53 protein-coding genes (2 of these 53 cut by a window edge) are annotated in these 55972 nt (G+C 73.6%); 22 read left to right on the top strand and 31 right to left on the bottom strand.

Translation table 11 applies throughout. The annotated features are described in order from the left end of the window. Positions 1–3419, bottom strand: partial view of a methionine synthase gene (gene metH, locus BMW85_RS28925; protein WP_091087565.1) — the 5' portion only. 46 nt of this gene lie to the left of the window's left edge; 3419 of the gene's 3465 nt are visible here — the first part of the coding sequence; its start codon is at positions 3417–3419; its stop codon lies beyond the left edge, outside the window. A gap of 139 nt (positions 3420–3558) precedes the next feature. On the opposite strand from metH, the gene BMW85_RS28920 reads away from it, so the two are divergent. The 3 genes from BMW85_RS28920 to BMW85_RS48680 all read left to right on the top strand — a co-directional run bounded on the left by BMW85_RS28920 (position 3559) and on the right by BMW85_RS48680 (position 6118). Continuing rightward, positions 3559–4017 carry a universal stress protein gene (locus BMW85_RS28920; protein ID WP_091087562.1) on the top strand — a complete coding sequence of 153 codons (459 nt, stop codon included), beginning with the start codon at positions 3559–3561 and terminating at the stop codon, positions 4015–4017. A gap of 214 nt (positions 4018–4231) precedes the next feature. Continuing rightward, the gene (locus BMW85_RS28915) at positions 4232–5086 is read left to right on the top strand and encodes a PAC2 family protein (RefSeq protein ID WP_091087559.1); all 855 of its coding nucleotides are present in this window, start codon (positions 4232–4234) and stop codon (positions 5084–5086) included. A 723-nt stretch (positions 5087–5809) separates the two neighbouring features. Then, complete coding sequence (locus tag BMW85_RS48680; RefSeq protein WP_143082428.1) at positions 5810–6118, top strand: TetR/AcrR family transcriptional regulator C-terminal domain-containing protein; 309 nt, start codon at positions 5810–5812, stop codon at positions 6116–6118. Here the strand turns inward: BMW85_RS48680 and BMW85_RS28910 are convergent. Both BMW85_RS28910 and BMW85_RS28905 read right to left on the bottom strand, forming a co-directional pair. After that, positions 6004–6837, bottom strand: a complete 834-nt coding sequence (locus BMW85_RS28910) for a sirohydrochlorin chelatase (RefSeq protein WP_091087557.1) — start codon at positions 6835–6837, stop codon at positions 6004–6006. The two genes, BMW85_RS48680 and BMW85_RS28910, sit on opposite strands and share 115 nt — an antisense overlap. Beyond that, entirely contained in the window at positions 6834–8000 is a 1167-nt protein-coding gene (locus BMW85_RS28905) for a uroporphyrinogen-III synthase (protein WP_091087554.1), read from the bottom strand. The genes BMW85_RS28910 and BMW85_RS28905 overlap by 4 nt, the downstream gene beginning before the upstream one ends. Positions 8001–8229: 229 nt before the next feature. Between BMW85_RS28905 and def the strand changes: the two genes are divergently transcribed. Continuing rightward, on the top strand, positions 8230–8715 hold the full coding sequence (gene def / locus BMW85_RS28900; RefSeq protein ID WP_091087552.1) for a peptide deformylase: 486 nt from the start codon (positions 8230–8232) through the stop codon (positions 8713–8715). Here def and BMW85_RS28895 read toward each other — a convergent pair. The 3 genes from BMW85_RS28895 to BMW85_RS28885 are packed head-to-tail and all read right to left on the bottom strand — an operon-like array spanning position 8651 to position 10473. After that, on the bottom strand, positions 8651–8929 hold the full coding sequence (locus BMW85_RS28895; protein WP_371247568.1) for a WhiB family transcriptional regulator: 279 nt from the start codon (positions 8927–8929) through the stop codon (positions 8651–8653). The genes def and BMW85_RS28895 overlap by 65 nt on opposite strands. Before the next feature lie 36 nt (positions 8930–8965). After that, positions 8966–9886, bottom strand: coding sequence for a glycosyltransferase (locus BMW85_RS28890; protein WP_091087779.1), 921 nt, complete (start codon positions 9884–9886; stop codon positions 8966–8968). Then, a complete protein-coding gene (locus tag BMW85_RS28885; RefSeq protein WP_342743447.1) occupies positions 9883–10473 on the bottom strand; it encodes a D-glycero-alpha-D-manno-heptose-1,7-bisphosphate 7-phosphatase in 591 nt (196 codons plus the stop codon). The genes BMW85_RS28890 and BMW85_RS28885 overlap by 4 nt, the downstream gene beginning before the upstream one ends. Positions 10474–10668: 195 nt before the next feature. Here BMW85_RS28885 and BMW85_RS28880 point away from each other — a divergent pair, with 195 nt between their 5' ends. From BMW85_RS28880 to BMW85_RS28840, 9 genes are read left to right on the top strand one after another with little or no spacing between them, the layout of a single operon-like run. Next, positions 10669–12300: a carbamoyltransferase family protein gene (locus BMW85_RS28880; protein WP_091087547.1), complete on the top strand. Its 1632-nt coding sequence runs from the start codon at positions 10669–10671 to the stop codon at positions 12298–12300. Beyond that, entirely contained in the window at positions 12297–13334 is a 1038-nt protein-coding gene (locus BMW85_RS28875; protein ID WP_091087545.1) for a glycosyltransferase family 2 protein, read from the top strand. Before BMW85_RS28880 ends, BMW85_RS28875 begins: the two co-directional genes overlap by 4 nt. Then, a complete protein-coding gene (locus BMW85_RS28870; RefSeq protein WP_091087543.1) occupies positions 13331–14401 on the top strand; it encodes a glycosyltransferase family 9 protein in 1071 nt (356 codons plus the stop codon). Before BMW85_RS28875 ends, BMW85_RS28870 begins: the two co-directional genes overlap by 4 nt. Beyond that, entirely contained in the window at positions 14398–15585 is a 1188-nt protein-coding gene (locus tag BMW85_RS28865; protein WP_091087541.1) for a glycosyltransferase, read from the top strand. The genes BMW85_RS28870 and BMW85_RS28865 overlap by 4 nt, the downstream gene beginning before the upstream one ends. Positions 15586–15588: 3 nt before the next feature. After that, positions 15589–16137 (top strand): D-sedoheptulose-7-phosphate isomerase, encoded by a 549-nt coding sequence (locus BMW85_RS28860; RefSeq protein ID WP_091087538.1) that lies wholly within the window; start codon positions 15589–15591, stop codon positions 16135–16137. Continuing rightward, positions 16138–17469: a PfkB family carbohydrate kinase gene (locus BMW85_RS28855; RefSeq protein ID WP_091087535.1), complete on the top strand. Its 1332-nt coding sequence runs from the start codon at positions 16138–16140 to the stop codon at positions 17467–17469. Next, a complete protein-coding gene (locus tag BMW85_RS28850) occupies positions 17466–18140 on the top strand; it encodes an SDR family oxidoreductase (protein WP_091087532.1) in 675 nt (224 codons plus the stop codon). Before BMW85_RS28855 ends, BMW85_RS28850 begins: the two co-directional genes overlap by 4 nt. After that, a complete protein-coding gene (locus tag BMW85_RS28845) occupies positions 18131–19018 on the top strand; it encodes a glycosyltransferase family 9 protein (protein ID WP_091087529.1) in 888 nt (295 codons plus the stop codon). Before BMW85_RS28850 ends, BMW85_RS28845 begins: the two co-directional genes overlap by 10 nt. Continuing rightward, on the top strand, positions 19015–19974 hold the full coding sequence (locus BMW85_RS28840) for a UDP-glucuronic acid decarboxylase family protein (protein WP_091087527.1): 960 nt from the start codon (positions 19015–19017) through the stop codon (positions 19972–19974). The genes BMW85_RS28845 and BMW85_RS28840 overlap by 4 nt, the downstream gene beginning before the upstream one ends. Positions 19975–20021: 47 nt before the next feature. On the opposite strand, the gene mshC is transcribed toward BMW85_RS28840, so the two are convergent. Genes mshC through BMW85_RS28815 form a run of 5 tightly spaced genes read right to left on the bottom strand, consistent with a single transcriptional unit; the run spans position 20022 to position 23955 of the window. Further along, entirely contained in the window at positions 20022–21257 is a 1236-nt protein-coding gene (gene mshC / locus BMW85_RS28835) for a cysteine--1-D-myo-inosityl 2-amino-2-deoxy-alpha-D-glucopyranoside ligase (RefSeq protein ID WP_091087524.1), read from the bottom strand. A 10-nt stretch (positions 21258–21267) separates the two neighbouring features. Then, positions 21268–21918 (bottom strand): NRDE family protein, encoded by a 651-nt coding sequence (locus BMW85_RS28830; RefSeq protein WP_091087522.1) that lies wholly within the window; start codon positions 21916–21918, stop codon positions 21268–21270. Positions 21919–21949: 31 nt separating this feature from the next. Then, positions 21950–22714 carry an SCO1664 family protein gene (locus BMW85_RS28825; RefSeq protein WP_091087519.1) on the bottom strand — a complete coding sequence of 255 codons (765 nt, stop codon included), beginning with the start codon at positions 22712–22714 and terminating at the stop codon, positions 21950–21952. Then, a complete protein-coding gene (locus BMW85_RS28820; RefSeq protein WP_091087517.1) occupies positions 22711–23259 on the bottom strand; it encodes a DUF3090 domain-containing protein in 549 nt (182 codons plus the stop codon). The genes BMW85_RS28825 and BMW85_RS28820 overlap by 4 nt, the downstream gene beginning before the upstream one ends. Before the next feature lie 9 nt (positions 23260–23268). Then, positions 23269–23955 carry a histidine phosphatase family protein gene (locus tag BMW85_RS28815; RefSeq protein WP_091087514.1) on the bottom strand — a complete coding sequence of 229 codons (687 nt, stop codon included), beginning with the start codon at positions 23953–23955 and terminating at the stop codon, positions 23269–23271. 145 nt (positions 23956–24100) lie between these two features. On the opposite strand from BMW85_RS28815, the gene BMW85_RS28810 reads away from it, so the two are divergent. Both BMW85_RS28810 and BMW85_RS28805 read left to right on the top strand, forming a co-directional pair. Then, on the top strand, positions 24101–25048 hold the full coding sequence (locus BMW85_RS28810; protein ID WP_091087512.1) for an aldo/keto reductase: 948 nt from the start codon (positions 24101–24103) through the stop codon (positions 25046–25048). Positions 25049–25173: 125 nt separating this feature from the next. Beyond that, positions 25174–26040 carry a hypothetical protein gene (locus BMW85_RS28805; RefSeq protein WP_091087510.1) on the top strand — a complete coding sequence of 289 codons (867 nt, stop codon included), beginning with the start codon at positions 25174–25176 and terminating at the stop codon, positions 26038–26040. A 188-nt stretch (positions 26041–26228) separates the two neighbouring features. On the opposite strand, the gene fabI is transcribed toward BMW85_RS28805, so the two are convergent. Both fabI and BMW85_RS28795 read right to left on the bottom strand, forming a co-directional pair. Beyond that, the gene (gene fabI, locus BMW85_RS28800) at positions 26229–26993 is read right to left on the bottom strand and encodes an enoyl-ACP reductase FabI (protein WP_091087507.1); all 765 of its coding nucleotides are present in this window, start codon (positions 26991–26993) and stop codon (positions 26229–26231) included. Position 26994: 1 nt separating this feature from the next. After that, positions 26995–27690 carry a beta-ketoacyl-ACP reductase gene (locus BMW85_RS28795; protein WP_091087505.1) on the bottom strand — a complete coding sequence of 232 codons (696 nt, stop codon included), beginning with the start codon at positions 27688–27690 and terminating at the stop codon, positions 26995–26997. A 77-nt stretch (positions 27691–27767) separates the two neighbouring features. On the opposite strand from BMW85_RS28795, the gene BMW85_RS28790 reads away from it, so the two are divergent. Continuing rightward, positions 27768–29261 carry a TldD/PmbA family protein gene (locus tag BMW85_RS28790; RefSeq protein WP_091087502.1) on the top strand — a complete coding sequence of 498 codons (1494 nt, stop codon included), beginning with the start codon at positions 27768–27770 and terminating at the stop codon, positions 29259–29261. Continuing rightward, a complete protein-coding gene (locus BMW85_RS28785) occupies positions 29258–30640 on the top strand; it encodes a metallopeptidase TldD-related protein (RefSeq protein WP_091087500.1) in 1383 nt (460 codons plus the stop codon). The genes BMW85_RS28790 and BMW85_RS28785 overlap by 4 nt, the downstream gene beginning before the upstream one ends. A 259-nt stretch (positions 30641–30899) precedes the next feature. On the opposite strand, the gene BMW85_RS28780 is transcribed toward BMW85_RS28785, so the two are convergent. Further along, positions 30900–31112, bottom strand: a complete 213-nt coding sequence (locus BMW85_RS28780; protein WP_020547544.1) for a dodecin — start codon at positions 31110–31112, stop codon at positions 30900–30902. Positions 31113–31211: 99 nt separating this feature from the next. Here BMW85_RS28780 and BMW85_RS28775 point away from each other — a divergent pair, with 99 nt between their 5' ends. Further along, on the top strand, positions 31212–31526 hold the full coding sequence (locus tag BMW85_RS28775; RefSeq protein WP_091087497.1) for a DUF3099 domain-containing protein: 315 nt from the start codon (positions 31212–31214) through the stop codon (positions 31524–31526). A 316-nt stretch (positions 31527–31842) separates the two neighbouring features. Here the strand turns inward: BMW85_RS28775 and BMW85_RS52365 are convergent, their stop codons facing one another. The 5 genes from BMW85_RS52365 to BMW85_RS28750 form a co-directional block, all read right to left on the bottom strand. Next, the gene (locus BMW85_RS52365) at positions 31843–32718 is read right to left on the bottom strand and encodes an NTP transferase domain-containing protein (protein WP_342743446.1); all 876 of its coding nucleotides are present in this window, start codon (positions 32716–32718) and stop codon (positions 31843–31845) included. Positions 32719–32723: 5 nt separating this feature from the next. Continuing rightward, the gene (moaA, locus tag BMW85_RS28765; RefSeq protein ID WP_091087494.1) at positions 32724–33713 is read right to left on the bottom strand and encodes a GTP 3',8-cyclase MoaA; all 990 of its coding nucleotides are present in this window, start codon (positions 33711–33713) and stop codon (positions 32724–32726) included. Between the two features lie 150 nt (positions 33714–33863). Then, complete coding sequence (locus BMW85_RS28760) at positions 33864–34352, bottom strand: hypothetical protein (protein WP_143082427.1); 489 nt, start codon at positions 34350–34352, stop codon at positions 33864–33866. A 114-nt stretch (positions 34353–34466) separates the two neighbouring features. Beyond that, positions 34467–36035 (bottom strand): hypothetical protein, encoded by a 1569-nt coding sequence (locus tag BMW85_RS28755; RefSeq protein WP_143082426.1) that lies wholly within the window; start codon positions 36033–36035, stop codon positions 34467–34469. Positions 36036–36115: 80 nt separating this feature from the next. After that, positions 36116–37966 (bottom strand): AMP-dependent synthetase/ligase, encoded by a 1851-nt coding sequence (locus BMW85_RS28750; RefSeq protein ID WP_091087489.1) that lies wholly within the window; start codon positions 37964–37966, stop codon positions 36116–36118. Between the two features lie 147 nt (positions 37967–38113). Here BMW85_RS28750 and BMW85_RS28745 point away from each other — a divergent pair, with 147 nt between their 5' ends. Together BMW85_RS28745 and BMW85_RS28740 are read left to right on the top strand one after the other, a co-directional pair. Beyond that, complete coding sequence (locus tag BMW85_RS28745; protein WP_091087486.1) at positions 38114–39607, top strand: peptide MFS transporter; 1494 nt, start codon at positions 38114–38116, stop codon at positions 39605–39607. A 9-nt stretch (positions 39608–39616) separates the two neighbouring features. Beyond that, positions 39617–40225, top strand: coding sequence for a trimeric intracellular cation channel family protein (locus BMW85_RS28740; RefSeq protein ID WP_091087484.1), 609 nt, complete (start codon positions 39617–39619; stop codon positions 40223–40225). Between the two features lie 9 nt (positions 40226–40234). Here BMW85_RS28740 and yczR read toward each other — a convergent pair whose 3' ends face one another. After that, entirely contained in the window at positions 40235–41665 is a 1431-nt protein-coding gene (gene yczR, locus BMW85_RS28735; protein WP_091087482.1) for a MocR-like transcription factor YczR, read from the bottom strand. A 62-nt stretch (positions 41666–41727) separates the two neighbouring features. On the opposite strand from yczR, the gene yczE reads away from it, so the two are divergent. Then, positions 41728–42333, top strand: coding sequence for a membrane protein YczE (gene yczE / locus BMW85_RS28730; RefSeq protein ID WP_091087479.1), 606 nt, complete (start codon positions 41728–41730; stop codon positions 42331–42333). 36 nt (positions 42334–42369) lie between these two features. Beyond that, positions 42370–44160, top strand: a complete 1791-nt coding sequence (locus BMW85_RS28725) for a glycoside hydrolase family 15 protein (protein WP_091087477.1) — start codon at positions 42370–42372, stop codon at positions 44158–44160. Positions 44161–44166: 6 nt separating this feature from the next. Here the strand turns inward: BMW85_RS28725 and BMW85_RS28720 are convergent, their stop codons facing one another. From BMW85_RS28720 to BMW85_RS28670, 11 genes are all read right to left on the bottom strand, one after another. Further along, the gene (locus tag BMW85_RS28720) at positions 44167–45210 is read right to left on the bottom strand and encodes a lytic transglycosylase domain-containing protein (protein ID WP_091087474.1); all 1044 of its coding nucleotides are present in this window, start codon (positions 45208–45210) and stop codon (positions 44167–44169) included. A 34-nt stretch (positions 45211–45244) separates the two neighbouring features. Further along, positions 45245–45616 carry an STAS domain-containing protein gene (locus BMW85_RS28715; RefSeq protein WP_091087473.1) on the bottom strand — a complete coding sequence of 124 codons (372 nt, stop codon included), beginning with the start codon at positions 45614–45616 and terminating at the stop codon, positions 45245–45247. After that, the gene (locus tag BMW85_RS28710; RefSeq protein WP_091087471.1) at positions 45613–46716 is read right to left on the bottom strand and encodes a cobalamin B12-binding domain-containing protein; all 1104 of its coding nucleotides are present in this window, start codon (positions 46714–46716) and stop codon (positions 45613–45615) included. Before BMW85_RS28710 ends, BMW85_RS28715 begins: the two co-directional genes overlap by 4 nt. After that, a complete protein-coding gene (locus BMW85_RS28705; RefSeq protein WP_091087468.1) occupies positions 46713–48347 on the bottom strand; it encodes a PP2C family protein-serine/threonine phosphatase in 1635 nt (544 codons plus the stop codon). The genes BMW85_RS28710 and BMW85_RS28705 overlap by 4 nt, the downstream gene beginning before the upstream one ends. A gap of 126 nt (positions 48348–48473) precedes the next feature. Then, complete coding sequence (locus BMW85_RS28700; protein ID WP_091087465.1) at positions 48474–49874, bottom strand: condensation domain-containing protein; 1401 nt, start codon at positions 49872–49874, stop codon at positions 48474–48476. Further along, entirely contained in the window at positions 49871–51049 is a 1179-nt protein-coding gene (locus BMW85_RS28695) for a 2-oxo acid dehydrogenase subunit E2 (protein WP_091087463.1), read from the bottom strand. Before BMW85_RS28695 ends, BMW85_RS28700 begins: the two co-directional genes overlap by 4 nt. Then, a complete protein-coding gene (locus tag BMW85_RS28690; protein ID WP_091087460.1) occupies positions 51046–52050 on the bottom strand; it encodes an alpha-ketoacid dehydrogenase subunit beta in 1005 nt (334 codons plus the stop codon). The genes BMW85_RS28695 and BMW85_RS28690 overlap by 4 nt, the downstream gene beginning before the upstream one ends. Further along, complete coding sequence (locus BMW85_RS28685) at positions 52047–52982, bottom strand: thiamine pyrophosphate-dependent dehydrogenase E1 component subunit alpha (RefSeq protein WP_091087457.1); 936 nt, start codon at positions 52980–52982, stop codon at positions 52047–52049. The genes BMW85_RS28690 and BMW85_RS28685 overlap by 4 nt, the downstream gene beginning before the upstream one ends. Beyond that, positions 52979–54283, bottom strand: a complete 1305-nt coding sequence (locus tag BMW85_RS28680; protein WP_091087455.1) for a glycosyltransferase family 4 protein — start codon at positions 54281–54283, stop codon at positions 52979–52981. The genes BMW85_RS28685 and BMW85_RS28680 overlap by 4 nt, the downstream gene beginning before the upstream one ends. Further along, a complete protein-coding gene (locus tag BMW85_RS28675; protein WP_091087453.1) occupies positions 54280–55698 on the bottom strand; it encodes a glycosyltransferase in 1419 nt (472 codons plus the stop codon). Before BMW85_RS28675 ends, BMW85_RS28680 begins: the two co-directional genes overlap by 4 nt. Continuing rightward, positions 55695–55972: the 3' portion of a phosphopantetheine-binding protein gene (locus tag BMW85_RS28670; RefSeq protein ID WP_177240931.1), read on the bottom strand. The gene runs 43 nt beyond the window's last position; only the last 278 of its 321 coding nucleotides appear in the window; the start codon falls outside the window, past its right edge; its stop codon occupies positions 55695–55697. The genes BMW85_RS28675 and BMW85_RS28670 overlap by 4 nt, the downstream gene beginning before the upstream one ends.

Raw genomic sequence — 55972 nt, 5'->3', positions numbered from 1 at the left:
GACGTCGCCTGCTCGGGGTGGAGCTGGAACTCCTCCGACAGGGTCACGCCGATGCGCTCGGGCTGGAGGAGCTGGAAGAGCTGGACCTGGTCCTCCAGGTTGGGGCACGCGGGGTAGCCGAAGGAGTAGCGGCAGCCCTGGATGTTGACCTTGAGCATGTCGTCGAGCGACTCGTCGCCGCCGACGCCCCACTCGGCGCGCACCCGGGCGTGCCAGTATTCGGCCAGCGCCTCGGTGAGCTGCACCGACAGGCCGTGCAGTTCGAGGTAGTCGCGGTAGGCGTCCTTCGCGAACAGCTCGGCCGTGGCCTCCGCGATCTTCGCGCCCATGGTGACGACCTGGAAGCCGACCACGTCGACCTCGCCGGAGTCCTTCGGCCGGAAGAAGTCGGACAGGCACAGGTGACGGTCGCGGCGCTGGCGCGGGAAGGTGAAGCGGGTGCGCTCGCCGCCCGCGTCGTCGAGGATGACGAGCGAGTCGCCGTCGCTGACGCACGGGAAGTGCCCGTAGACGACGGCCGCCTCCAGCAGGCCCTCGGTCTGGATGCGGTCGAGCCACATGCGCAGGCGAGGCCGACCCTCGGTCTCGACCAGCTCCTCGTAGCCGGGGCCTTCGCCGCCCCTGGTGGGCTTGAGCCCCCACTGGCCGAGGAACAGCGCGCGCTCGTCGAGGAAGGCCGCGTAGTCGGCCAGCGAGACGCCCTTGACGACCCGGTCGCCGTGGAACGGGGCCGCGGGGATCGGGTTGTCGGCGGCGACGTCGGAGCGGGCGGGCAGCTCCTCGACCGGGGTGCGCTGGAGCACCGCGCCGGTCTTGACCCGCCGCTCGCGCAGCGGCGGCAGCGTCGCGCCCTTCTCGCCGCGCTTGACGGCCATGAACGCGTCCATGAGCCGCAGCCCCTCGAACGCGTCGCGGGCGTAACGCACCTCGCCCTCGAACAGCTCCGCGAGGTCCTGCTCGACGTAGGCGCGGGTGAGCGCGGCGCCGCCGAGCAGCACCGGGTAGCGGTCGGACAGGCCCCTGGAGTTCATCTCCTCCAGGTTCTCCTTCATCACCACCGTCGACTTGACCAGCAGCCCGGACATGCCGATGACGTCGGCCTTCTGCTCGTCGGCGGCCTCCAGGATGGCCGAGACCGGCTGCTTGATGCCGAGGTTGACGACCTGGTAGCCGTTGTTGGACAGGATGATGTCGACGAGGTTCTTGCCGATGTCGTGGACGTCGCCCTTGACGGTGGCCAGCACGATGCGGCCCTTGGTCTCGCCCTCCAGGCGCTCCATGTGGGGCTCCAGGTAGGCGACCGCGGCCTTCATGACCTCGGCCGACTGCAGCACGAACGGCAGCTGCATCTGCCCGGAGCCGAACAGCACGCCGACGGTCTTCATGCCGTCGAGCAGCACCTCGTTGATGATCTCCAGGGCGGGGCGCTGCTCCAGCGCGGTGTCGAGGTCGGCCTCCAGGCCCTTGCGCTCACCGTCGATGACGCGCCGCTTGAGCCGCTCCCACAGCGGCAGCGAGGCCAGCTCCTCGGCCTTGCCCGCGCGGAGGGCGGCGGCGTCGACGCCCTCGAACAGGTCCATGAAGCGCTGCAGCGGGTCGTAGCCCTCGCGGCGGCGGTCGTAGACCATGTCGAGGGCGATCTGGCGCTGCTCGTCGGGGATGCGCGCCATCGGCAGGATCTTCGAGGCGTGCACGATGGCGGAGTCGAGGCCCGCGTTGACGCACTCGTTGAGGAAGACCGAGTTGAGCACCATGCGGGCGGCCGGGTTGAGGCCGAAGCTGATGTTGGAGACGCCGAGCGTGGTCTGCACGTCCGGGTAGCGGCGCTTGAGCTCGCGGATGGCCTCGATGGTCTCCAGGCCGTCGCGGCGGGTCTCCTCCTGGCCCGTGGCGATGGGGAAGGTGAGGGTGTCGACGATGATGTCCTCGACCCGCATGCCCCAGTTGGTGGTCAGGTCCTCGATCAGGCGGCTGGCGACGCGCACCTTCCAGTCGGCGGTGCGGGCCTGGCCCTCCTCGTCGATGGTGAGGGCGACCACGGCGGCGCCGTGCTCGCGAACCAGGCGCATGATCTTCTGGAAGCGGGAGTCGGGGCCGGCGCCGTCCTCGTAGTTGACGGAGTTGACCGCCGCCCGGCCGCCCAGCATCTCCAGGCCCGCGCGCAGCACCTCGGCCTCGGTGGAGTCGAGCATGATCGGCAGGGTGGAGGCGGTGGCGAAGCGGAAGGCCAGCTCCTTCATGTCGGCCACGCCGTCGCGGCCGACGTAGTCGACGCAGAGGTCGAGCATGTGGGCGCCGCCGCGGGCCTGCTCGCGGGCCATCTCGACGCAGTCGTCCCAGCGCCCGCCCAGCATCGCCTCGCGGAATGCCTTGGAGCCGTTGGTGTTGCAGCGCTCGCCGATGGCCAGGAAGGAGGTGTCCTGGCGGAACGGGACGGTCTGGTAGAGCGAGGAGACGCCCGGCTCGGGGCGGGGGCGGCGGGCGGCGGGCTGCTCGCCGCGCACCCGCTCGACGACCTGGCGCAGGTGCTCGGGGGTGGTGCCGCAGCAGCCGCCGACCAGGGACAGCCCGTAGTCGCGGGTGAAGGCCTCGTGGGCGTCGGCCAGCTCGCCGGGGCTGAGCGGGTAGTAGGCGCCGTCGGAGGTGAGCACCGGCAGGCCCGCGTTGGGCATGCAGCTCAGCCGGAGCCGGGAGTGGCGGGCGAGGTGGCGCAGGTGCTCGCTCATCTCGGCGGGGCCGGTGGCGCAGTTGAGCCCGATGACGTCGACGCCGAGCGGCTCGATGGCGGTCAGCGCCGCGCCGATCTCGCTGCCCAGCAGCATTGCGCCGTTGGTCTCGATGGTGACCTGGGCGATGATCGGGATGTCGCGGCCGGAGTCCTCGACGGCCCGCTTGGCGCCGATGACGGCGGCCTTGACCTGCAGGAGGTCCTGGCAGGTCTCGATGATGAGCGCGTCGGCGCCGCCCGCGACGAGGCCGGCGGCGTTGTCGCGATAGGCGTCGCGCAGGCTCGCGTAGGGCAGGTGGCCGAGCGTGGGCAGCTTGGTGCCGGGGCCCATGGAGCCGAGGACGAAGCGCGGCTGCTCGGGCGTGGACCAGTGGTCGGCCGCCTCGCGGGCGATGCGGGCGCCCGCCTCGGAGTATTCGAAGACGCGGTCGCCGAGGTCGTATTCGCCGAGCGCGGCGAGGTTGGCGCCGAAGGTGTTGGTCTCGACGCAGTCGACGCCGACGGCGAAGTAGGCGTCGTGCACGCCGCGCACGATGTCGGGGCGCGAGACGTTGAGCACCTCGTTGCAGCCCTCGTGGCCATGGAAATCGTCGAGCGTCGGGTCCTGGGCCTGGAGCATCGTGCCCATGGCGCCGTCGGCGACGATGACGCGCTGGTCCAGCACTTCGCGGAAGGACGGGGAGATGCTCATGGGTAGAGCTTATCGGGTGCGTTCCGGCCGCTGGTCGGAGCGGGGGCAGAAGATCGTTCTGGGGGTTTCGCGATGGTCCGGGCGGCCGGGCGCTAGTCTGCCGGTTGTCAATTGAACTTCGCGTCCAATTGGGGCTCTCATGGCCTACCGCACCGTGCTCGTCGGCACCGACGGCTCCCCCTCCTCCTTCCGCGCCGTGACCGCGGCGGCGTCCCTGGCCGCGGCGTCCGGCGCGACCCTCGTCCTGGCCTGCGCGTACCTGCCGATGCGGGAGAGCGAGCGGGCGTCCGCCGCCGACCGGCTGGGCGAGCTGGCTTACAAGGTGAGCGGCTCCACCCCCGCGGACGACGCGCTGCGCGCGGCGCGCGAGCACGCGGTGGCGGCCGGGGCCGCCGACGTGGTGCTGGCCGCCGAGGAGGGCGACGCCGTGGACGTGCTCATCGCCCTGGCCGCGCGGCACCGCGCCGACCTCGTGGTGGTGGGCAACCGCGGGCTCAACAGCCTCGCCGGGCGGCTGCTCGGCTCCGTGCCCTCGGGGGTGCTGCACCGGGCGGCGTGCGACGTGTTGATCGCGCGTACGACGGACGGCGGGCGCTGACCGCGCGCCCCTCCCCGGTCACGCTCTCTGGGTTGTGCGCTTAGCGAACACCTGTGCGGTCCGGGCAGGGAGACGGCCCTGGACCGGCCGTGGGTTCCGTACCGGTGGGAGTGACGGGAGGCCGTGCGGGGCAAGGGGTTCGCGAGGAGACCAGTGACGCCGGAGCCTCCTCAGCGCATAGGCTAAGCGGGACAATGGAGAGAGGAGGCGACCCGTGATAGAGCTCGAAGGGCTCCCCGAGCTCGTCGACCCGGTGCTCATTGCCGCGTTCGAGGGGTGGAACGACGCGGGTGAGGCCTCCAGCGGCGTCATCGCGCACCTCGAGTCGGCATGGAAGGCCGAGCCGCTCATCGCCCTCGACCCCGACGACTACTACGACTTCCAGGTGACGCGGCCGGTGGTCGAGATGAGCGAAGGGCTCACCCAGTCCATCGTCTGGCCGACCACGCGGCTGCTGCGCGCCCGCCCTCCGGGCGTCGAGCGCGACGTGGTGCTGCTGCGCGGCATCGAGCCCAACATGCGGTGGCGCTCGTTCTGCGCCGACATCATCGAGGTCTGCCGCGAGCTCGGCGTGGAGCTGGCCGTCATGCTGGGCGCGCTGCTCAACGACTCCCCCCACACCCGGCCGGTCCCCATCCTGGGCGGCGCGACCGACGAAGGGCTGGCCCGCTCCACCAACCTGGAGCTGAGCCGCTACGAAGGGCCGACGGGCATCGTCGGGGTCCTGCAGCACGCCTTCGGCCAGGCCGGGCTCGACGCCATCTCGCTGTGGGCGTCGGTCCCCCACTACGTCGCCCAGCCGCCCAACCCCAAGGCGACGCTGGCACTGCTGCGCCGGCTGGAGGACGTCCTGGAGATCCCCATGCCGCTCGGCGACCTCGACGAGGAGGCGCGGGCCTGGGAGCGCGGGGTCGACGAGCTGGCCTCGCAGGACTCCGAGGTGGCCGACTACGTCAAGGAGCTCGAGGAGCGCAAGGACGCCGCCGAGCTGCCGGAGGCCAGCGGCGACGCCATCGCCGCCGAGTTCGAGCGCTACCTGCGCCGCCGCGACCGCGACACCGACACCTGAGCCACCAGAACCACCAGATCCACCACGACATCCGACCCGCCGCGGCGCCTGAGCCGCCGCGAGGTCCGGCCCGCTGCGGCATCTGAGCCGGCGCGGCATCTCAGCCGGCGTGCGCCCTAGCCGCCGCGCCTGGACGGGGGCGCCCGCGGGCGGGCTGCTCACGGGTCGCGGCGTCCCGCAGTCCGCTGAACCCGGTCGGGACAGTGGCTGTTGGGTTCCTGGGGTTGTCAGGGGCGCTGGTGTCCGGCATGGACACGTGGGCTGTCCTGGGAGGACACTGACAGCTAACCCTCAGGGCTTAAATCCAACACTTTTTCGAGGTTTCAGGTAATAATCGGGGATCTGTAGAAGTTTGCACTAAGTTGGGATCCGAGCCACCCATCCCACGCATACCAACAAATCGCGTTCGACCGGCTTCGTGCCGCGATGCCTACTCCTCTGACCGCGCACGTTAGGCACGCCATGGCAACATCCCATGTAGACCCTTACCAGCGGAGCCAGGACGCCAGGCGGCGCGTCCTGGAGATGGCCGTCTCGCTCCGGGAGGACCGCGGCGGCGGCTCCGTGGACCATTTCCTCGCCCTGCTCCAGGACCGGCTGCCGTCCTGGCTGAGCATGCTCCACGATCTCTCGCATCGGATCGGAAAAGGGAGCGTAGCCGACAATCTTCACCCAATAGCACGAGCAGGCATTCAATATTACATAGATGTACAAAGCGCGGCATTGCCCGCGTTCACCTCGCCGAACGTCACCGTGCGCTTCCGGCAGGCCGTCCGCGACACGGGCCTCGGTCCGTGGACCGAGACCGCGCCGCTGGCCGCCTACCTGGCGGCCGAGCAGCGCATCGGCAGGGTGCGGGCCGACGCCGATCCGGAGGCCACCGCCCGCCTGCTGATCGCGGGCTGCTTCCACCGGGCCTACGTCGAGATGTTCGTCGGCGCGGACACCTGCCCGTCGCGCGAGGCCAGCGCCCGTGAGGTGGTGCGCGAGCTGCGGCTGGAGCCGGCGCCCTCCGCGCCGGCCGCCGTCTGAGCGGCTCGCGCGGCCTGATCTCCCCGCACGGCCTCGTCGTAGCGGTGCCAGACGAGCGCCGCCACGTCCGGGTCGGCCCCCAGCGGGTCGCTCACCGGGCCGGCGGCGGCCGTCACCAGCCGGTCGTGGAAGAAGCCGGGAGCCAGCACGTACGAGGCGACCGCCACGCGCGCGGCCGGCGTCGCGGCGAGCCGTTCCATGGCCTCCTCCAGGGACGGCGAGCCCGCCGAGGCGAAGGCCGCGGTGACCGGCCTGGCCAGCCGCACGGCGAGCATGCGGGCGGCGGCCCGCACGTCGGCCAGCCCGGCGGGGTCGGAGGAGCCGGCCGCGCCGAGCACGACCGCGTCCGTGGCGCGCAGCCCCGCCCGGCCGAGCCGCCGGGCGAGCACGCCGGTCAGCAGCCGGTGCGGCCCGAGCCGGTCGGCCACCACCGCGTCGGGCCGGTGCGCGGCGATGATCTCCGGCAGGTCGATGTGGACGTGGTAGCCGCCGGCCAGCAGCAGCGGGACCACCACCACCGGCCCGCGCACGGCCGGGAGCACGTCGGCCAGCAGGGGCGAGCTGATCTCCAGATAGGTCAGCTCGACCCGCCGCCCGGGACGCGCCCTCCTGACCGTCTCCGCCAGGAGGGCCAGGGTCGCCTCCCCCGCGGCGCTGCGCGTGCCGTGCGCCGCCAGGACGAGTGCAGGAGCCGCGCCCCCCGTCGCGTGTCCCGTCACATCCCCGCCTCGTACGGGCAGGCCAGCCGGTAGCCGCGCTTGACCACGGTCTCGACGATGCCGCCCGGCCCGAGCGCCCGGCGCAGCCGGGTGACGGCCATCTCGACGGCGTGCTCGGCGGAGTCGCGGGCGAGGCTGCCGGGCAGCACGGTACGCAGGTCGGCCCGGGACACGACGTGTCCCGGCTTGTCGGCCAGGCGCTTCAGCACCGCCATCGGGGCGGGCGGCAGCGGGCGCAGCTCGCCGTCCACGACGACGGCGTGGCCGCGGATCTCGAGCTGGTGCCCTCCGGCGGCGAGCCGGGTGACGCCGTGCTCGGGCAGGTGGCGGGCGAGGGCGCGGGCCAGCGCGCCGAGCCGCGAGCGGTCCGGCTGCAGGGTGGCCACGCCGCGCGAGGTGAGCGGGTCGGCGGTGACGGGGCCGACGCAGGCGGCCACGACCGGCCCGCCGAAGGCGGCGAGCAGCGCGTCCTCCAGGCCCTCTGCGCGGGCGGTGTTCAGCATGGCGTGGACGGCGGGGGCGCTGGTGAAGGCGACGGCGTCCACCGCCCCGGAGACGGTCTGGGTGATGAGGCGGCGCAGCGGCGAGATGTCCCGGTACGGCAGCCACCGGTAGACCGGGATCTCGATCACCTCGGCGCCGGCGGCGCGCAGCTCGGCCACGAACTCGCTGAGCGGCTCGCCGTGCTGCTGGACGGCGATGCGCCGGCCGCGCAGGTCCTGGGCGAGGAGGTGCTCCTTGACCTCCTGGCAGGACTCGGTGGCGGGCGTCCAGTGGTCGTTGAGCCCGGCGGCGCGCACCGCTCCCCTGGCCTTGGGGCCGCGGGTGAGCAGGCGGGACCGGGTGAGGTGCGCGCCGAGGTCGGCCGACAGGCCCCAGCCCTCGGCGGCGGCCATCCAGCCGCGAAAGCCCACGCCGGTGGTGACGACGACGTCGTCGAGCGGCGCTTCGAGTGCCTGCCGGGTGGCGGCGAGCAGGTCGGCGTCCTCGGCCAGCGGCACCAGCCGGATGGCGGGGGCGCTGACCACGCGCGCGCCGCGGCGCTCCAGCAGCGCGCCGAACTCCTCGCGCCGCCGGGTCGCGGTCACGCCGACGGTGAATCCGGCCAGGGCGTCCGGCGCCGTCTCCGGTGAAGCGCCGTCGCCGACGGGGAGTGCGGTCATGCCGTCACCTCCAGGTACTCGTGGATGCCTGGCCGGGCCCCGAGCGCCCGGCCAGGCATCACAGGCGCGAGTGACGCAAGTGAGATCACCCTTCGATACTGCTTTCAGGGGGTTTCGCCGCGGGGTCTCTTCTGTTACCGCTGTGCTACAAGGCGGAACCCGCGCGATTGGCACCTGACGATCATGGGAAGCTCTCAGCGTGACAACGCCGCCTATCGGGGAGCCACGGGTGACGGTCCTGCCCATTCGCACGTTCGACGACCCGGCGCTGCGCGAGCCGGCCGAGCCGGTGCGCGACTTCGACCGCGAGCTGCGCCGGCTGGTTAAGGCGATGACCGCGACGATGCGGGCCGGCGCGGGCCGCGCGGGACTGGCCGCCCCGCAGGTCGGCGAGCCGCTACGGGTGCTGGTCTACGACTACGACGGCCGCGCGGGCCATCTGGTCAACCCGCGGCTGGAGCTGTCAGAGCGGCGGGTGGTCGCCGACGAGGCGTGCCTGTCGGCGCCCGGAGTGTGGTGGCCACTGGAACGTTCCTACATGGTCACCGCGCGTGGCCGGGACATGTTCGGCAAGCCGGTGACCCTTCGGGCGCTCGGCGTGCTGGCCAGGGTGCTGCAGCACGAGGCCGACCATCTCGACGGCGTGCTGTTCAGCGATCACCTCGAAGCGGCTGAGCGGGAACGGTTTCTGGCCGCCGCGCTGCCGTCGGGCTGAGCTCCCGGCGCTGTTCCGGGTCGGTCCCGCCCCACACGCCGTACGCCTGGCGGGTGCTGAGCGCGTACGCGAGGCACGGCTCACGCACCGGGCAGCCACGGCAGACGGCCTTCGCCTCCTCGACCTGTGACTGGCTCGGCCCTTCCATGGAGATCGGGAAGAACAATTCCGGGTCCTGGTCGAGGCAGGCGGCCCTGCGTGTCCAGTCGAGCATCATCATGCTCATGGCGCCTACCCGGACCGAAGGCGGTCATACCTCGCTGAGCAGCCGATCCCAGTCGGCGAGGAAGCGGTCGAGCCCGTAGCGCGCCAGAGCGGCGGCGCGGGCGGCCTTTCCGGCCTGGGCGGCGCTCTCCGGATCCCGCGCGAAGGCGTGCAGGGCGTCGGCGAGCACGTCCACCCTGGTGGAGAGCACCCCGGCCTCCGGCGGCACGGCCTCGATCGCCTCGGTGGCGGCCAGCGCCACGATCGGCATGCCGAGGTGCATGGCCTCGATGAGGGCCAGGCCGAGCGAGGTCCACCGGTACGGGTGCAGGTAGACCCGGCGCCGGGCGAGCTCGGCGTGCATGACGTGCCGCGGCAGGTCCTCGTAGGTGCCGTACGGCAGCCCCTCGACCTTCATCCCGAACACGTCCAGCGGGACGCGCTCGTGGAAGCGCGGCAGCAGGTCGGTGCCGGCGACGCGGGTGCGCCGTACCGGCTCGTTGACCACGACTCCGGCCCTCGGCAGCTCGCCGGTGCAGAGGGGGCCGGGGTCGGGGACGCCGTGCTCGATGACGCGGGTGGGCGCGCGGCCGTTGTCCCAGTAGAGCTCGTTGAAGTGGGTGACGTGGACGAGTGTGACGGCGTCCTGACCGGCCAGCGGATGCCGGGTGCGGGGCACGTCGCCGGCCGGGGTGTTGTGCTCGACGTACACGGTGGGCACGTCGCGGCCGAGCCACTCCCTGGCCAGGGCGGGCTCGTGCGGGCGCTGGCAGACGACGACGTCCACGCGCTCGTCGCGCAGCCGGTCCCAGGGGACCTCGCGGGCGGCGGCAGGCCAGTCGTAGGTGTCGGCCCGCCCCCGTCCGTCGGGTCCCCGGCCGGGGACGAGCGGCAGCAGGTAGTCGTGCGCGCCGCGGACGAAGGCGTCGGTCCAGGATCCGTGCACGTGCCAGAGCAGGATCCTCACCAGCGGCTCCAGCCCATGGCGCGGGCCCACGGCGCGGAGACGGCCGGCACGGGCCCCTCGGCGTCGCTGAGCACGCGGTCCACCACGTCGGCCAGGTCGCCGGCGACCTCGGGCGCCTGGTCGATCTCCTCGGGCAGGGTGACGGCGGTGGGCACGAGGATGCCGCGGGCGCCGGCGGCGCGCGCCGCCTCCATGTCCCGTCCGATGTCGCCCACGACCACGCACTCGCGCGGGCTGACGTCGAGCACGGCGGCCGCCCTGATCACGAGGCCGGGCGCGGGTTTGCGGCAGGTGCAGCCGTCGCCGTCGTCGTGGACGCAGATGGCCCACGCGTCGAACGGCCCGAGCAGCTCCTCCACCCTCGCGTTCACCTGGTCCATCTCGTCGGGTGTGAGCAGGCCCTTGGCCACGCCGGACTGGTTGGTGACCACGGCCACCGGCACGTCGGCGCGGCGCAGGCGGCAGAGCGCCTCGACGGCTCCCGGCATGGGCTCGACCCTGCGCGGGTCGCCGTTGTAGGGCACGTCCCTGATCAAGGTCCCGTCCCGGTCGAAGAGCACGGCGCCGGGACGTCGTCGTTCGAACACCTCTCACCCACCTCTCGCCTCCGTGGCGTGCCGCCCAGCTACCCGGGGACCATCCCGGCAAACAACCACGGAGCGTGACCATCGCCAGGCTGGGGCGGGCGTTTCGTGGGCATTTCTGCAGTTCGGACGGTTGCGCGAGGTTTGACAACCGCTTCTCTCGGTAGCGGTTCTCGACATCCCATCGGGGGAGGCACGATGAGGTTTCTCGGCATCAACGCGATCTTCCATGACCCGGCGGCGGCGCTCGTCGCCGACGGGCGGATCGTCGCCGCGGCGGAGGAGGAACGCTTCAGCCGCCGCAAGCACGGCAAGCGGCCGCTGGCGTTCTCCGCCTGGGAGCTCCCCGAGCAGGCCGCCGCGTGGTGCCTGCGCGAGGCGGGCCTCGCCCCCGAGGACGTCGACGCGGTCGCCTACTCCTACGACCCGTCGCTCGTGGTGCGGCGGCCGGAGGGCGACTGGGAGGACCTGCGCACGAGGTACGCGGTGCGCGCCCCGCTGTTCCTCGCCACGGCGCTGCCGGGGCTGGACCCGGCGCAGGTGACGTACGTGCCGCACCACGTGGCGCACGCCGCTTCGGCGGGCCTCGCCTCGCCCTGGCGCGACTGCGCGGTGCTGGTGTGCGACGGCCGCGGCGAGAACGTCTCCCACCTGGCGGGCCGCTACCGGGACGGCGAGCTGGAGGTGCTGGCCGCGCAGGAGCTGCCGCACTCGCTCGGCCTCATGTACGAGGACGTCACCGAGCACCTGGGTTTCCTGCGCTCCAGCGACGAGTACAAGGTCATGGCGATGGCCTCCTACGGCCGCCCCCGCCACCTGGAGGCGCTGCGCGAGGTGATCCGGCCGACCGGCGACGGCGGGTTCCGCGTCGAGCCGGTCGACTGGAACGTCTACGCCAAGGCGCTGCCCAAGGGCGCCCCGTGGACCTCCGACCACGCCGACCTGGCCGCCAGCGTGCAGGCGCGGCTGGAGGAGGTGCTCTTGGAGCTGGCGCGCTGGCTCCACGAGCGCACCGGCGAGCGCCGCCTCGCCCTGGCCGGGGGCGTCGCGCTCAACTGCGTGGCCAACACGCGGCTGCTGGAGGAGACGCCGTTCACGGAGGTGTGGGTGCAGCCCGCGGCCGGGGACTCCGGCACCGCGCTCGGCGGCGCGCTGCACCTCGCGCAGGCGTACGGCGAGCCGGCCGCGCCCATGGGCACCGCGGCGCTGGGGCGCGACTTCACCGACGACGAACTCGGCGCCTGGCTGGACGTGGCGCGGGTGCCGTACACGCGGCCCGCCGACCTCGCCGCCGAGATCGCGGCCGAGCTGGCCGCGAACCGCATCGTGGCCTGGTTCCAGGGCCGGTCGGAGTACGGCCCGCGGGCGCTCGGCCACCGGTCGCTGCTGGCGCACCCGGGGCACGCGGCCAACACCGAGCGGCTCAACGACGTCAAGGGACGCGAGCAGTTCAGGCCGGTGGCGCCGATGGTGCTGGAGTCGCGGGCCCGTGACGTCTTCGGGCGGGGGCCGGTGCCGTCGCCGTACATGCTGTTCGTGCACGACGTGCGCCCGGAGTGGGCGGCCCGCGTCCCCGCGGTCGTGCACGTGGACGGCACCGCCCGCGTCCAGACGGTCTCGCCGGACGGCGAGCCGCTGGTGGCGCGGCTGCTCACCGAGTTCGAGCGGCGCACCGGGCTGCCGGTGCTGGTCAACACCAGCCTGAACACCGCCGGCCGGCCCATGGTGGACGACCCGCGCGACGCCCTGGAGTGCTTCGGGTCCGCGCCGGTGGAGGTGCTGGTCCTCGGCCCGTACGTGGTACGCCGGCGGGAGGTGTTCGGCTCGTGATCACCGTCGTGATCCCCACCGTCGGGCGGCCGACGCTGAGCGAGACGATCGCCGCGATCGGCTCCGGCGTGCCCGTCGTCGTGGTGGACGACCGTCCCGCTACTACTCAACGCGTCGCGTCATGTACAGTCGGTGATGGCGGTGGCAGCCACTCAAGGGAGTTCGGCATGCCCACCGTTCTGAAACATCCGCCTGCCCACGTGCGCCTCGTGCGCAGTGGCGGAAGAGGCCCCGCGGCCGCCCGCAACGCCGGATGGCGTGCGGCGGACACCCCCTGGATCGTCTTCCTCGACGACGACGTGATCCCCGAGCCGGGCTGGGCGGAAGCGCTCCGCGCGGACCTGGCCGGCCTGCCCCGCGACGTCGCGGGCAGCCAGGGCCGGATCGTCGTCCCGCTGCCGCGGCACCGGCCGCCCACCGACGGCGAACGGCACACCGCCGGGCTCACCGACGCGTCGTGGGTGACCGCCGACATGGCCTACCGGCGCGCCGCGCTGGAGGAGGCCGGCGGCTTCGACGAACGTTTCCCCCGCGCCTACCGCGAGGACGCCGACCTGGCGCTGCGCGTGACGCGGGCCGGGCACCGGCTGGTGCGCGGCGCGCGCGTCACCCGGCACCCGGTCCGCCAGGACGGCTTCTGGGCGAGTGTGCGCTTCCAGCGCGGCAACGCCGATGACGCGCTCATGCGGCGCCTGCACGGGCCCGGCTGGCGCGACCTGATCGGCGGCGGGCGCGGCCGGCTGCGGGCACACGCGGCGACCAGCGTGGCCGGGCTGTCCGCGCTGGCGCTGGGCGCGCTGGCCACGCGGGTCCGGGGGCCGCTCGTCCCCGGCACCCCGGCGCGGCTGGTCCCGGCCCTGGCCGTGGCGGCAGGGGCCGCCTGGGCGGCGCTGACCGCCGAGTTCGCCTGGCGCAGGATCGCGCCCGGTCCCCGTACACCCGATGAGCTGTGGCGGATGGCCGTCACCAGCGTGGTGATCCCGCCGGTCGCGTGCCTGCACCGGATGCGGGGGGAATGGAAGGTGCGCCGATGAGCGACAGGACGCTGCGAGCCGCCGGCGGGCCCGGCGGCAGGGGGCGCGTGCTCGTCGCCCGGCTGGACGACGCCGGTGACGTGCTGCTGGCCGGTCCGGCCGTGCGGGCCGTGGCCGCGCACGCCGCCGAGGTGGTCTTCCTCGCCGGCCCCAACGGCCGGGCCGCCGCCGAGCTGCTGCCCGGCGTGGACCGCGTGCTCACGTGGCGGGCTCCGTGGATCGACCACACTCCCCCGCCGGTCGGCCGCGAGCAGGTGGACGACCTGGTAGCCCGCCTGCGCGGCATCGACGAGGCGGTGATCCTCACCTCCTTCCACCAGTCGGCGCTGCCGCTCGCGCTGCTGCTGCGGCTGGCCGGGGTGGGGCGGATCGCCGCGATCAGCAACGACTACCCGGGCTCGCTGCTCGACGTCCGCCACCGGTGGGACGAGAGCGTGGACGTGCCCGAGGCCGAGCGCATGCTGGCCGTGGCCCGGGCGGCGGGGTTCCCGCCGTCACCGGGCGACGACGGCAAACTCGCTGTTCAACACCCCCTGCCGGATATCGCCTCGATTACCGGGCACTTCTTCGGTGTCGGCGCCGAGGCCGACAAAGGCGCTTATGTCGTGGTGCATCCAGGGACTTCGGCGCCCGCGCGCAACTGGCCTGCGGAACGGCACCGGCAGACCGTGCGGGAGCTGACGGAGGACGGGCACCGGGTCGCGGTGACCGGCACGGAACGAGACCTCACCGCCTACGTCGCCGGCGACGCCGCCGCCGACCTCGGCGGCGCGACCACTCTGGCCCAGCTGGCCGCCGTGATCGAGCGGGCGAGCGTGCTCGTGGCCGGAAACACCGGCCCCGCGCATCTCGCGGCGGCGGTCGGCACGCCGGTCGTGAGCCTGTTCGCCCCCGTCGTCCCGGCCGCCCGGTGGGCCCCGTACGGGGTCCCGACCGTGCTGCTCGGCGACCAGCAGGCGCCCTGCAGGGACAGCAGGGCGCGCACCTGCCCGGTCCCCGGACACCCATGCCTGTCCCAGGTCACGAGTGAGCAGGTGGTCAAGGCAGTGAGGGAGCTGACGCAGTGAAGGTCGATCTCATCTCCGAGCACGCGGACCCGCTGGCCGCCGTCGGCGGCGTGGACTCGGGCGGCCAGAACGTGTACGTGGCCGCCCTCGCCCTCGCGCTGGCCGGGCGCGGCCACCAGGTCGTCGTCCACACGCGGCGCTCGTCGCGGTCCCAGCCCCGCTCGGTACGCCTGGCGCCCGGCGTCGTCGTCGAGTACGTCCCCGCCGGGCCGGCGGCGCACGTGCCGAAGGACGAGCTGCCGCCGTACATGCCCGAGTTCACCGACTTCCTCGCCGACCGCTGGGCGATCGACCCGCCCGACGTCGCGCACGCGCACTTCTGGATGAGCGGACAGGCCGCGCTCCAGGCCGCCGACGGCTTCCCCGTGGTGCAGACGTTCCACGCCCTCGGCACGGTCAAGCGGCGCTGGCAGGGCGAGGCCGACACCAGCCCGGCGCACCGGATCGACACCGAGCGGGAGATCGGCAAGCGCGCCGACGCCGTCCTCGCCACCTGCGGCGACGAGGTGGGCGAGCTGTGCGCGATGGGCGTCCCCGAGCAGCGCATCACGGTGGTGCCCTGCGGCGTGGACCTGGAGCACTTCCGCCCCGACGGGCCGAAGGCGCCGCGCACCGCCGGCAGGATGATCCTCAGCATCGGCCGGATGGTGCCGCGCAAGGGCGTGGACACCGTCATCGCGGCGCTGCGCCAGGTGCCCGGGGCCGAGCTGGTGATCGCCGGCGGCGGCCCCGACGACGAGGAGGCCGTCCGGCTGCGCGCGCTGGCCGCCGCCTACGGCCTGGCGGAGCGCGTGCACGTGATCGGCAGCGTGCCGCGCGCCCACGTCCCGGCGCTGATGCGCGCGGCCGACGTGCTGGTCACCGTCCCCTGGTACGAGCCGTTCGGCATGGTCACGGTCGAGGCCATGGCCTGCGGCGTCCCCGTCGTGGCCTCGGCCGTCGGCGGGCACCTCGACACCGTGGCGGGCTGCGGCGTGCTGGTGCCGCCGCGCCGGCCGCGCGCGCTGGCCAGAGCCCTGCTGGACCTGCTCGGCGACGAGCACGAACGGGCCCGCGTCGGCGCCGCGGGGGCCAGGCGCGCCCGCGAGCGCTACGGCTGGCCGCGGGTCGCCGAACGCACCGAGACCGTCTACGCGCAGGTCATCGGCGGCAGGCCGTGCGGCCTAGAGGCGATGGGGGGTTAGCGGATGGACGTCCATCTCAAAAAGCTCTGGGACACGCTGGAGAAGGTCGACGAGCAGGCCGCCGTCGTACGCGCCTGGGGGGCGTGGCTGGCCGGCGCGCTCGGCTGCGGCGGGCGGCTGCTGGTGTGCGGCAACGGCGGCTCGGCCGCCGAGGCGCAGCACCTGTCGGCGGAGCTGGTCGGCCGCTTCCGCGACGACCGGCAGCCGTACGCGGCGATCGCGCTGCACGCCGACACCTCGTCGATGACGGCGATCGCCAACGACTTCGGGGCCGAGGAGGTCTACGCCCGCCAGGTGCGCGCGCACGGCCGTCCCGGCGACGTGCTCCTTTGCCTGTCCACCAGCGGCTCCAGCCCCAACGTGCTGGCCGCCGCGCGCGCCGCCCGCGAGGGCGAGGTGCTGGCCTGGGCCATGACCGGCCCCGGCCCCAATCCGCTGACCGAGCTGTGCGACGGCGCGGTGGTCGTTCCCTCCGAGGAGACCGCCACCGTGCAGGAGGTGCACCTGGCGATGATCCACCTGCTGTGCGAGGCGCTAGAGGAGGCACTTTAGATGGGGCCGCTCGTGGTGATCGGCGACACGCTGCTGGACGTCGACGTGGAGGGTGACTCCGGCCGGCTCTGCCCGGACGCGCCGGTTCCCGTGGTGGACGTCGCCGCGGAGCTGGCGCGGCCGGGCGGGGCCGGGCTGGCCGCGCTGCTGGCCGCCCGTGACGGGGCCGAGGTCGTGCTGGTTACGGCCATCGGCGAGGACCCCGACGGGCACCGCCTGTGCGGGCTGCTGTCGGAGGAGCTGGACCTGCTCCGGCTGCCGCTGAGCGGCGGCACGGTGCGCAAGACCAGGGTCCGCTCGCGCGGGCAGACCCTGGTCAGGCTGGACAGCGGCGACGGCCTGGCCCGCTACGCGCCGACCGACGCGGCGATGGAGGCCGTACGGCGGGCCGGCGCGGTGCTCGTGTCCGACTACGGCAGGGGCGTGGCCAGGATGGCGCGCGAGCTGCTGCACGGCACGGACGTGCCGGTGGTCTGGGACCCGCATCCCCGGGGCGAGCAGCCGATGCCCGGCTGCGCGCTGCTGACGCCGAGCGAGGCGGAGGCGCGGGCGCTGTGCCCGACCGGGTGGGCGGGGCCCGAGCAGGCGGCCCGGCAGCTCGTACGCAAGCTGCGGGCGCGGGCCGTGGCCGTGACGACGGGCGCGCACGGGGCCGCGCTCGCCGTGGAGGGCGGCCCGTTCGCGCACGTGCCGCCGCCGGTGCAGGCCGGCGGCAGGGACGCGTGCGGCGCGGGCGACCGCTTCGCCGGCGCCGCGGCGCTGGCGCTGCGCGACGGCCTCGACGTCAGGGACGCGGTGACCATCGGCGTCGGCGAGGCCTCGCGCTTCGTCGAGCGCGGCGGCGCCGCCAACGTCAAGGTCGCCGAGCAGCAGCTCGGCGACCGGCCGCGCACGGCGCTGGAGGTGGCCGAGTTCACCCGAGCCAACGGGGGCCGGCTCATCGCCACCGGCGGCTGCTTCGACCTGCTGCACGCGGGCCACGTGAGCCTGCTGCGGCGGGCCAGGGCGCTCGGCGACGCGCTCGTCGTCTGCGTCAACTCCGACGACTCGGTACGCCGCCTGAAGGGCCCGCAGCGGCCCGTCGTGGACGTGCGCGACCGGGTCGAGGTGCTGAGGGCGCTGAGCTGCGTGGACGCGGTGCTGGTGTTCGAGGAGAACACCCCGGACCGCGCCATCGCGCTGCTGCGCCCCGACGTGTGGGTCAAGGGCGGGGACTACGAGGGGGAGTTCCTGCCCGAGTCCGAGGTCCTCGGCAGGCTCGGCGCGGAGATCGTCGTGCTGAGCACGCTGCCGGGGCGTTCCACAACCAACCTGATCAGGGAGATCCAGTGAAGATCTTGATTACCGGGGGAGCCTCCGGACTCGGCCTCGCGACCGCCGAGGCCGTGGAGAAGGAGGGCTGGCGGGCGCTCGTCGTGGACGTACGCCCGCCGGACCAGCGCTTCGAGCACGTCACGGCCGACCTCGCCGACCGGGGCGAGGCCGAGCGGGCGGTCCGCGAGCTGGCCGAGCGGGCCGGCGGCCTGGACGGCGTCGTCACCGCCGCCGGCATCGACGTCTGCGGCCGGATGGAGGACGTGCCCGCCGACGACTGGGAGCGGGTCGTCAAGGTCAACCTGCTGGGCACGGCGTCGGTCATCCGGGCGGCGCTGCCCTACCTGAAGCACACCCGGGGCAGGATCGTCACCTGCGCCTCGACGCTGGGGCTGCGTCCGCTGAGCGACGCCTCGGCGTACTCGGCCTCGAAGTTCGGCGTCGTCGGCCTCACCCGCGCGCTGGCCGTCGAGCTGCGCGGCGAGGTGGGGGTCACCCTGCTCGTCCCCGGCGGGATGCGCACGAGCTTCTTCGACGGCCGTCCCGACCAGTACAAACCGGGTCCCGAGGCCGGGCTGAACGACCCCGCCGACGTCGCCCAGACGGTCGTGTTCGCGCTGCGGCAGCCGGTCGGATGCGAGGTGAGAGAGCTCGTGATCTGTCCGTCGACGGAGACGTCATGGCCCTAGAGCTCCTGGCTCTGCGCGGGCTCGGCCTGGGCGACCTGCTCACGGCCGTGCCCGCGCTGCGGGCCCTGCGCCAGGCGTTCCCCGGCCACCGGGTGACGCTCGCCGCGCCGCGGGCGCTGGAGCCGCTGCTGCCGCTGATCGGCGCGGTGGACGGCCAGGTGCACGTCGCCGGGCCGGGGCCCGTGCCGGTGGACGAGCTGCCGTACGAGCGGCCCGACATCGCCGTCAACCTGCACGGCAAGGGCCCGCAGAGCATCGAGGCGCTGCGGGCCACCCGGCCGGGCCGGCTGATCAGCTACGGCACCGGCCCGATGTGGCGCGACGGCGTGCACGAGGTACGCCGCTGGTGCGAGCTGCTGGAGTGGCACGGCATCCCGGCCGACCCCGCCGACCTGACGCTCGGGATCTCCGACCGCAGCGGCCCGGCGATCGTCCATCCGGGCGCGTCGTTCCCGGCGCGGCGGTGGCCTCCCGAGCGCTTCGCGCAGGTCGCGGCGGCGCTGGAGGACGTGGTGGTCACCGGCAACGAGCAGGAGGTGCCGATCGCCCGCAGGGTCGCCGAGCTGGCCGCCCTGCCGCCGGAGCGGGTGCTGGCCGGGCGCACCGGGCTGGCCGACCTGATCGACCTGATCGGCCGGGCGCGGCTCGTCGTGTGCGGCGACACCGGCGTGGCGCACCTGGCGACCGCGTTCTGCGTGCCGTCGGTGGTGCTGTTCGGGCCGGTCTCGCCGGCGCTGTGGGGGCCGCCGCCCGGCTGGCGGCACGTGGCCCTGTGGGCCGGCGAGAACGGCGACCCGCACGGCGAACGGCCGCATCCCGGCCTGCTCAAGATCGAGGTTTCCGAAGTCGTCGAAGCTGCCCTGGAGGTGACGTCATGAGGGCTCTGGTCACGGGAGGCGCCGGGTTTCTCGGCTCGTACCTGTGCGAGCGACTGCTGGAGGAGGGCGCGGAGGTCGTCTGCATGGACAGCTTCCTCACCGGTGGCCCGCGCAACGTCGAGCACCTAATGGAGCGCCCCGGGTTCCGGCTCGTCGAGAGCGACCTGACCGGGTTCGTGCACGTGCCGGACCGGCTGGACCTGGTGCTGCACTTCGCCTCGGCCGCCTCGCCCGCCGACTACCTGCGCTATCCCATCGAGACGCTGCGGGTGGGCAGCGTCGGCACCCTGCACGCGCTCGGCCTGGCCAGGGAGAAGGGCGCCCGGTTCGTCCTCGCGTCCACCAGCGAGGTGTACGGCGACCCGCTGGAGCACCCGCAGAAGGAGACGTACTGGGGGAACGTGAACCCGGTCGGGCCGCGCAGTGTGTACGACGAGGCGAAACGCTTCGCCGAGTCGCTGACCACGGCCTACCGGCACGCGCGCGGCACCGACACCGGGATCGTGCGCATCTTCAACACCTACGGGCCGCGCATGCGCCCGTTCGACGGGCGGGCGATCCCGACGTTCATCCGGCAGTCGCTCACGGGCGAGCCGATCACGATCACCGGCGACGGCTCGCAGACCCGCTCGATCTGCTACGTCGAGGACACCGTCTCCGGGATCCTGGCGATGGCGCGCAGCGACTTCGCCGGTCCGGTCAACATCGGCAACCCGGACGAGGTGACCATGCTGGAGCTGGCCACCCTGATCCGGGACCTCACCGGGTCGTCGTCGGAGATCACCTTCGTCGACCGGCCCGCCGACGACCCGAAGGTGCGCCGCCCCGACACCACGCTCGCCGCCGAGCGGCTGGGCTGGCGGGCGCTGGTGCCGGCTGAGGAGGGGCTGCGCCGCACCATCGAGTGGTTCCGCGCCGAACTCGGCGCGCTGGAACTGCTGGAGCGGGCCATCTGACGCCGTCAGGCGGGGGTCTTCAGGCGGGGATCTTCAGGCGGGGGCCTTCAGGGGGAGGGACGGAGGTTGACGCCGAGCAGGGCGTCGGCCAGGTCGGCGACCAGGGCCGGAGCGCCGGGATCCGAGCCGCCGCCGGCAAGCGCGTCCGTCGCCCAGGCGTCGATCGCCGCCAGCGCGCCGGGCGTGTCGAGGTCGTCGGCCAGGCGCTCGCGCACCCGCGTCAGCAGGTCCTCGGCCGGCGGCCCCGACTCCAGGGCGACGGCCGAACGCCACGTGGCCAGCCTGCGCTCGGCCTCGGCCGTCAGCTCCGGCACGTACTCCCAGTCGGCGCGGTAGTGGTGGGCCAGCAGCACCAGGCGGACCGCCATCGGGTCGTGCTCGGCGCGCAGCCGCCGGACGAAGACCAGGTTGCCCCGGGACTTCGACATCTTCTCGCCGTCCAGCGCGACCATGCCCGCGTGGGTGTAGAACTTGGCGAACGGCCACTCCCCCGTCAGCGCGTGACCCTCGGAGGCGCCGCACTCGTGGTGCGGGAAGATCAGGTCGGAGCCGCCGCCCGCGACGTCGTAGCCCGCGCCCAGGCTGTCCAGCGCGATCGCGGTGCACTCGATGTGCCAGCCCGGACGTCCCCTGCCCAGCCGGGACTCCCAGGCCGGCTCGCCCGGCCGCTCGGCGCGCCACAGCAGCCAGTCGAGCGGGTGGCGCTTGCCGGGGCGGTCGGGGTCGCCGCCGCGCTCGGCGAACAGCGCCGTCATCTCGTCCTCGTCGTAGCCGGAGACCTGGCCGAACTTGGGGGCGTCGGCGACGCTGAAGTAGACGTCGCCGTCGAGGTCGTAGGTGACGCCTTTGTCCGACAGCCGCACGATCGACTCGGCGACCCGGTCGACGACCTCGGTCACGCCGACGTACTCGCGGGGCGGCAGGATGCGCAGGGCCTCCATGTCGCCGCGGAACAGCTCGATCTCCCGCTCGGCCAGCTCCCGCCAGTCGACGCCGGTCTGGGCGGCCCGCTCCAGCAGCGGGTCGTCCACGTCGGTGGCGTTCTGGGTGTAGTGGACCTCGTGGCCGGCGTCCAGCCACATCCGGCCCACCAGGTCGAAGGCGTGGTAGGTGTTGGCGTGGCCGAGGTGGGTGGCGTCGTAGGGGGTGATGCCGCAGACGTACATCCTGGCGGTGGGGCCGGGATCGGTCTGCCGCACCTGCTTGGCGGAGGTGTCGTAGAGACGCAGCGGAATGCTCTCACCGGGGAGCTTGGGGACGTTCTGGGCAGACCACGATCTCATGTCTTTGAGCCTATCCGTCCGTTTCCGGGGTCAGGTCGGTGAAGTCGTACGTGACCTCGTCCGGCGACAGGGCGACCTCCATCACCGACAGCGAGGCGAAGATCCGCCCGTCGGGCAGCTCGTGCCGGACGATGAGCGCGCCGGGGTCGGCCGACGGCTCGGCGGCGATGAGGTCCCGCCAGGTCTCCGTTGCCTCGAAGCGCGGCAGGTGCGTCAGCACGCGCGGGCTGGCGGGGTCCAGGCCCTCGTTGACCACCATGCTGGTGCCGTCGGGCAGGTCGGCGGTGGTCAGGCGTTCGCCGTCCCAGCTGAACAGCCGGACCCCGTCCAGCGTGGCCAGGACCAGATGGAACGGGTCGTAGCGGGACAGGTCGCCGCGGGGTCCCTCCCCCGTGTACGCCGCCCGCAGCGCCAGATCGCCGCGCGAGACCTTGGTCCGCTCGGCGGCGGCCTTGCCACGGCCGTTGAGCAGGGCGGCGGCGCGCCGGGCCGCCGGGTTGACCGCCAGCCAGGTGCCGCCGGCCTTGAGGTCGCGCCCGCCGATCACGCCCGGGTAGTCCGGCCAATGCTCCCCCGGCCCCTCCCAGGGGCGGTCGGTGAACTCGTCCCGCACGCCCATGAGGGTCAGGGGGCGTCCCGTCCGTACGATCAGCGTGCACATGGGCAAAGGGTAGTAAATGCCGAAATGTGCGTCAGATCGGGGGCCAGGGGACGGCGGGCCAGCCCTCCGACGGGTAGGGATGCACCCCGGTGTCGAGCAGCCGCCGCACCCGCTGCCAGGTGGCCTCCACCTCGGCCAGCGTGAGCAGCTCGCGCAGCCGCCGGCCGAGCGTGCCCGACTCCAGGTCGCGCTCCAGCTTGGCCAGCACGGCGACGGCCTCGCGGGAAAGGGGTTTGCCGCGCCACTGCCACAGCACCGTGCGCAGTTTGTCCTCGACGGAGAAGCACACGCCGTGGTCCACGCCGTAGACGTGGCCCGTGGGCAGCGGCAGCAGGTGGCCGCCCTTGCGGTCGGCGTTGTTGACGATCGCGTCGAAGACCGCCATCCGGCGTACGACCGGGTTGCGGCTCTTGACCAGGCGCATGAGGTCGATCTCGCGCTCGGTGTCGATCCAGAGCTGGCACATGCCGGGGCCGAACGGGCCCTCGCGGTAGACGGTGGGCGGCACGATGCGCCAGCCGGTGGCCCGGGAGACCTCGTAGGCGGCCACCTCGCGGGCGGCCAGCGTGCCGTCGGGGAAGTCCCACAGGGGGCGCTCGCCACGCACCGGCTTGTAGACGCACGCCGCCGTGCGCTCGCCCAGCGTGACCGAGCAGTAGAGCGTCATGTTGGTGGCCTCGACCAGGCGGCCCGCCACCTCCAGCCGGCCGTCGCGCAGCAGGGCGAGGGCCTCTTCCTCGTTCATGCCCGGCGGACTGGACGGCTTGACGGCCGGTTCGCTCTCCGGAGCGGTCATGAAGCCGCCTCACCCCCGCGATATCCGTTGAGGCGTACACAGACGTGCCCGCTCGCGTCGAGCGGCTGCCCGCACAAGGGGCACGGCGGCCGGCCCGCCGCGACGATCTGCAGCGCCCGTTTGGTGAACGCGCGCGCGGCCCCCGCGCTGATGCGCACCCGCAGCATCGCCGGATCGGAGCCGTCGACGTCGTCCTCGTCGACGACCTCCTGCGCCTCGATCACCACCTGCGATCGCTCGGCGTCCCATGCCAGCGCCATCGTGCCGACCCGGAAGTCCTCGGCCAGGGGCACGTCGAGCGGGGCGTCGTCGGTCAGCTCGGCCGGCGCCACGGCGGGCACGTGCGCGGTGCCACCGCTGAGTCTCAGCACCTCGTCGAGGAGCTCGTCGAGCCGGCCGGCGAGCGCGGCGACCTGCAGTTTCTCCAGCGCCACCGTGGTCAGTCTGCCCTCGGCCCTGGCCTGCAGATAGAAGACCCGCGCGCCCGGCTGCCCCAGGGCGCCGGCGACGAACCTCTCTGGTGGGTCGTAGTCGAAGACCGGCATAGCCTGACCTTACGTGGTTCCGGGTCCGCCGCCGACGGCGGCATCGCTCCCGGTGTGATTTTCTCCCCCGTCTTTCTCCTCCGAATCCTCAGGAAGCCGCAATTCCCCCATATCGTTGAGCCTGAGAACAAAGGGACGCAGGGGGGCGTAGCGAATCACGGTGAGGGCCGCCGGATCGGCCGTGATCCGCTGGAACTGATCGAGGTGCAGCCCCAGGGCGTCGGCGACGATCGACTTGATCACGTCACCGTGGCTGCAGACGAGGTAGACGCCCTTCTCCCCCAGGCGTTGGTTCCACTCCCGCACCGCCGCGACGGCCCGGTGCTGCATGTCCGCCACCGACTCCCCGCCGGGGAACGCCGCCGCGCTCGGATGGGCCTGCACCACCTGCCACAGCGGCTCCTTGGCGAGCTCCTTCAGCGGCCGGCCGGTCCATTCGCCGTAGCCGCACTCGATGAAGCGTTCGTCCGTCCGCACCGGCAGGTCGCGGCCCGCGGCGACCGCCGCGGCGGTCTCCTGGCAGCGTTCGAGCGGGCTGGAGACGATCGCGTCGAGCCGGACGCCGGCGATGCGGCCGGCCAGCGCCACGGCCTGCGCCCGCCCCGCCTCGCTCAGCCGCACGCCAGGAGTCCGGCCGGCCAGCACCGGGCCGGTGAGGTCCGTCAGCCCGTGGCGGGCCAGCAGCAGCGTGGTCACCGGGCAAGTGTCGCAGCCCTCGATCACAGTGTCGAAACCGGCATCCGGCCCGGCACCGGGACGGGCGGGCCCGGACGGCGCGTCCGTGCCCCGTACGGCGTCTATCACGACGTCGCGGCCACCCGGGCGGTAACCTGGCGGGATCATGGAGCAGCGCTATGTCGGCCGCAGCGGCCTGTCGGTGTCCCGGCTGGGGCTTGGCACGATGACCTGGGGTCGTGACACCGACGCGGACGAGGCGGCCGCCCAGCTCCGCACGTTCCTGGACGCCGGGGGCACGCTGGTGGACACCGCCGACGTCTACACCGGCGGCGACGCCGAGCGGCTCCTCGGCAGGCTGCTGCGCGAGTCGGTGCCCCGCTCGGAGCTGGTGATCTCCACCAAGGCCGTGGTGACCCCCGCCGGCCGCCGCACCCGCGACGCCTCCCGCCGCCACCTCATCGCCGCGGTCGACGACTCGCTCAACCGCCTCGGGCTCGACTACGTCGACCTGTGGCAGCTGCACACCTACGACGACGAGGTGCCGCTGGAGGAGACGCTGGCCGCGCTCGACGCGATCGTCTCCTCCGGCCGCGCCGTCTACGCCGGCGTGTGCGACTACACCGGCTGGCAGCTCGCCGCCGCCGCGGTCACCCAGAAGTCGATCCCCGGCCGCATCCCGATCACCTCGGCGCAGGCCGAGTACAGCCTGCTGGCCCGCGAGCCGGAGCGCGAGCTGCTGCCCGCCGCGGCGCACCTGGGGGTCGGCGTGCTGGCCTGGTCGCCGCTCGGCCGGGGCGTGCTGACCGGCAAATACCGCACCGGCATCCCGGGCGACTCGCGCGCCGCGACGCCGCACTTCGCCGACTTCGTCCGCCCCTACCTCGACGAGCGCTCCCGCGCGGTGGTGGAGGCGGTGATGACCGCCGCCGACGGGCTCGGCGTCTCGCCGCTGGCCGTGGCGCTGTCGTGGGTGCGCGACCAGCCCGGCGTGGCCGCGGCCATCGTGGGGGCGCGTACGCACGCGCAGCTCAAGGGCGTGCTGCCGGCCGAGGAGGTGGTGCTCCCCATCGAGATCCGGGACGCGCTGGACGACGTGTCGTCACTCGACTGACGGGAACGCAAAGCTCTCTCGCGTATCACTAGTCGATACCGAATCGCAACTTCACCTGCCGAAAACGTGCGCCCGCGCGCGGCGTCCATCAAGATTTTCCTCGTAAGCGACGCAGGAGGGGACGGATGGGGAGCAGGACCGCGATCTCGGCCGGAGTTCTCGCGGTGGCACTGGTGGCCGTCCCCGGGGCGGCGCCCGCCGTGGCGGCGACAGCCGGCGCCCAGGACTGCACGCGGGAGGGGGGCCTGCTGTCGGGGGTCACCAACACCCTGTGCGACGTGGTGGGCACCCTCACGGACACCGTGGACACGCTCACGGGCGGCATCACCGACCCGGTGACCAAACCCGTGGAGAAGACCACCGACGAAGTGCTCGGCCGGGTGGGCGAGGCCGTCCCCACCGGCCGGCCGGACACCTCCGGCGAGACCGTCTCGCCCTCGCCGGACGCCACACGTACGACGAAGTCCCACGGCAGGGAGGACGCCGAGTGCGAGACGCCGGCCGCGTGCGCCGGCGAGCCCGTGCCGCGGACCGGCACGACCTCCTCGGCGCCGCCGCGGCGCGACCGTTCGCCCTTACCCTCGGTGAAGAAGCCGGCCACCACGCCGACGCCGGGCAGGACCACCGCGTCGGCCGTCCCCGGGGTGAGCGCGTCACCGACGGGGAGCGCCCGCGCCCGGCCCGACGGCGACGACGGCCGTGAGAAGCGCGAGGAGAGCGCCCGCTCCGCCGATCCGGAAGAGCCCCGGGTGGACCTGCTGTGGCCCAACCCGTTCGCCCGCGAGCTGACCGTGCCGCTGCGGGACCAGCGGGTGGTCCGGCCCACTCCCCCGGCCTCCGACGTGCTCGGCACCGTGCTGACGATCGCGCTGCTCGGCGCGGCGGTGCTGGCCACGCGCATCGTGCAGCAGCGGCGGCAGCGCACCGAGCCGGTCGAGTCGATCCCGTTCGAGCCGGCCCGCGCGGGCAGCGGCCGCCAGCGCCTCGCCTGACGCGGGCCCCGGCGGCCGTCGGAAGGCGACGACCGCCGGATGGCCGCGGCCATCGAAAGGCCGCGGCCGTCGTAAAGCGGCTGGCGTCGTAAAGCGGCTGGCGTCGTAAAGCGGCTGGCGTCGTAAAGCGGCTGGCGTCGAGAAGCGGCTGGCGTCGAGAAGCGGCGGGTGTCGAGAAGCGGCGGGTGTCAGCCGCCGACGGCGTGGACGCCGCCGTCCACGTGCACGATCTCGCCCGTGGTCGCGGGGAACCAGTCGGACATCAGCGCCACGCAGGCGCGGGCGGCCGGCACGGTGTCGGCGAGGTCCCAGCCGAGGGGCGCCCGGTCCGGCCAGCTGTCCTCGAACTCCTTGAAGCCCGGGATCGACTTGGCGGCCATCGTGCGCAGCGGGCCGGCCGCCACGAGGTTGACCCGGATGCCGTGCTTGCCGAGGTCGCGGGCGAGGTAGCGGTTGCACGACTCCAGGCCGGCCTTGGCCACGCCCATCCAGTCGTAGACCGGCCACGCCTTGGAGGCGTCGAAGTCGAGGCCGACCACCGCGCCGCCCTCCTTCATGAGCGGCAGGCAGGCCACGGCCAGCGACTTGTAGGAGTAGGTCGAGATCTGCATCGCCGTGGAGACGTCCTCCCACGGCGTGTTGAGGAAGTTGCCGCCGAGCGCGGTCTGCGGGGCGAAGGCGATGGAGTGCACCACGCCGTCGAGGCCGTCGACGTGCTCGCCGACCCGGTCGGCCAGCGTGTCGAGGTGCTCGGTGTTCTGGACGTCGAGCTCCAGCACCGGCGGCGTGGTCGGCAGCCGTTTGGCGATGCGCTCGACCAGGCTGAGCCGCCCGAACCCGGTCAGCACGACCGTCGCGCCCTCCTCCTGGGCCAGCTTGGCGACCGAGAAGGCGATCGAGGCGTCGGTGAGCACGCCCGTCACGAGAATCCGCTTGCCGTCGAGAATGCCCACGTCAGTGCCCCATTCCAAGTCCGCCGTCGACGGGGATCACGGCCCCGGTGATGTAGGAGGCGTCGTCGCTGGCCAGGAAGCGGACGACGCGCGCGATCTCCTCGGGGGCAGCCTGCCGGCCGAGGGGGATGTTGGCCACGATCTTGTCCTGGTCGAGCCCCGAGGTCATGTCGGTGGCGACGAAGCCGGGCGAGACGACGTTGACCGTGATGTTGCGGGAGCCGTACTCGCGGGCCAGGGAGCGGGCGAAGCCGACCAGGCCCGCCTTGGACGCGGCGTAGTTGGCCTGGCCCGCCTGACCCGACAGGCCCACGACGGACGAGATGAGCACGATGCGGCCGCGCTTGAGCCTCATCATGGGCCGGATCGCGCGCTTGGCGACGCGGTAGGCGCCGGTGAGGTTGGCGTCGATGACGTCGGTGAAGGTGTCCTCCTTCATCATCGCCAGCAACGTGTCCTTGGTGATGCCCGCATTGGAGACGAGGACCTCGACGGGGCCCTGCTCGGCCTCGACCTTGTCGAAGGCGGCCTCGACGTCCTCGGTGCTGGTGACGTCGCAGCGCACGCCGAACAGGCCCTCGGGAGGCTCCCCCGATCGATAGGTGACCGCGACGGCGTCGCCTGCGGCGGCGAGTTCACGGGCGATCGCGAGGCCGATGCCTCGGTTGCCCCCGGTGACGAGTACAGAGCGTGCCATGACACCAGACGCTATCTCCTACCGGCGGGTATCCGGTTGTCCGGGTGAGACAAGATCACAGGGTTAGGATCGTGGACATGCGCCAGATCGATGCCGATTTCCTGGAACTGCCGCTCAGGCAGCTCGCGGACGCCGCCCTGCAACGCGCTCGGGACCTCGGCGCCGAACACGCCGACTTCCGGCTCGAACGGGTCCGCGCCGAGACGCTGAGCCTGTACGACGCCCGCCTGGAGGGCGCCACGGACGCCGACGACCTCGGCTACGCGGTGCGCGTCGTCAAGGCCGGCACGTGGGGGTTCGCCGCCGGGATCCACCTCACCCCGGAGGCCGCGGCGCGGGTGGCCGAGCAGGCGGTGCGGGTGGCCGAGGTGTCGGCGCCGATCAACAGGGAGCCGATCGAGCTGGCGCCCGAGCCGGTGCACGCCGAGGCGGTGTGGGTGTCGGCGTACGACGTGGACCCGTTCGAGGTGCCGTCGGCCGACAAGGTGGCCCTGCTGGCCGACTGGTCGGCGGGCCTGCTCAAGGGCGCCGACCACGTCTCGGCGCGGCTGCTGCAGGTCAAGGAGCAGAAGTTCTACGCCGACACGGCCGGCACGGTGACCACGCAGCAGCGGGTGCGGGTGCACCCCAAGCTCAACGCCATGAAGGCGGGCGAGAGCGGCTTCGACGACATGTCGACGATCGCGCCGCCGGTCGGGCGCGGCTACGAATACCTGACGGGCACCGGCTGGGACTGGCAGGGCGAGCTGGCCCGGCTGCCCGAGCTGCTGGCCGAGAAGCTCGCCGCCCCGTCGGTCGAGGCCGGCGACTACGACCTCGTGATCGACCCGTCCAACCTGTGGCTGACCATCCACGAGTCGATCGGCCACGCCACCGAGCTCGACCGGGCGCTCGGCTACGAGGCCGCCTACGCGGGCACCAGCTTCGCCACCTTCGACCAGCTCGGCGAGCTGGTCTACGGCTCGCCGCTGATGAACGTCACCGGCGACCGCACCGTCACCCACGGCCTGGCCACCGTCGGCTACGACGACGAGGGCGTGCGGGGGCAGAGCTTCGACATCGTCAAGGACGGCATCCTGGTCGGCTACCAGCTCGACCGGCGGATGGCGCTGATGAAGGGGTTCGGGCGCTCCAACGGGTGCGCCTTCGCCGACTCGCCGGGGCACATGCCGATCCAGCGCATGGCCAACGTCTCGCTCCAGGCCGCGCCGGACGGGCCGGGCACCGACGAGCTGATCGCCGGGGTCGAGCGGGGCATCTACATCGTGGGCGACAAGAGCTGGTCGATCGACATGCAACGCTACAACTTTCAGTTCACCGGTCAGCGGGCCTACCGCATCTCGCACGGGAAACTGGCCGGGCAGGTCAGGGACTTCGCCTACCAGGCGACGACGACGGACTTCTGGCAGTCGATGGAGGCGGTCGGCGGGCCGGGCACGTACGTGCTGGGCGGCGCGTTCAACTGCGGCAAGGGCCAGCCGGGGCAGGTCGCCCCGGTCAGCCACGGATGTCCGTCCGCGCTGTTCAGAGGCGTACGGATACTCAACACCGTGCAGGAGGGCGGGAAGTGACTCCCCAGGAGATGGTGGAAAGGGCCCTGGCGCTCTCCACGAACGACGGCTGCGTGGTGCTGGTGGACGAGGAGTCCACCGCCAACCTGCGCTTCGCCGGCAACACGCTGACCACGAACGGCGTGGCGCGCTCGTCCCGGCTGACGGTGATCTCGATCGCGGGCGAGCGGGCCGGCGTGGTGTCGCGGGCGGCGGTGCGCGAGGACCAGCTCGCCGACGTCGTGGCGGCGGCCGACAAGGCGGCGAGGGACGCCCAGCCCGCCGAGGACGCGCGCCCGCTCGTCGAGGCGGGTCCCGCCTCCGCCCACTGGGACGAGGACGTACGGCCCACCGACATCGGCGTGTTCGGGGCGTTCGCGCCCGCGCTGGGCGAGGCGTTCGCGACGGCCGAGGCGGGCGGCAGGAGGCTCTACGGCTTCGCCGAGCACCGGCTGACCTCGACGTTCCTCGGCACGTCCACGGACGTGCGGCTGCGGCACGACCAGCCGACCGGCCGCCTGGAGCTCAACGCCAAGTCGGCCGACCTCAAGCGGTCGGCCTGGACCGGCGTGTCGACGGAAGACTTCACCGACGTCGACGTCGACACGCTCGGCGCGTCGCTGGCCCAGCGGCTGGAGTGGGCGAAGAACCGGGTGGACATGCCCGCGGGCCGCTACGAGACGCTGCTGCCGCCGAGCGCCGTGGCCGACCTGATGATCTACCTGTTCTGGTCGGCGGGGGCGCGCGACGCTCTGGACGGGCGGTCGGTGTTCGCGAAACCCGGCGGGGGCACCCGCGTGGGCGAGCAGCTCGGCACGCTGCCGGTGACGCTGTCGAGCGATCCGGGTGCGGAGGGCATCGCGTGCGCGCCGTTCGTGACGGCGCACGCCTCCAGCAGGGAGAGCTCGGTCTTCGACAACGGGCTGCCGCTGGGGCCGACCGACTGGATCAGGGACGGGCGGCTGGAAGCGCTGCACCAGACCCGCTACTCGGCCGAGCTGAGCGGGCTGGCGGTGACGCCGGCCGTCGACAACCTGATCATGCGCGGGCCCGGCGGCGGGACGTCGCCGTCGCCGTCGCTGGAGGAGATGATCGCCGGCACACGGCACGGGCTGCTGCTCACCTGCCTGTGGTACATCCGGGAGGTCGATCCCCAGACGCTGCTCGTCACCGGGCTGACCCGTGACGGGGTCTACCTCGTGGAGCACGGCGAGGTCGTGGGCGAGGTCAACAACTTCCGCTTCAACGAGAGCCCGGTCGACCTGCTCGGGCGGATCTCCGAGGTGGGGGCGGAGGCGCGGACCCTGCCGCGCGAGTGGAACGACTACTTCCAGCGGACGATCATGCCGGCGGTGCGAGTACCGGACTTCAACATGTCCACGGTGAGCCAGGCAAGCTGACCCGGCCCCGGGCCGAGGCAAGCCGCGGGCCCGGGCGGACACCGGCCCCAGGGCCGGGCAGGCGGGCCCGGACGGGCCCGCCTGAGGCCCAGATCGGCGCGATACGGCGGGCCCAGGTCGGTGTCGACTGCCGGCGGCCGGGTCCGGGCGGCAGCGGCAGCGGTGTCGGCGGGGCAGCCCGCGCGGCCGTGGCGGCAGCCGCGCGGCCGTGGGGGCGGGCTGAGTCGTCAGTGGGGCGTGGGCGGGGCTCAGAGGGCGCTCAGGCGTCCTCCAGGCGGAAGCCGACCTTCATGCCCACCTGGAAGTGCGCGACCTCCCCCGCGTCGATGTGGCCGCGGATCTCCGTCACCTCGAACCAGTCCAGGTGCCGCAGCGTCTCCGAGGCCCGTCTGATGCCGTTGCGGATGGCCTGGTCGACGCTCTCTCCCGAGGTCCCGACTATCTCGGTGACCCGGTACGTTCGGTCCGACATATCCCTCTCCTCCTTACCCGAAGGCCATGATCGCATGACCCCCTCCGCCGCCCGGGTGCGCCGTCCCGAGCTCGTGTTCCGAGGACTACCGTGGAAGGTATGAAGCGGTGGCGCAGAAACCCGGACGTCCACCAGGTCACCGACGCCAAACCGTCGCTGACGGCGGACATCCACCGGCGTGAGGTCAGATATCTCGTCCAGATGGGCATCCGCACGCTGTGCCTGATCCTCGCGGTGGTGGTGCCCGTGCCGTGGCCGTTCAGGCTGCTCTTCATCGCCGGCGCCGTGTTTTTGCCATACATAGCGGTAATCGGGGCCAATGAGAGGGGCGAGCCCGCCCCACCTCCTGCCTTTCAGGACCCTGAGGCTAACCAAAGCGAGATACCGCTGCATCGACGCGAGATCGGGTCGTGACTAAGTCTTGACGCATCCCATGGGTTGTAGGTGTACGCTTTAGCCAAGCGCTCCGGTCCCCCGTCGGAGTGCTGGTGCCGGCGTTCCGGGCCCCCGTCGGAACGCCGATGAAGCGACGCCGGGTGGTTTGCCCCCGTAACCACCCGGCGTCGCCCTTTTCCCGGTCAAACCTGCGTCAGCAGATGATCTAGAACGGCGACGCCGGCCCGGTCCGATAGGACTGCTTTCCCGAAATCGTTTTCACTCCCGCCCCTCCTGTTATTCACAGGAAATCTTCAGGCGGGAGCGGGCTTGACTTCAAGAGTTCGTTCGAGTGTCAGCCGTCTGTCAGCGTCCCGGTGGCCGCCGCCGGCCAGTTCTTCGCCAATGTGGTCAGTTTGGCGACGGCGTCCTCGGGGGCGGTGCCCGCGCCCTGGGCCAGGCCCAGCAGGTATGCCGTCAGCGGCGCGGCCGGGCGGGCCACGCCGTGGGCGACCTCCTTGGTGAGGTCGAGGATCTGGTCGCGGTCCACGGCCGCCGGGTCGATGCCCAGCTCCTTGCAGGCCAGGGCGGTCCATTCGTCGAGCACGTGCATGTGTGCCTCCTCCAGGTCGTTGATCGTGTCGCAGTCGAACCAGGGGCGTCCGGGCGGCGTCAGGCGCGCGCCGACCAGCGGGGCCAGCAGGCCGCGCAGCGAGCGGCCTGCGTAGGCGGCGAGCGCGCTCCGCAGCTCGGCGGCCGGCCAGACGCCCGCCAGCCATTGTTCCCGCCCGCCGTCGTCCACCATCACCGCGCCCGCGCCCGGCGGCGCGGCCTCCAGCAGCGCGGCGACGTGCGCCCGCGTGAGGAACGGCAGGTCCCCGGCGAGCAGCGCCACCCACGGGGCGGTCACGTGCGCCAGTCCCGCGGCCAGGGCGGGGACGGGCCCGCCGCCCGGCGGGTCCTCGCGCGCGAACCGTACGCCGGGAAGGGGGCGCTCGGGGCCCACCACGATCGTGCGGCGGGCGCCGGACGCGGCGGCGACGACGTTCTCGACGAGCGATCGGCCGCCGACGGTGATGCCCGGCTTGTCGCGCCCTCCGAGCCGCCTGGCCTCGCCTCCGGCCAGCACCACGGCGTCGAAGGTCGCGGCCGGGGACCAGCCCGCGGGCCCGCCTCGCTCAGGGCCGCCGGGCGTGGCGCCCGGCTCCCCCGACTGAGGGCCGTCGGTCATGGGGGTCAGCCGCCGATGGCGGACATCGGGCGGGAGGGCTGGAGGAAGGACGGGTCGTCGATGCCGTGGCCGGCGCGTTTGCGTGCGACCGCCGCCTGCCAGCGCGCCGCGAGCTCCTCGTCCGTGGCGCCGGCCCGCAGCGCGGTCTTGAGGTCGGACTCCTCGGTCGCGAACAGGCAGTTGCGGACCTGGCCGTCGGCGGTGAGCCGGACGCGGTCGCAGGCGCCGCAGAACGGGCGGGTGACCGAGCCGATGACGCCGACCCGCGCGGGCCCGCCGTCCACCAGGAAGCGCTCGGCGGGCGCGCTGCCCCGCTCCTCCTGGTCGTCCGGCGTCAGGTCGAACGCCTCCGACAGCAGGCCGAGGATCTCGTCGGCGGTGACCATGGCCTCGCGGCTCCAGCCGTGCTGCGCGTCGAGCGGCATCTGCTCGATGAAGCGCAGTTCGTAGCCCTGCTCCAGCGACCAGCGCAGCAGCGGGACGGCCTCGTGCTCGTTGACGCCGCGCATGAGCACCGCGTTGATCTTGACGGGGCGCAGCCCGGCGCGGTCGGCGGCGGCGAGGCCGGCGATGACGTCGGCGTGCCGGTCGCGGTGGGCGAGACGCTTGAACGTGTCGGCGTCGAGGGTGTCGAGTGAGACGTTGACGCGGTCGAGCCCGGCGTCGGCCAGCGTCCCGGCCAGGCGGGCGAGGCCGATGCCGTTGGTGGTCAGCGAGACCTGCGGCCGGGGCTCCAGTGCGGCGGTGCGGGCCACGATGTCTACCAGCTCGCGCCGCAGCAGCGGCTCGCCGCCGGTGTAGCGGACCTCGGTGATGCCCAGACGCTCGACGCCGACACCCACCAGGCGGACGATCTCGTCGGCCGTGAGCAGCTGGGCGCTCGGCAGCCAGTCCAGCCCCTCGGGAGGCATGCAGTAGGTGCAGCGCAGGTTGCACTTGTCCGTGAGGGACACCCTGAGATCCGTCGCCACCCGTCCGAACGAGTCTCGCAACACGGGGCGTCACCTCCATTTCGATCGCCAGAGAGCCAGCCTACGACGTGGTTCCGGCCGTACTCAAAACCACCTTGTCGCCGCACGTCCGGGAATGCCGGACGCCCGGCCGCCGAAGCGGCCGGGCGTCCGGCGGGAGCAGCAGGCCGGGCCTCAGTGGTGGCGGCGGCCGATGACCTTGACGTAGTCGGTGGCCTCCGACGGCTCCAGGTGCCTGGCGCCCTCGAAGACGGCACGCCAGGTGCCCGACGTACGGGCCTGGACGCGGGTGTGGAAGTAGCCGTCGCGGCCGGTCCTGACCGAGTCGACGTACTCCCACTTGCCGGTGCCGTTCGGCTGGAAGAGGATCACGATCCGCTTCCAGGCCAGGCGGTGCCAGCGCTCCTGCTTCTTGCAGGCGTCGGAGTGGAGCACCTGCACGAACCCGCTGATGTAGTCATCCTCGCACTGCACCGACAGCTTGCCGTCGAGGCGGATCGGCTTGCCGCGCCAGGCGGGCTCGGGGTTGGCGTCGAGCGCCAGGCTCGTGTTGCCGCCGGCGAAGTCCGGGTCCGGCTCGTCCGCGAACGCGGGCGTGGCCGCCGTGGCGAGCACCGAGGCGCCCAGGGCGGCGGCCGCCAGACCGGCTGCGATTCGTCGCATCTTCATGATTCCTTCCCCGTCACGAACGCGCCCCAAATAGGACACGTCAACCATTGACTCGTAAAGGTCAAGGAAAGTTGCGGCAAAGGAGATCACGTTTCAGCTACAAGTCCCTTACCTCTGGGTTCGTCGGGTCCTGGAGGTGTAGGCGGCGTAGTGAGTGTTCCCGGGGAAGCGGACCCGCCAGTAGCCCTGCGGCCGGCCCCAGATCCTGGTATCGAAGCCGCCCGCGGCGTCCGTGACGGTCTGGGCGACCTGCCGCCACTCGGAGTGCCAGTCCTGGCGCCACAGGACCTCCAGGCGCTGCTTGCCGTACGGGCCGTAGTCGGTCAGGCCGCGCGGGTCGACGCGGGTCAGCGAACCGCGTACGCGGACCGCGCCGCCGGACCCGGCCTTCTCGACGTGCACGGGCGACAGGCGGGTCGCGCGGCGGAACTGGAAGGTGGCGTACTCGGTCACGGTCCGGCCGTCCTTGCCGCGGGCGGTGGCGGCCACCGTCCAGGTGCCGGTCGGGTAGTAGCGGCTGAGCCTCTTGTCGGGGAGGAAGCGCCACGTCTCCCAGCCGTCGGCCTCCCGCCGCGCGCCAGGGCTCGCGACGACGGCGCTGGTGAGCGGGACCAGGTGCAGGTACGGCCCCCGCGCCTTCGAGGTCGCGCCGGCGTGCTTGGCCGTGGACGCCAGGGCCAGGTCCGACGACGCCGCGAGAACGGCCGACTCGGTCGGCGTCGAGTCGGTCGAGCCGGTCGAGTCGGGCGAGTCCGTCGAGCCGGCCGGCGCCGCCGGGGCGGTCGGGGCGGTCGGGGTGGTCGAATCGGTTGGCGTCGCCGGGGCGTCGGGAGCGGTCAGCTCGGCCTGCGTCGCCGGGTCGGCCGGTGTCGCCGAATCAGTCGGCGCGGCCGGCGTGGCTGCCACGGTTGGCGCGGCATCCTCGGCCGGCGTGGCTGCCACGGTCGGCGTGGCCTGCGCGACCGGGTCGGCGAGCCCGGACAGCTCGCCGGCGGCGGTCACCCCGGAAGGCCCGGCCGAGAACCCCAGCTCGGGATTAACGTCCGGGAGCCCCAGTTGGGAATACTCGACCGGGTACTCCGGGTCGGCGGTTTCGGCCGGGACCCTCGGTCGGGAGCGTTCGGGCGAGGATCCCGGTCGGTAGCGTTCCGCCGGGGCCCCGCGTCGGGAGTGCTCGGCCGAGGTTCCCGGTCGGGAGTGTTCCGCCGGGGCTCCGCGTCGGGAGTGCTCGGCCGGGGCCCCCGGTCGGGAGTGTTCCGCCGAGGATCCGGATCCGGAGGGGTCGGACGAGGATCCCGGTCCGAAGGGGTCAGCCGGGAACTCCGGGTCGGGCTGCTCGGCGGGGGTGGGGTCGGACGGCGGCTCGTCGGGCAGCGGCTTGGACGCCAGCACCGGGCCGGGCGGAGCGCCAGGCTCGACCTTGACGGTGACGCCGTTCTTGCCCGACGTCCCCTTGGCGACCACGTCGATCACCAGGCGGACGGAGCCGCGCGGCCCGACGACGGGGTCGGCGGGCCGCACGCTGATGGCGCGGATGACGGGCCCCTCCTCCGAGGAGGGCACGGGCGCGGAGACAGGCAGCAGCCTGACGGGGACCCCGGCGGCGGCGGTGGACGCGGACGCGGGAGCCACGAGCGTCCCCGCCGCGAGCGAGGCGAGTAGCAGTCCTCTGGTCATGATCAAGACGGTAGGAACCGCCCGGTCATGGCCAAACCCTTGACACACGCCCCTATTGGTAAAGCCGGTAAAAGACGGGATCAGCCGGAGTAGAGGCCTTCGATGACATCGGCGTACTTCGTGTGGATGATCCGCCTCTTGAGCTTGAGGCTCGGGGTGAGCTCCTCGGTCTCGGCGGTCCACTCGGTGCCGAGCAGCGCCCACTTCTTCACCTGCTGCACCCGGGCGAGCCTGGCGTTGGCGGTCTCGACCGCGCTCTCCACCTCCTTCAGCACGTCGGGGTGCGCGGCGAGCTCGGCGAGTGAGCCGTAGGTGATGCCGCGCGCCTGCGCCCAGCCGGGCGCGACCTCGGCGTCGAGGGTGAGGACGGCGACCGGGTAGGGCCGCCGGTCGCCGTAGGCGAGCGCCTGGCCGATGAGCGGGTGCTGCTTGAGGTGGTTCTCGATCTCGGCCGGGGAGATGTTCTCGCCGCCCGCGGTGATGATGAGCTCCTTCTTGCGGTCCACGACGCGGTAGAAGCCGTCGTCGTCCACGCTGCCGATGTCGCCGGTGTGCAGCCACCCGTCGGCGTCGATGAGCTCGGCGGTGGCCTTGGCCCGGTTGAGGTAGCCGAGGGTGTTGAGCGGGCTGCGGGTGAGCAGCTCACCGTCCTCTGCGATGCGCACCTCGACGCCGGGCTCGGCCCTGCCGACGGTGCCGAGGCGGTAGCAGTCGGGGCTGTTGCCGGTGAAGGCGCCGGTGGTCTCCGTCATGCCGTACACGTCGATGACCTTGAGCCCGAGGCCGGCGTAGAAGTTCTGCACCTCGGGCGGGAGGGGGGCGGCGCCGGTGGCGGTCCACTGGGCGCGGTCGAAGCCGATCATGCCGCGGATGATCCCGAGCAGGGCGGCGTCGGCCTTGTCGTACGCGGCCTGGATCTCGGGCGTGATCGTGTGGCCGTACTGTCCGGCCTCGACGTACGCGCGGCCGGCCGCCATGGCCTCGCGGACCGCGGCCTGCTGCTCCTCCGGCTGGCCGGCGAGCACGGCGAGGAGGCGGGCCATCATCTTCTCCCACACGCGCGGCACCCCGAAGAACATCATCGGCCGGACCTGCCCCAGCGTGGCGCCGAGGTTGGCGAGGTCGGTGCAGAAGTAGACGTGGGACGCCTTCACCAGCGGCAGGTAGAGGCTGAGGATGCGCTCGGCGATGTGGGCGTAGGTGAGGTAGGAGATCTGGGTGCCGAGCGTCGGCAGCGCGGTGATCCGGTCGGTGGCGGCGACCTCGTAGAAGACGTTGGTGTGGGTGAGCGGCACGCCCTTGGGCATCCCGGTGGTGCCGGAGGTGTAGAGGACGGTGACGACGTCGCCTGCGGTGACGGCGCGCAGGCGCTCCTCGACGGCGGCGGGGTCGGCGGCGAGCCGGGCGCGGCCCAGCTCCAGGAAGTCCGTCCAGGCCATGAACCGCTCGTCGCCTGCGGGTGCGCCCTCCAGCATGATGATCCTGCGCAGGCCGCCGAGGCGGTCGAGCACCGGCTGCCAGCGGGCCAGCTCGGCGGGGCCGCCGAGTACGGCGAAGCGGGCGCCGACGTCGCCGGCCACGAACTCGATCTGCTCGGGCGCGAACGTGCTGTAGATCGTGCAGCCCACTCCCCCGGCGTGCACGGCGCCGAGGTCGGCGAGGACGTGCTCGCTGCGGTTGACCATCATGAGCGCGACGGACTCGCCGCGCTCTAAGCCGAGGGCGGCGAAGCCGGCCGCGATCTCCAGGACGCGCTGCCTGGCCTCGGCGTAGGTGAGCGTGCGCCAGTCCTCGCCGGAGTCGGGGTCGCCGGGGTCGGAGTAGGCGGGGGCGTCGGGGTGCCGCTCGGCCAGCTCGGCGAGCTGCGCGCAGACGGTACGACCGGCGATCTGCTGCTCGATCTCGGCCCGGACCTCGAGGACTTCGGCCATGGCGCGCCTCCAGTCAGTATTCACTTGCATGAATGGCTTGCATCGCACCACAGGGGCCGGACAGCGGCAAGACCTTGCACGGAAAGAGCGGCATCTCTGACGTAGAGTGATGGATCGGATGCGATCCGTCACAGTGGGGGCACGGCGATGCGGGGCAGCGGCAGGACGTTCTTCGGACATCCGTGGGGCCTGGCGACGCTCTTCGGCACCGAGATGTGGGAGCGGTTCAGCTGGTACGGCCTGCGCGCGATCCTCTACACGTTCATGGCCGCCTCGCCGGCCCGCCAGGGGCTGGGCCTGCCGCCGGAGACGGCGCAGGCGGTCGTCGGCGTCTACGGCGCGCTCATCTACCTGGTGGCGCTGCCGGGCGGCTGGGTGGCCGACCGCGTCCTGGGGGCGCGCAGGTCGGTGTTCTGGGGCGGGTTCGTCATCATGCTGGGGCACATCAGCATGGCGATCCCGGTGCCGGCGCCGTTCTTCGTCTGGCTCGGGCTGCTGCTGATCATCGCAGGCACAGGACTGCTCAAGCCGAACATCTCGGTCATGGTGGGCCGGCTCTACTCCGAGGACGAGGACGGCCGCCGCGACGCCGGGTTCTCGCTGTTCTACCTCGGCATCAACCTGGGGGCGTTCTTCGCGCCGATCGTGGTCGGCTGGCTGGCCGACGGCGACCGCTGGCACCTCGGCTTCAGCGCGGCGGCCGTCGGCATGGCGCTCGGCCTGACCCAGTACGTGTGGGGCAGGCGCGCGCTGCGCGGCGTCGGCGAGCGGCCGGGCCTGCGGCTGACGCCCGCCGAACGGCGCCGCTTCGGCCGTGTGGCGGGTCTCGGCGCCGCCGTGGTCGTGGCCGCGCTGGCGATCTGGGCGGCGAGCGGCACGCTCACGATCGACCGGCTGACGATCGTGATCACCGTGGTCATCCTCATCGTGCCGATCGTCTACTTCTCGTACATCATGCTGGGCAGCCACGAGCTGTCGCAGGAGGAACGCGACCGGATGAAGGCCTACATCTGGCTCTTCGTGGCCGCGGCCATCTTCTGGATGATCTACGACCTGGCGCCGAGCAAGCTGCTGGCCTTCGCCGCGGACCACACCGACCTGTCGCTGTTCGGGGTCCACATCCAGCCGGCCACGACGCAGTCGTTCAACCCGCTGCTCATCATGATCTTCGTGCCGGTGTTCGCGGCGCTCTGGGTCAAGCTGGGCACGCGGGTGAGCACGCCGCAGAAGTTCGGCTTCGCGCTGGTCATGGTGGGGCTGAGCTTCGTGGTCATGGCGGTGGCGGCGGGGCTGGCCCAGTCCGGGCGGGTGTCGGTGTGGTGGCTGGTGCTGGTGTACGCGATCCAGGTGTTCGGCGAGCTGTCGCTCAGCCCGGTCGGGCTGTCGGTGACGACGAAGCTGGCGCCGGAGGCGTTCAAGGCGCAGATGCTCGGCGTGTGGTTCATCGCGGTCTCGGTGGGCGACGCGGTCGGCGGGCAGACGGGGCGGCTCGGCGCGGTGCTGTCGGAGCCGGCCTACTACCTGGTGCTGGCGGTCATGGCGATCGTGGCGGGGGTGGCGCTGTTCATGTTCACGCGGCGGCTGCGGGTGCTGATGGCCGAGCACTACCACGCGGAGGCCCTTCCCTCCTCGATCCGGTAGAAATCCACCGTGTCAGAAATCCTGGATCTTGTCGGAATTTTCGTCTTCGCCCTGTCCGGTGCGCTGATGGGCGTGCGCAAACGGCTGGACGGGGTGGGCATGCTGGTGCTGGCCTCGATGACCGCGCTCGGCGGCGGCGTGGTCCGCGACCTGATACTCAACGTGCGGCCGATCGCGTTCCAGAGCCTCGGCTACGTCCTGGTGCCGGTGGCCGCCACGGTGATCGTCTTCTTCTGGCACCCGCACGTGGCCCGGGTGATGCCCGCCATCCTGGTGCTGGACGCGGCCGGGCTCGGGCTGTTCTGCGCGGTCGGCACCGAGAAGGCCCTGGAGTACGGGCTCAACCCGCTGCACGCCACCCTGCTGGGCGTCGTCACGGCGGTGGGCGGCGGCATGCTGCGGGACGTGCTGGCCGGGGAGATCCCGACGTTGCTCTACGACCGCCAGCTCTACGCCGTGCCGGCGATGCTCGGGTCCGGGGTGATGGCGGCGCTGTCGTCATACGGGATGCACGGCTGGCCCGCCACCCTCGCCGCGGCGCTGCTGGCCTTCGGGCTGCGCATCACGGCCATGCGGTTCAAATGGCGTTTCCCGATGGCCAGGGGCGCCTCCCAGTGAGCGGGCCGCTCACACCATCGCGCTGAGCGAGTCGGGGACGGGGACGGAGCCGACGGGGCCGTGCTCGCGGGCGGCGCGCAGGCGGACGACGGCCTCGGCCAGCGCCTGGGGCGGCAGGGTGAACGGCAGCCGCAGGTAGCCCTCCAGGGTGCCCTCCAGGCCGAACCAGGGGCCGGGCGCGAGCCGGACGCCGTGCCCGGCGGCGGCCTCGGCGAGCGGGGTTGCGGCGTCACCGTTCAGCCGGACCCAGAGCGTGCCGCCGCCGCGCGGCACCGTGAACGTCCATCCGGGCAGGTGCTCGCGCAGCCCGTCCACCAGGGCGGCGCGGGAGGCGCGCAGGGCGCGGCGGCGTTCGGCGCGGGTCTCCTCCAGCCGGTCGAACAGCCGCGCCACGGCGAGCTGCTCCAGCACGGGGCCGGCGATGTCGACGACCGCGCGGTGCGTGGCGAGGCGGCGGGCCAGCGCGGCGGTGGCCCGGATCCAGCCCACGCGCAGCCCGCCCCACCACAGCTTGGACGCCGACCCGACGCTGATCACCCGGCTGTCGGTGTCGAAGGCGGCCATCGGCGAGGTGGGCGGCACCTCGTCGATCGCCAGCTCCTGCCAGGTCTCGTCGATGAGCAGCAGCGCGTCGTGGCGCCGGGCCGCGGCGGTCACGGCGGCGCGGGTGGCGTCGTCCATGAGGGCGCCGGTCGGGTTCTGGAAGTCGGGCATGAGGTAGGCGAGGCGGGCCCCGGACTGCCGCATCGCGCCCGTGAGCAGGTCGGGCCGCCAGCCCTCGTGGGAGATCCCGACCGGGACGATGCGGGCGCCGCGCAGCCGGGCCGCGTCGATCGCGTGCGGGTAGGTCGGCGACTCCACCAGCACCGCGTCCCCCGGCCCGGCGAGCAGGCCGAGCACGAGGTGGAGTGCGTGCTGGGAGCCGGCGGTGACGACGATCTGCTCGGGGCGGGTGGCCACGCCGCGGGCGGTGTAACGGGCCGCGATGCGCTCCCTCAGCAGCGGCACGCCCATGGGGTCGTAGCCGTTGCCCATGCCGTGGCGCGGCAGGTCCTCGACCGCCTCCAGCATCACCTCGCGCAGCGCGGCGGGCGCGGGCGGGGCGGCGCTGTGGAGCTGGATGAGTCCGTCGCCGCAGGTGCTGAGCCAGGGGTTGTCGGCGGTGGAGGCGGGGTCGGGCAGCGCGGTCCAGCTTCCCGAGCCCTGGCGGCTCTCCAGGTAGCCGCGCTCGCGCAGCAGGTCGTAGGCGGCGGTGACCGTGGTGCGGCTGACCCGCAGCGCCTCGGCGAGGTGGCGCTCGGCGGGCATGCGGACGCGTACCGGGATCTGGCCGTCCATGATGCGGGCGCGCACGCCGTCGGCGAGCGCCCGGTAGTAGGGGCGGGCGCCGCGATCGACGCCGGCGAGCCGGGCCACCTGGGAAGCCGAGAGATGCCGCATAGGGCCACTTTTCGTTATTGGCCCTGTTTTGGCAAGTCGAACCCTGCCACTCTGATGCCATTATGAGCGACAGCACGACCCTTCCCATGCCGCGTTCCCTCCCGGCCAGGCTGGCCCGGCTCCACGGCGGCCTCGCCCTGTACGGCGTCGGCATCGGCCTCCAGGTGGAGTCCGGGCTCGGCAACAGCCCGTGGGACGTCTTCCACCAGGGGGTCGCCATGCGCACGGGCGTGTCCATCGGCACCGTCATCATCGCCGTGGGCGCGCTGGTGATGCTGTTGTGGATCCCGCTGCGCCAGCGCCCCGGGTTCGGGACGATCGCCAACGTGGTGTTCCTCGGCCTGTTCGCCGACGCCGCGATCGCGCTGCTGCCGACGCCGCACGCGCTCCCCCTCCAGGCCCTGTACGTCGCCGCCGGCGTCTGCGCGGTCGCCCTCGCCACCGTCCTCTACATCGGCGCCGGCATGGGCCCGGGACCCCGCGACGGCATCATGACCGGGCTGACCAGGCTCGGCCTGTCGGTACGGCTCGGCCGCTTCCTCATCGAGATCACCGCGCTGGCCGCGGGCTGGCTGCTCGGCGGCACGGCCGGCCTCGGCACCCTCGTGTTCGCGCTGGCCGTCGGCCCGCTGACGCAGCTCTTCACCCGCTGGTTCCCGCTCTCGTGAGCGCGGCACCACCCGCGCGGCGAGTAGCGTCTTAGCATGCGCCTCGAGGATTACGCCCTCATCGGAGACATGCAATCGGCCGCGCTCGTGGGCAGGGACGGCTCCATCGACTGGCTGTGCCTGCCCAGGTTCGACTCCCCCGCGTGCTTCGCGTCCCTGCTCGGCAACGAGCGCAACGGGCACTGGTGGCTCGGCCCCACCGGCCGCAAGCACGCCGACCGGCGGCGGTACCGCCCGGACACGCTCGTCCTGGAGAGCGAGTGGGACACCCCGACGGGCACCGTACGGATCATCGACTTCATGCCGCCCCGCGACCGCGCCCCCGACGTGGTGCGCATCGTCGAGGGCGTCACCGGCAGCGTGGAGGTCTCCACCGTGCTGCGGGTGCGCTTCGACTACGGCCGGATCGTGCCCTGGGTGCGCCGGACGAACGGCCACCTCCAGGCCATCGGCGGGCCCGACTCGGTGTGGCTGCACGCGCCCGTGCCGCTGAAGGGCGGCGACTACGCGCACCGGGCCACGTTCACCGTCAAGGAGGGCGAGCGGCTGCCGTTCGTGTTCACCTGGCATCCCTCGCACCAGGAGATGCCGCCCGCGATCGAGTGCGAGGACCAGCTCGCCGAGACCGAGGCGTTCTGGCGCGACTGGATGGCGCGGTGCAGCTACCGCGGCCCCTACCGGGAGGCGGTGAACCGCTCGCTCATCACGCTCAAGGCGCTCACGTACGCGCCGACCGGCGGCATCGTCGCCGCCCCCACCACCTCGCTGCCGGAGGACCTCGGCGGCGTGCGCAACTGGGACTACCGCTTCTGCTGGCTGCGCGACGCCACGCTGACCCTCGACGCGCTCATCTCCAACGGCTACCTGGAGGAGGCCGCCGACTGGCGGTCCTGGCTGCTGCGGGCCATCGCCGGGCGGCCCCAGGACCTGCAGATCATGTACGGCGTCGCCGGCGAGCGCCGCCTGCCCGAGCTGCGCCTCGACTGGCTCGACGGCTACGAGGACTCCCGCCCGGTCAGGATCGGCAACGAGGCGGTCCGCCAGCTCCAGCTCGACGTGTACGGCGAGGTGATGAACTGCCTCTTCGTCTCGCGCACCCGCGGCCTGGCCGCCGACGACCGGGCCTGGACGATCCAGCGCCAGCTCCTCGACTACGTGGAGGAGCACTGGGACGAGCCCGACGAGGGCCTGTGGGAGGTGCGCGGGCCGCGCCGGCACTTCGTCCACTCCAAGGTGATGTGCTGGGCGGCGCTCGACCGGGCCGTCAAGTACGTCGAGCGCTTCGGCCGCATCGGCCCCGTCGAGAAGTGGCGCACCTTGCGGGACACCATCCACCGGGAGATCTGCGAGAAGGGCTACGACTGCGCGCGCAACACCTTCACGCAGTCGTACGGGTCGTCCGAGCTGGACGCCGCGCTGCTGATGATCCCCATGGTGGGCTTCCTGCCCGCCGACGACCCCCGCGTGGTGGGCACGGTCGCCGCCATCGAGAAGGAGCTCATGTCGGACGGCTTCGTCCTGCGCTACCCGATCGCCGAGGACAACGACGTGGACGGCCTGCCCGGCGGCGAGGGCGCCTTCCTCGCGTGCAGCTTCTGGCTGGTCGAGGTGATGGCGATGCAGGGGCGCAGGGAGGAGGCGACGGAGCTGTTCGAGCGGCTGCTGGAGCTGCGCAACGACGTCGGGCTGCTGGCCGAGGAGTACGACCCCCGCTACGGGCGGCTGGTCGGCAACTTCCCGCAGGCCTTCAGCCACGTGCCGCTGGTGCACGCCGCCCGCGCCCTGTCCTCACCTCATGACGGCCCGGCCGGTGTCACGACGGACTGAGCCCGATCACTTCGGGCCGGTCAGGCGGCGCTCGCCCGCCGTCGTGAGCACGAAGACCTGCCAGTTGTAGTAGGCGTAGTAGGCGCGCGGGTCGCGCTTCATCTGGCGGGCGTGCAGGAGGATGGCGTTCACGTACGCCTGCGACGGGTTGTAGGCGTGCAGGGCCCGCCGGTAGTCGCGGGGCGCGCCGGTGGCGCGGAGGTAGTTGGCCGCGCCCATGATCGCGTCCCGGGGGTCCTGGACGTCGCCGCCCATCCCGTACGCCCGCCAGGTCGCCGGCATGAACTGCATCGGGCCCTGGGCGCCCGCATGGCTGTCGGAGCGCACCCTGCCGAACTTCGTCTCGGCGAACATCACCGCCGCCAGCACCTCCCACTCCACCCCGAAACGGCGCTCGCCGCGCTTGAAGTGGCCGAGCAGCTCGGCGGCCGGGCGGGCCGGCTGGACCTTGAACACCGCCGACGGCTTGATGGGGCGGGCCAGGGCGAGCAGCTCGCGGATGGCGCCGACGTTGTCCCTGGCCTGGGCCGCCAAAGCGGCGGGGAGGCGGGCGAAGGCGCGGTCGGCGAGGGTGCGGTGGCGGGCGGCGTGGCGGTAGAGGCGCTGCTGGTAGAGGGCCAGCAGCTCGACGTCACGCGGCGGGGCGCCCTTGGCGGGCTTCCATCGGTCGACGGCGGCGTTCAGCGCGGCCGTCGTCTCGCGCAGGGCGGTGGCCAGCTCGGCGGGGGTCGCGGGGAGCGGCTTGCCGGGGGCGGGGAGCGCGCGGGCGGCTCCGGCGCCTTCCGTCGGCCGCGCCTCGGCCGGCCCGTCCGACGGCTCCCCGGTCCGGGTTGCCGGCGTCGCGCCGCTCGGGCGGGCGGCGGGCGAGGACGTGCCGGCCGGATCGGCCGACGAGATCGCGCCGCAGCCGCTGAGCCCGGTGACGACGGCGGTCGCGGCCACCAGCGCGAGGCGGGCCGGGCCGGCGCCCCTCGTCCGATGGGCCGCCGGCGGGCGGGCCGGCGACGGGTGCGGTGCGCGGTCGTTGTGCGGGGGTCGGAGATCCTCCATGGTCGGCCAACCTACCCGGATCATGCCCCAGGCTTCAGTCGGAGGTGGTGGAGTGCCACCGGTCCGACATGGCGGGCTCGCCCGTGAGGTGCTCATAGGTGCCGCTGACGTCCAGCAGCCGATCCAGCGTGGGCGGCCGCTCGTCGAGGTGCAGCCGCGCCCCGGCCGCCGCCGCGTGCCGGTGGACGGTCAGCAGGGCCGACAGGCCGCTGGAGTCGCAGATGCGCAGCCCGCCGCAGTCGAGGTGCACGTCGGTGAGGCTTCCGCCGTCGAGCGCGGCGGCGACGGTGGTCAGCAGCTCCCCGGCGGTGGTGAAGTCGAGGTCGCCGCCTACCGCGACACGCAGCGCCCCCGGGCGGGGCGTGTCCAGGACGAGGGTCAGCGGGAGGGGGACGAAAGCGGTCATGCGGTCTTTCCGGGGTGTTCGGGGGACGGGGAGGGGGACGCGGCGCGGACGGCGTCCCGCCCGTACGCGATCATGGCCGCGGCCCGGGGGAAGTCCTCCAGCCGCCCGCCGAGCAGGTCGAGCGCGGGTAGCAGCGTACCGGCGGGGACACCCCGGGCGACCAGCACGCCCGCCGTCCAGCCGAGGAAGCGGCCGAACAGCTCGGGGTCGTTCACGTAGAGCGCGGCGGCCAGGAAGTCCACGATGTGCGCGATGTCCTCGGCGGTGTGCCGGCGCTGCTGCGGCGTGTACGCCGCCATCGCGGGGACCCGCTCCTCCAGACCGCTCATGACGTCCCTGACCAGCCGCCGGGCCGACCGGCTGACCAGGGTGTACTCCTGGTCGTCCAGGTGCGGCAGGTCCTCGACCGCCTGGCGGGGCGCGGGCGGGCGGGGCAGCGGTCCGGCCGCCAGGCGGTCGGCGGCGACCCGCCCGTCCGGGGCCCAGGCGTCGGCGCCGAGCAGGCGGGCGTAACGGCCGTCCGGCCCGAAGGCCGCGCCGCCGGCCATCACGGGGGTGCCGGTCGCCTGGCAGGCGGTGATGGCCGCGTGCGCGGCGGGCAGCCGGACGGGGATGGAGCTGGACAGCGCCACCACGTCGCAGGCCGTACGGTGCAGGTGGGCGATGAGGTGCGGCGTCGGCACCTGGGCGCCGAGGTAGTCGACCCGCCAGCCGCGCAGCCGCAGCACCTCCGCCAGGATCCTGGCGGGCATGGCGTGCCACTCGCCGTCGATGCAGGCGACCGCGACCCGCCCGGCGGGCGGCCCGGAGGCGGCGGCGCGGGCCACGGGGTGGTGGGCGACGGCGGCCAGCACCCGCTCGTTGACGGCGGTCGCGGCGTGCTCCTGCGCGACGGTGAGCCGGTTGGCCTCCCACTCGCTGCCGACCCGGCCCTGCACGGGCGCGACGACCTCCAGCAGCAGGGTCTCCAGCGGGATGCCGGAGTCGAGCGCGGCGAGCGCGGCGTCCGCGGCGGCGTACTCGTCGCCGGCGACGGCGGCGTTCCAGAGCTTCTCCTGCCAGGCGGAGAGCCCGGGAAGGGACTCGTCTGTGTGCGTCATGCCGTGAACCTTCCCCGGCCGTTGCCTCCCACCGCGCTGAGATGCGCGCCGCGCGGCGCGGTGATGGCGATGACGGCCATGTCGTCGTGATCGCCACCTCTTACCCACTGGGAGGCCAGCATCTCCACCCGTTCGGCGATCGCCTCGGGCGGCATGCCGCCGCACTGCCGCAACTCCTCCTTCAGGCGCTCGTCGCCGTACATCTCGTCGCCCAGCGGGCCTCCCCTGGCCTCGCTGATGCCGTCGGTGTAGAACAGGCACGTCTCGCCGGGTTCGAGCAGCACGGTGTCGGTGACGCTGGTGACGCGCTCCAGCATGCCGATGAGGGTGCCTCTGGTGCGGGCCTCCTCGACGCGCCCGTCGGCGCGCACGATGAGCGGCGGCGCGTGCCCGGCGCTGGTGAGGCGCAGCCGTACGCGGTTGCCGACCCGCAGCAGCGAGGCCAGGACGAGCGTGACGAAGCGGGTGCGGTCGCCGCCGGTCAGCAGCACGCCGTTGAGCAGTTCGAGCACACGCTGGTGGTCTTCGGCCTGCGGCAGCAGCGCGCGCAGCGTGTGCCGGATCTTGCCGGTGAGCACGGCGGCCTCCAGGCCCTTGCCGGCCACGTCGCCGAGCACCACCAGCGACTCGCCGCCGGGCTCGGCGGCGGCGTGCAGGTCGTAGAAGTCGCCGCCGACGCGGGCGGCCTGCTCGGAAGGGCGGTAGCGGGCGGCCACCTCGACGCCGTGCAGGCTGCGGACGCGGGGCGGCAGCAGCTCGCGCATGAGGGTCTCGGTGATGGCGGCCTGTTCGGCGTACAGCCGGGCGGCGGACATGGCGGCCCCCGCGCGGGCCGCGAACAGGCGGGCGATGACCTCCTCGCCCTCGGAGAAGCAGGCTTGGCCGCCGCGGCGCAGCAGGACGAGCGCGCCGGCGGGGACGCCGTGCCCGGGGAGCGCGCTCACCACCATCGAGCCGACCTCGCCGATCCCGTCGCGGGCCAGCCAGGCGGGCGCGGCGGCGGGATCGATCCAGCGGGAGGGCAGGGGCGGGTAGCCCTGCAGCGCCTCGGCGAGGCCCGGCACGTCCTCGGGGTCCAGGGCCAGCTCCTCGCGGACGACGGTGCCGTCCGGGCCGCAGTAGGCGACGGGGTGCCGGCGGCGGTGGGGAGGCAGGATGACCATCGCGGCGTCGGCCAGGTGGCGGGCAGCCAGGCGGGTGGTCACCTCCATGCAGCGTTCGAGGTTGAGCGAGGACAGCAGCTCGCCGGAGGCGGTGTCCAGGAACGCGGTCCGCTCGCGTTCGAGGCGCAGCGCCCGAGTGGCGCGTTCGAGGTCGGTGACGTCGGCGAGCCACCAGGCCACGGCGTCGCCCTCGCGCACCGGTTGCGCCTCGAACGTGGCCGGCCCGATGGGGCCGCGCTCCCGCAGGTCGTCCAGGCGAGGGTCGAGCCGGGCGTGGGCGTGGATGTGGGCGTGGGACAGCCAGGCGGGCGCGGCGTCAGCCAGGGGCGCGCCGGGCACCGCCGCGGGCAGCAGCCGCAGAGCGGCGTGGTTGACCCGGGTGATCAGGCCCGCGGCGTCGACCACCAGAACCGGGTGCGGGGAGCCACGCCACAGGGCGTCGGCTCCGTCCTGCCCAAGGCCGCTCATGAGACCTGTCACAACAGCGAACCCGCCGTGACGGGCTCTGCCTCCCTATGCCGTAGTCGTTTTGACCGAACTCATCCACTTTAACCGAGCCTCGCCGTTGCGGCAGTCGCTCGCGGGAGCGCACGGTCAGCACGGCAGCGACGGCCGCTCCACCACGGCGGCCAGGCGCTTGGCGAGAACGGCCAGGTCAGCGGCGGTGAAGCGGACCAGGCGGCCGGTCAACGCCAGCTCGTACGCCCCGCCGCGCGGCGTCGCCGTCAGCCCGAGGTCGAAGCCGCCGTCGTCCACCTCGTGCTCCCACACGCGTACGTCGAGACCGGCCCAGCCGGCCGGCGGCGCCGGATCGCCCCGGTGCACGAAGGCCGCCTGGAAGGAGGGGTGCACGCCGGGCAGCCGGTGCGCCCCGAGGCCGGAGACGAGCGCGTCGAACGGGATCTCGTTGGCGAGCGCACCCGCCACGCTCTCCCGGACCCGGGCGAGCAGGCCGGGGAAGCCGGTCAGGCCGTCCAGCCCGACGCGCAGCGGCACCAGGTTCACGAACGAGCCGACGACCGGCTCCAGCTCGCGGCGGCCACGGCCGGAGGTGACGGCGCCCACCACGAGGTCGCGCCGCCCGCTGATCTCGTGCAGCAGCACCAGGTACGCGGCCAGCAGCGCGGCGAAGGGCGTGACGGGCCCGCCCCCCGCCGGGCCGTCACCCCCTCCGCCACGCAGCCGCTCCACGAGGGCCCGCCCGACCCGCACCCGCGCCGTCGCCGACGCCCGTCCTGCTGCGGCGTCCGCGGACGGGAGCGGGGGCATGGGCAAGGGCAGGCGCGGGAACAGGGGCTCCAGGCCGGCCAGGCGTTCCCTCCAGTACGGCAGCCGCCGCGGCGTCCGCTCGGCCGCCCGGCCCACCGACCAGGCGGCGTAGTCGGCGTACTGGGGGACGGGCGGCGGCGGCAGCTCCTCGCCCGCGTACGCGGCGGCCAGGTCGGCCGCGACCAGCGCCACGCCGGTCCCGTCGCAGGCGATGTGCTGGCAGACCAGGAAGAGGCGGTGTTCGAGCGGCCCGACCCGGTACACGGTGAGCCGCAGCAGCGGCCCGCGCTCCAGGTCGAACCGCTCCCCCGCCGCCGCCAGGGCGAGGGCCAGCGCCTCGGGCTCGCGCTCGGGCTCCGGCAGGCAGGTGAGGTCCACGAGCTCCAGCGGCACCGGCTGGGCCCGGCGGACCACCTGGCGCGGGAGGCCGTCGGCGGCGACGTACCGGGTGCGGAGCGCCTCGTGCCGGGACACCAGCGCGGCGAGCGCGGCGGCGAGGCGCGGCAGGTCCAGCTCGCCGGTCAGGGCGAGGCCCAGGGTGACGTTCGGCGGCGCGGTCTCCGGGGCGGCGCGGGCGGCCAGCCAGCCGCGGCGCTGCTCGTGCGAGCACTCCATCGGCTCCCCGGTGCGCGGCAGGACGGGGACGGCCGCGGCGGCGGCCTTGCTTGCGAGCAGCCGGGCCATCAGCTCCCGCCGGTCGGCGGGCACCTCGGCCGAACGGGTCACGTGGGGTCCGCGGCGAGGCCGGCGGGCGCTTCGAGCGCGGCGCGGAGCGCGTCGAGGAAGACGATCGCGTCGTGGCCGTTGACGTAGCGGTGGTCGTAGGCGAGACCGAGGTGCACGGTGTGCCGGACGGCGAACCCGGCCGGCCCCTCCGCCGGGACGAGCTCCTGCTGGGGGGCGGCCAGGGCCAGGGCGCAGAGCTGGCCGGGGAAGACGATGGGGACGGCCAGCGTGACCGTGCTCTCGTTGTGCAGGGTGAGCGTGACGTTGCCGCCGGACAGGTCCTCCTCGCGCAGGCCGCCGCGCAGCGCCGCCACCCGGTACGCCATCAGCGTCCGCGAGATCTCGCGCAGCGTGCGGCCGGTGGCGTCGTGGACGACGGGCACGAACAGGCCCTTGCCGACGTCCATGGTCACGCCGATGTGCGCGGTGGAGGCGCGGCGGACCCGGCCGGGGCCGACCGGCCTGGCGAACAGCAGCTCGAACCGGCCCGCCAGGCCCGCCACGGCCTTGACCAGCAGCTCCGGCAGGCCGATCAGGGTGCGCAGGGCGGGGGTGAGCTCGCGGCCGAGCCGCAGGGCCTCCTCCACGTCGACCTTGACGACGGTGTAGGCGGCCGGGACCTCCCGGTGGGCGCGGGCCACCACGTCGGCGACCCGCCGCTGTGACACGGGCAAGACGATCTCCTCGGCATCGGGTTCGGAGGGGGCAGTGGGGTCAGGGGCGGGTTGAGCGAGGGCGGCCACGTCGTCGCGGCGGATGACCTTCCGGCCCAGGGCGCGTACGGCGTCCTCACCGATCCCGAGCTCGTCCATGAGGCGGCGGGCCGGCGCGGTGATCACCACACCGTCCCCCGGCCCATCGGCGCCGCCCGCCGGCGCACCCCCGGCGGCGGGCGCGACCGGGTCGGCAGGAGGGGCCGGGTCGGCGGGGGTGGCGAGGTCGGCGGGGGTGGCGAGGTCGGCGATGGTCTGGCCGGGCAGGCACTCGGCGCCCGCCGCCACCCGGTGCCGCAGCACGCCGCCGCACTCGGCGGCCAGCTCCTCCACGGTCTTGGAGGTCTCGATGAGGGCCAGGACGTCACCGGGCTCCACCGTGGCCCCGTCGGCGGCCACCCACTCCACCAGCAGGTAGCGGGCGTCATTGCTGTTGATCTTGGGGACGACGACCGCGTTCATGCCAGCGCCTCCAGCACGGCCAGGCGGATGGTGTCGGCGTGCACGAGCACCTCGCGCTCCAGGTGGGGCGCCGCGGGGATGACGCTGTCGGCCGCGCTGACGAGCGTGATCGGCCGCGCCAGCCGCCCCCACAGCACGGGATACAACCGGGTCGCCACCTCCGCGCCCCACGTGGCCCCGGCCGCGCCGTCCTCGGCGACGCACACCTGCCGGCCGCGCGGCAGCACGCCCCCGAGATCGAACGGGTAGAGCCGGGCGGGCACCAGCAGCTCGCACAGCACGTCGTGCTCCAGCAGCAGCTCCCGCATCGCCTCCAGCGCGCGGTGTGCCATGCCGCCGGGGGCGATGATCGTGCAGTCGTGGCCGTCCACGCCCTCGACGGCCACGCGGGCGAGGCCGTTCACGAGCTCGTACCGGAACAGCTCGTCCACGACGCCGTCGCGGAACATGCGCCGCGTGTAGAGCACCTTGTCCTCGAACAGCAGGGCCGGCCGTCCGGCGGCGAAGGCGTCCTCCAGCAGGGCGCGGGCGTCGTGGAACGGGGTCAGCTCCAGCACCGACAGCCCGGGGACGCCGAGGAAGTGCTTCTGCGGGCTCTGGCTGTGCGTCGGGCCGTAGCCGCGCCGGCCGCCCGACGGGCAGCGTACGACCAGCGGCATCGGGACCGGGCGGCCGTACATGGTGGTCGACTTGCTGGCGAAGTTCATGAGCTGGTCGAAGGCGAGCGCCGCGAAGTCGGCGAACATGATCTCGACGATGGCCTTGTCGCCCCCCAGCGCCAGCCCGGCGCCCGTGCCGACGATGGCGGCCTCGCTGATCGGGGTGGAGCGCACCCGATCCCCGAACCGCGACGACAGCCCTTTCGTGATCTTGAACGCGCCCCCGTACGGGTCGGCGATGTCCTCGCCCAGCACGTGGACCGTGGGGTCGGCGGCCAGGACGTCGTGCAGCGCGCGGTTCAGGTGCTCCGACACCCGCTCCGCGCGGACGGGCTCCCTCATCGCACCGTCCACTGCGCCGGGGGACGCGCCGAGACCTCGGCGACCAGGTCGTCCACGTACCGCCGCCAGGTCGCGTCCGCCTCGGCGAAGCGGCGCGGGAAGGCGGCGGCGTAGCGCTCGTACCAGTCGCCGGCCCTGGCCCGCCGCAGCTCGTCGGGGGTGCGCGTGTCGTCGCCCTTGCTGTGCGGCCCGAGCCGCCGCGTCACGAACTCCACCACCAGCGGGAACGCGTCCTTCCTGACGGCGGCGACCGGCCCGGTCAGCGCGGCCCGTACGGCGGCCAGGTCGATCGAGTCGATCCGCAGGTACGGGATGCCGAACGCGGCCACCCGGCCCTCGATCGTGCCGGCCATGCCGCGCTCGGTGGGCGTGGACTGGGCGATGCCGTTGTTCTCCACGACGACCAGCAGCGGCGCGCCCCACAGCGCGGCCAGGTTGAGCGCCTCGTAGACCGAGCCCTCGCCCCACGTGCCGTCGCCGAGGTAGGCGCAGGCCAGCGCGCCGTGCCCGGCCCTGCGCAGCCGCAGCGCCATGCCGACCGCGACCGGCAGGCTCTCGCCCTGCACGCCGGTGGACATGAACGTGCGGTGGTAGATGTGCTGGCTGCCGCCCACCCCGTCGCAGAGCGCGCCCCGGCGGCCCATGATCTCGGCGAGCAGCGCGCCGGCCTCCTCGCCGTAGCGGGCCAGGAAGTGGCCGTGGCCGCGGTGATGGCTGAAGGTGAAGTCGTCCTCGCGCAGGAGGGGGTTGAGCGCGACCGGGACGTGCTCCTGGCCGAGGCAGGTGTGCGTGGTGCCGCTGAGCAGGCCCTCGCCGAACAGCCGGAGCAGGGCGTTCTCGAAGTGCCTGATGAGCAGCAGGCGGTCGAGGTCTCCGAGGGCGAGCGGGCTCGGGCGGCCGTGCTCGACGTCCTCGACGATCACGCCGGTCATCGGGCGGCTCCCTTCGCGGCGGCGACGGCGCGGGCGGCGGCGAGCCTGGCCAGCGCGGCGCGCCGGTGCGGGTCCTGCGGCGGGTCCTGCCGCTGTTCCGCGGTCGCCGGCCTCAGCGCGGCCAGGTACGTCTCCAGCGCGTCCGGATCCAGGCCGCGTACGAACGCGCGGGCGGCGTCCGCGGAGCGCTCGGCCAGGTCGGCGTGGTGGGCGGGGTCGTCCATGAGCCGGCGCAGGGCGGCCAGCCACGGGGTCAGGTCCTGGGCGGGCACGACGGGGACGGGGCGGGCATGGCCGGGGGCGGACTCGTACCGCTCGATGGGGGTGACCGGCAGCAGGTACGGCACGCCGCGCTTGGCCTCCGCCAGGCCGCCCACGTCGGCGGCGAGGACGGGGACGCCGCGCAGCATGGCCTCGACGCAGGTGTAGCCGAAGGTCTCGTCCCAGAGGGAGGGCATGAGCAGGACGCGGGTACGGGCCAGGATCGGGCCGAGGTCGTCGGCGGGAGGGGTGAGGCGGATGTTGGGGCGGCGGGCCAGGGCCGCGCGCTCCTCGGCGGTGGCGCCCCAGGTGGGGACGGCCTGGAAGGTGACGGCGGGGAGTGCGTCGGCGAGGCCGAGGAGGATCGGCAGGCCCTTGTAGGCGCAGGGGTTGATCATGGTGACGTACGGGGCGGTGGAGGCCACCGCTGGAGGAGCGGTGTCACCGTATATATGCGGATAAATCACGGTGGAGCGCAGACCGGCGTGCCGGAGGCAGTAGTCCCGCGCCGCGCGGCTCACGGCCACGACCCCAGCGGCGCGGCGGACCATCCGGGTGCCGCCCGCGCTCGGGTAGAACGCGCCCGGCCCGAAAGGGAGCTGCTGCAGGGTGTGGACCAGGTAGACGACCCGGCCGGGGGTGGCGCGCAGCGCCGCGCCCAGGACCACCAGGCCGGGATCGTCGGACGGGACCAGCGTCCAGTCCGGCACGAGGCGGGCCGCCACCTCCGCCACCCGCCGGGGCAGCGCGGCCGGATCGGTCACGGCGTGCACGACGACCCCGTGGTGCAGGTAGGCGACCTCGTCCGGGTCGTCGGACGCGACCGGCATCGCACCCCGGCGGGTCAACTCGTCGAGAGCGGACGGGCGCCCACCCCCGGAGAGCGGCGACGGGTCGGTGGCGAGGGCGCCGGAGAGGGGGGCCACTACGTGCACCTCGTGGCCGAGGGCGGCGAGACGCTCCATGAGGAGGCGGTTCGACTTGTTGGCCCCGCCGTGGGAGGGCAGGTGGATCAGGTTCTGCGCCAGCAGGATCCTCACGACGCCTCCTGCTCGGCCGGCCGCCGGCGCAGGCGCGCGGCCACCAGCCTGCGCCGCTCGGCGGACAGCGCGGCCAGCCGCCTCGCCGCGTCCCCCTGCCCGGCCTCACCGCGCGACTCGGGAAGGGGGTCGCCGGGACGGGCCTGCCTCGCCGCCTCACCACGGCCGCCTCCGCCGCCGCCCGGCTCCTCCTCGGGGAGGGGGTCGCCGGGACGGGACGGGGCGTGGAGGAGGCGTTCGAGATGGGTGGCGGCCATGGCGAGGCCGTCGGCGGCGTCGCGGGGTCCCGTTCTGGGCTGGTGAGGGCCGTCGCGCAGGGCCGCGTGCAGCGCCCCGGCCACCTCGCCGGCGTCCCAGCTTCCCTCGGGCAGCCACCGGGCGAGGCCCTGTCTCTCCAGGCGGGCGGCGTTGTCGGGCCGGTCGGCCCCGTGGGCGAGGATCACCTGCGGGGTCCCGGCCGCGAGCGCCCTGGTCAGCGTGCCGATCCCGCCGTGGTGGAGCACCGCCGCCACCTGGGGGACGACCTCGCGGAACGGCAGCCGCGCGAAGCGCCGCGCGTGGGGCGGCAGCGGCTGGGGGACCGTCTCGGCGTGCGGGGCGACGAGCAACGCGGGCAGTCCGGCCCGCCGGCACCCGGCCAGCGCGGCTTCGTGGAACCCGGGCCGCAGCATGCGCCCGGTTCCCCCGGTGATCAGCACGGGCCGGACCGTCCCGTCCAGCAGCGCGGCCGCCTCGGCGGGTACGGGGTCCTCGGAGCCGTCGTCGGGCAGCGGGAAGCCGGTCAGCCGGGTCGCGGGCCCGGTGGCCGGCCCGGCCTCGTCGAACCAGCGCGGCCAGAGCCCGAGCCGCAGGTCGGCGGAGGAGAACCAGGCCCGCCAGTCGCGTACGCGGGGCAGCCCGAGGTCGCCGCGTGCCGCGTCGATGCCGGGCGCGAGGACGTGCTGGTGCAGGTGGCGGGCGACCTCGGCGGCCAGCGGCTGGATCGGCGCGACGGCGATCCACGCCGCCGGCGCGCCCGTCAGCTCGCGTACGGCGAGGACCGACAGGGCGGAGGTGTGCCGCCCGGCCAGGACGGTCCGCCCCGGCGTCACCCGGGCCGCGAGCGCCCGGCATTCGCCCGCGAACTGCTCGAACAGCCGGTTGCGCCGGTAGAAGGAGAGCCAGTCGAGGGTGTCGAGGCCGTCGGGGAGGAGGGCGGTGTCGGCGGAGTAGCGGGCGTAGGCGTCGTGGGTGTCGATGGGGACGAAGTCGAGGCCCGCCGCCTCCACCCGGCTTCGGTAGGGGGCGTGGGTCAGCAGGGTCACGTCGTGCCCGCGTTCGCGCAGCACGCCGCCCAGCCGGACGAACGGCAGCACGTCGCCGTCGCTGCCGTGCGCCACCAGCAGGACGCGGGTGAGCGGGCCGCCGGGCGTCACGGCGAGGACTCGCCGAGCGGGGTGCCCTCGTCCAGCAGGGCGCGCACCTCGTCCTCGGACATGCCCTCCAGCTCGTCGAGCAGTTCGGCGAGCTGGTCCTCGGAGATCTCGCCGAGCAGCGTCTCGTCGATGAGCCTGGCGGCCGCCGCGACGGTGAAGTCACCGGCGAACAGCTCGTCCACGGGCAGTTCCACGCCGTACCTGTCCTGCACTTCGGCGAGGAAGCGCACGACCGTGAGCGACTGCGCGCCGAGCGCGAAGAAGTCGTCGGCGA

The sequence above is a fragment of the Nonomuraea wenchangensis genome, from assembly GCF_900111685.1.
GTDB classification, from domain to species: domain Bacteria; phylum Actinomycetota; class Actinomycetes; order Streptosporangiales; family Streptosporangiaceae; genus Nonomuraea; species Nonomuraea wenchangensis.
This window is presented reverse-complemented; position numbering and strand designations above follow the sequence as displayed.

Excerpts from the sequence above, each read along its gene's own strand:
- BMW85_RS28920 (WP_091087562.1), top strand. The coding sequence starts at position 3,559 with ATGGCCTACCGCACCGTGCTCGTCGGCACCGACGGCTCCCCCTCCTCC.
- BMW85_RS28905 (WP_091087554.1), bottom strand. The coding sequence starts at position 8,000 with ATGACCGCACTCCCCGTCGGCGACGGCGCTTCACCGGAGACGGCGCCG.
- BMW85_RS28895 (WP_371247568.1), bottom strand. The coding sequence starts at position 8,929 with ATGCTCGACTGGACACGCAGGGCCGCCTGCCTCGACCAGGACCCGGAA.
- BMW85_RS28880 (WP_091087547.1), top strand. The coding sequence starts at position 10,669 with ATGAGGTTTCTCGGCATCAACGCGATCTTCCATGACCCGGCGGCGGCG.
- BMW85_RS28870 (WP_091087543.1), top strand. The coding sequence starts at position 13,331 with ATGAGCGACAGGACGCTGCGAGCCGCCGGCGGGCCCGGCGGCAGGGGG.
- BMW85_RS28860 (WP_091087538.1), top strand. The coding sequence starts at position 15,589 with ATGGACGTCCATCTCAAAAAGCTCTGGGACACGCTGGAGAAGGTCGAC.
- BMW85_RS28855 (WP_091087535.1), top strand. The coding sequence starts at position 16,138 with ATGGGGCCGCTCGTGGTGATCGGCGACACGCTGCTGGACGTCGACGTG.
- BMW85_RS28845 (WP_091087529.1), top strand. The coding sequence starts at position 18,131 with ATGGCCCTAGAGCTCCTGGCTCTGCGCGGGCTCGGCCTGGGCGACCTG.
- BMW85_RS28840 (WP_091087527.1), top strand. The coding sequence starts at position 19,015 with ATGAGGGCTCTGGTCACGGGAGGCGCCGGGTTTCTCGGCTCGTACCTG.
- mshC (WP_091087524.1), bottom strand. The coding sequence starts at position 21,257 with ATGAGATCGTGGTCTGCCCAGAACGTCCCCAAGCTCCCCGGTGAGAGC.
- BMW85_RS28830 (WP_091087522.1), bottom strand. The coding sequence starts at position 21,918 with ATGTGCACGCTGATCGTACGGACGGGACGCCCCCTGACCCTCATGGGC.
- BMW85_RS28825 (WP_091087519.1), bottom strand. The coding sequence starts at position 22,714 with ATGACCGCTCCGGAGAGCGAACCGGCCGTCAAGCCGTCCAGTCCGCCG.
- BMW85_RS28820 (WP_091087517.1), bottom strand. The coding sequence starts at position 23,259 with ATGCCGGTCTTCGACTACGACCCACCAGAGAGGTTCGTCGCCGGCGCC.
- BMW85_RS28810 (WP_091087512.1), top strand. The coding sequence starts at position 24,101 with ATGGAGCAGCGCTATGTCGGCCGCAGCGGCCTGTCGGTGTCCCGGCTG.
- BMW85_RS28805 (WP_091087510.1), top strand. The coding sequence starts at position 25,174 with ATGGGGAGCAGGACCGCGATCTCGGCCGGAGTTCTCGCGGTGGCACTG.
- BMW85_RS28795 (WP_091087505.1), bottom strand. The coding sequence starts at position 27,690 with ATGGCACGCTCTGTACTCGTCACCGGGGGCAACCGAGGCATCGGCCTC.
- BMW85_RS28790 (WP_091087502.1), top strand. The coding sequence starts at position 27,768 with ATGCGCCAGATCGATGCCGATTTCCTGGAACTGCCGCTCAGGCAGCTC.
- BMW85_RS28780 (WP_020547544.1), bottom strand. The coding sequence starts at position 31,112 with ATGTCGGACCGAACGTACCGGGTCACCGAGATAGTCGGGACCTCGGGA.
- BMW85_RS28775 (WP_091087497.1), top strand. The coding sequence starts at position 31,212 with ATGAAGCGGTGGCGCAGAAACCCGGACGTCCACCAGGTCACCGACGCC.
- BMW85_RS52365 (WP_342743446.1), bottom strand. The coding sequence starts at position 32,718 with ATGACCGACGGCCCTCAGTCGGGGGAGCCGGGCGCCACGCCCGGCGGC.
- BMW85_RS28760 (WP_143082427.1), bottom strand. The coding sequence starts at position 34,352 with ATGCGACGAATCGCAGCCGGTCTGGCGGCCGCCGCCCTGGGCGCCTCG.
- BMW85_RS28755 (WP_143082426.1), bottom strand. The coding sequence starts at position 36,035 with ATGACCAGAGGACTGCTACTCGCCTCGCTCGCGGCGGGGACGCTCGTG.
- BMW85_RS28750 (WP_091087489.1), bottom strand. The coding sequence starts at position 37,966 with ATGGCCGAAGTCCTCGAGGTCCGGGCCGAGATCGAGCAGCAGATCGCC.
- BMW85_RS28745 (WP_091087486.1), top strand. The coding sequence starts at position 38,114 with ATGCGGGGCAGCGGCAGGACGTTCTTCGGACATCCGTGGGGCCTGGCG.
- yczR (WP_091087482.1), bottom strand. The coding sequence starts at position 41,665 with ATGCGGCATCTCTCGGCTTCCCAGGTGGCCCGGCTCGCCGGCGTCGAT.
- yczE (WP_091087479.1), top strand. The coding sequence starts at position 41,728 with ATGAGCGACAGCACGACCCTTCCCATGCCGCGTTCCCTCCCGGCCAGG.
- BMW85_RS28725 (WP_091087477.1), top strand. The coding sequence starts at position 42,370 with ATGCGCCTCGAGGATTACGCCCTCATCGGAGACATGCAATCGGCCGCG.
- BMW85_RS28720 (WP_091087474.1), bottom strand. The coding sequence starts at position 45,210 with ATGGAGGATCTCCGACCCCCGCACAACGACCGCGCACCGCACCCGTCG.
- BMW85_RS28715 (WP_091087473.1), bottom strand. The coding sequence starts at position 45,616 with ATGACCGCTTTCGTCCCCCTCCCGCTGACCCTCGTCCTGGACACGCCC.
- BMW85_RS28710 (WP_091087471.1), bottom strand. The coding sequence starts at position 46,716 with ATGACGCACACAGACGAGTCCCTTCCCGGGCTCTCCGCCTGGCAGGAG.
- BMW85_RS28705 (WP_091087468.1), bottom strand. The coding sequence starts at position 48,347 with ATGAGCGGCCTTGGGCAGGACGGAGCCGACGCCCTGTGGCGTGGCTCC.
- BMW85_RS28695 (WP_091087463.1), bottom strand. The coding sequence starts at position 51,049 with ATGAACGCGGTCGTCGTCCCCAAGATCAACAGCAATGACGCCCGCTAC.
- BMW85_RS28690 (WP_091087460.1), bottom strand. The coding sequence starts at position 52,050 with ATGAGGGAGCCCGTCCGCGCGGAGCGGGTGTCGGAGCACCTGAACCGC.
- BMW85_RS28685 (WP_091087457.1), bottom strand. The coding sequence starts at position 52,982 with ATGACCGGCGTGATCGTCGAGGACGTCGAGCACGGCCGCCCGAGCCCG.